This is a genomic window from Brevibacterium aurantiacum, from assembly GCF_003932995.1.
Lineage (GTDB): Bacteria > Actinomycetota > Actinomycetes > Actinomycetales > Brevibacteriaceae > Brevibacterium > Brevibacterium aurantiacum.
The window spans coordinates 3168978-3226648 of sequence record NZ_CP025333.1 but is presented as its reverse complement, the minus strand read 5'-3'; the positions used below and the strand labels follow the sequence as shown (position 1 = coordinate 3226648).

48 protein-coding genes and 2 pseudogenes (2 of these 50 cut by a window edge) are annotated in these 57671 nt (G+C 60.9%); 29 read left to right on the top strand and 21 right to left on the bottom strand.

Annotation, left to right across the window (positions count from 1 at the left end; all coding sequences use genetic code 11):
• From CXR25_RS14880 to CXR25_RS14855, 6 genes and pseudogenes are all read left to right on the top strand, one after another.
• A protein-coding gene (locus tag CXR25_RS14880) for a PIG-L family deacetylase (protein WP_241212420.1) crosses the window boundary here: on the top strand, positions 1-493 show its end. Its footprint begins 971 nt before the window's first position; 493 of the gene's 1464 nt are visible here — the last part of the coding sequence; its start codon lies off the left edge, out of view; its stop codon occupies positions 491-493.
• A complete protein-coding gene (locus CXR25_RS14875) occupies positions 490-1200 on the top strand; it encodes a glycosyltransferase family 2 protein (protein ID WP_125240756.1) in 711 nt (236 codons plus the stop codon). Before CXR25_RS14880 ends, CXR25_RS14875 begins: the two co-directional genes overlap by 4 nt.
• Positions 1201-1229: 29 nt before the next feature.
• Positions 1230-1575, top strand: a pseudogene (locus CXR25_RS14870) (transposase); the annotation flags it as partial.
• Between the two features lie 225 nt (positions 1576-1800).
• Positions 1801-2217, top strand: a complete 417-nt coding sequence (locus tag CXR25_RS14865; protein ID WP_125240755.1) for a ChaB family protein — start codon at positions 1801-1803, stop codon at positions 2215-2217.
• Between the two features lie 28 nt (positions 2218-2245).
• A complete protein-coding gene (locus tag CXR25_RS14860; protein ID WP_125240754.1) occupies positions 2246-2434 on the top strand; it encodes a hypothetical protein in 189 nt (62 codons plus the stop codon).
• Positions 2435-2496: 62 nt separating this feature from the next.
• Positions 2497-3777, top strand: a complete 1281-nt coding sequence (locus CXR25_RS14855) for an NAD(P)/FAD-dependent oxidoreductase (protein WP_125240753.1) — start codon at positions 2497-2499, stop codon at positions 3775-3777.
• 53 nt (positions 3778-3830) lie between these two features.
• Here CXR25_RS14855 and CXR25_RS14850 read toward each other — a convergent pair whose 3' ends face one another.
• The 6 genes from CXR25_RS14850 to CXR25_RS14825 form a co-directional block, all read right to left on the bottom strand.
• Positions 3831-4817 (bottom strand): malate dehydrogenase, encoded by a 987-nt coding sequence (locus tag CXR25_RS14850; protein WP_125240752.1) that lies wholly within the window; start codon positions 4815-4817, stop codon positions 3831-3833.
• Entirely contained in the window at positions 4814-5422 is a 609-nt protein-coding gene (locus CXR25_RS14845; protein ID WP_125240751.1) for an HdeD family acid-resistance protein, read from the bottom strand. The genes CXR25_RS14850 and CXR25_RS14845 overlap by 4 nt, the downstream gene beginning before the upstream one ends.
• A gap of 84 nt (positions 5423-5506) precedes the next feature.
• Positions 5507-6607: a baeRF3 domain-containing protein gene (locus CXR25_RS14840; protein ID WP_125240750.1), complete on the bottom strand. Its 1101-nt coding sequence runs from the start codon at positions 6605-6607 to the stop codon at positions 5507-5509.
• Positions 6608-6693: 86 nt separating this feature from the next.
• The gene (locus CXR25_RS14835) at positions 6694-7812 is read right to left on the bottom strand and encodes a magnesium and cobalt transport protein CorA (RefSeq protein WP_125240749.1); all 1119 of its coding nucleotides are present in this window, start codon (positions 7810-7812) and stop codon (positions 6694-6696) included.
• A 117-nt stretch (positions 7813-7929) separates the two neighbouring features.
• Positions 7930-8964 (bottom strand): XcbB/CpsF family capsular polysaccharide biosynthesis protein, encoded by a 1035-nt coding sequence (locus tag CXR25_RS14830; protein WP_164513986.1) that lies wholly within the window; start codon positions 8962-8964, stop codon positions 7930-7932.
• Between the two features lie 86 nt (positions 8965-9050).
• A complete protein-coding gene (locus CXR25_RS14825; protein WP_125240748.1) occupies positions 9051-10784 on the bottom strand; it encodes a CDP-glycerol glycerophosphotransferase family protein in 1734 nt (577 codons plus the stop codon).
• Between the two features lie 29 nt (positions 10785-10813).
• Between CXR25_RS14825 and CXR25_RS14820 the strand changes: the two genes are divergently transcribed.
• The 6 genes from CXR25_RS14820 (at position 10814) to CXR25_RS19050 (ending at position 19601) form a co-directional block, all read left to right on the top strand.
• A complete protein-coding gene (locus CXR25_RS14820) occupies positions 10814-13642 on the top strand; it encodes a glycosyltransferase (RefSeq protein ID WP_125240747.1) in 2829 nt (942 codons plus the stop codon).
• A gap of 178 nt (positions 13643-13820) precedes the next feature.
• Positions 13821-15089: a CDP-glycerol glycerophosphotransferase family protein gene (locus tag CXR25_RS14815; protein ID WP_125240746.1), complete on the top strand. Its 1269-nt coding sequence runs from the start codon at positions 13821-13823 to the stop codon at positions 15087-15089.
• A gap of 120 nt (positions 15090-15209) precedes the next feature.
• Complete coding sequence (gene tagD, locus CXR25_RS14810) at positions 15210-15599, top strand: glycerol-3-phosphate cytidylyltransferase (RefSeq protein WP_125240745.1); 390 nt, start codon at positions 15210-15212, stop codon at positions 15597-15599.
• A 118-nt stretch (positions 15600-15717) separates the two neighbouring features.
• Positions 15718-16548, top strand: a complete 831-nt coding sequence (locus CXR25_RS14805) for a CDP-alcohol phosphatidyltransferase family protein (protein ID WP_164513985.1) — start codon at positions 15718-15720, stop codon at positions 16546-16548.
• Positions 16545-17468, top strand: coding sequence for a glycosyltransferase family 2 protein (locus CXR25_RS14800; RefSeq protein ID WP_125240744.1), 924 nt, complete (start codon positions 16545-16547; stop codon positions 17466-17468). Before CXR25_RS14805 ends, CXR25_RS14800 begins: the two co-directional genes overlap by 4 nt.
• 171 nt (positions 17469-17639) lie before the next feature.
• Positions 17640-19601, top strand: coding sequence for an acyltransferase family protein (locus CXR25_RS19050; RefSeq protein WP_125240743.1), 1962 nt, complete (start codon positions 17640-17642; stop codon positions 19599-19601).
• Positions 19602-19684: 83 nt separating this feature from the next.
• On the opposite strand, the pseudogene CXR25_RS19045 reads toward CXR25_RS19050, so the two are convergent.
• A pseudogene (locus CXR25_RS19045) lies at positions 19685-20401 on the bottom strand (Stealth CR1 domain-containing protein); the annotation flags it as partial.
• A 1208-nt stretch (positions 20402-21609) separates the two neighbouring features.
• Between CXR25_RS19045 and CXR25_RS14785 the strand changes: the two are divergent.
• The 6 genes from CXR25_RS14785 (at position 21610) to CXR25_RS14760 (ending at position 28919) form a co-directional block, all read left to right on the top strand.
• Positions 21610-22323 carry a TetR/AcrR family transcriptional regulator gene (locus CXR25_RS14785; protein ID WP_241212342.1) on the top strand — a complete coding sequence of 238 codons (714 nt, stop codon included), beginning with the start codon at positions 21610-21612 and terminating at the stop codon, positions 22321-22323.
• Complete coding sequence (locus CXR25_RS14780; RefSeq protein WP_125240741.1) at positions 22320-23861, top strand: ABC transporter substrate-binding protein; 1542 nt, start codon at positions 22320-22322, stop codon at positions 23859-23861. The genes CXR25_RS14785 and CXR25_RS14780 overlap by 4 nt, the downstream gene beginning before the upstream one ends.
• A 1-nt stretch (position 23862) precedes the next feature.
• A complete protein-coding gene (locus CXR25_RS14775; RefSeq protein WP_125240740.1) occupies positions 23863-24816 on the top strand; it encodes an ABC transporter permease in 954 nt (317 codons plus the stop codon).
• Positions 24813-25730 (top strand): ABC transporter permease, encoded by a 918-nt coding sequence (locus CXR25_RS14770; RefSeq protein WP_206430636.1) that lies wholly within the window; start codon positions 24813-24815, stop codon positions 25728-25730. Before CXR25_RS14775 ends, CXR25_RS14770 begins: the two co-directional genes overlap by 4 nt.
• Positions 25727-27496: an ABC transporter ATP-binding protein gene (locus CXR25_RS14765; protein ID WP_241212341.1), complete on the top strand. Its 1770-nt coding sequence runs from the start codon at positions 25727-25729 to the stop codon at positions 27494-27496. Before CXR25_RS14770 ends, CXR25_RS14765 begins: the two co-directional genes overlap by 4 nt.
• Before the next feature lie 145 nt (positions 27497-27641).
• Positions 27642-28919, top strand: a complete 1278-nt coding sequence (locus CXR25_RS14760; protein WP_125240739.1) for a C45 family autoproteolytic acyltransferase/hydrolase — start codon at positions 27642-27644, stop codon at positions 28917-28919.
• An 84-nt stretch (positions 28920-29003) separates the two neighbouring features.
• On the opposite strand, the gene CXR25_RS14755 is transcribed toward CXR25_RS14760, so the two are convergent.
• The gene (locus tag CXR25_RS14755) at positions 29004-30860 is read right to left on the bottom strand and encodes a DEAD/DEAH box helicase (RefSeq protein WP_233430511.1); all 1857 of its coding nucleotides are present in this window, start codon (positions 30858-30860) and stop codon (positions 29004-29006) included.
• A gap of 611 nt (positions 30861-31471) precedes the next feature.
• On the opposite strand from CXR25_RS14755, the gene CXR25_RS14750 reads away from it, so the two are divergent.
• A complete protein-coding gene (locus tag CXR25_RS14750) occupies positions 31472-32050 on the top strand; it encodes a DUF421 domain-containing protein (protein ID WP_206430635.1) in 579 nt (192 codons plus the stop codon).
• 286 nt (positions 32051-32336) lie between these two features.
• On the opposite strand, the gene CXR25_RS14745 is transcribed toward CXR25_RS14750, so the two are convergent.
• Positions 32337-33374, bottom strand: coding sequence for an alpha/beta hydrolase fold domain-containing protein (locus CXR25_RS14745; protein ID WP_241212340.1), 1038 nt, complete (start codon positions 33372-33374; stop codon positions 32337-32339).
• A gap of 250 nt (positions 33375-33624) precedes the next feature.
• Here CXR25_RS14745 and CXR25_RS14740 point away from each other — a divergent pair, with 250 nt between their 5' ends.
• A complete protein-coding gene (locus CXR25_RS14740; protein WP_125240738.1) occupies positions 33625-34770 on the top strand; it encodes a hypothetical protein in 1146 nt (381 codons plus the stop codon).
• A 133-nt stretch (positions 34771-34903) separates the two neighbouring features.
• Positions 34904-35593: an aminoacyl-tRNA hydrolase gene (locus tag CXR25_RS14735; protein WP_125240737.1), complete on the top strand. Its 690-nt coding sequence runs from the start codon at positions 34904-34906 to the stop codon at positions 35591-35593.
• A 9-nt stretch (positions 35594-35602) separates the two neighbouring features.
• On the opposite strand, the gene CXR25_RS18700 is transcribed toward CXR25_RS14735, so the two are convergent.
• The gene (locus CXR25_RS18700; RefSeq protein ID WP_164513984.1) at positions 35603-35779 is read right to left on the bottom strand and encodes a hypothetical protein; all 177 of its coding nucleotides are present in this window, start codon (positions 35777-35779) and stop codon (positions 35603-35605) included.
• A 176-nt stretch (positions 35780-35955) separates the two neighbouring features.
• On the opposite strand from CXR25_RS18700, the gene CXR25_RS14730 reads away from it, so the two are divergent.
• Positions 35956-36621, top strand: coding sequence for a hypothetical protein (locus CXR25_RS14730; RefSeq protein ID WP_125240736.1), 666 nt, complete (start codon positions 35956-35958; stop codon positions 36619-36621).
• Positions 36622-36663: 42 nt separating this feature from the next.
• On the opposite strand, the gene CXR25_RS14725 is transcribed toward CXR25_RS14730, so the two are convergent.
• Complete coding sequence (locus tag CXR25_RS14725; protein ID WP_125240735.1) at positions 36664-37206, bottom strand: STM3941 family protein; 543 nt, start codon at positions 37204-37206, stop codon at positions 36664-36666.
• Between the two features lie 116 nt (positions 37207-37322).
• On the opposite strand from CXR25_RS14725, the gene CXR25_RS14720 reads away from it, so the two are divergent.
• Both CXR25_RS14720 and lhgO read left to right on the top strand, forming a co-directional pair.
• On the top strand, positions 37323-38855 hold the full coding sequence (locus CXR25_RS14720) for a deoxyguanosinetriphosphate triphosphohydrolase family protein (RefSeq protein WP_125240734.1): 1533 nt from the start codon (positions 37323-37325) through the stop codon (positions 38853-38855).
• A 137-nt stretch (positions 38856-38992) separates the two neighbouring features.
• Positions 38993-40198 carry an L-2-hydroxyglutarate oxidase gene (gene lhgO, locus CXR25_RS14715; RefSeq protein ID WP_420836559.1) on the top strand — a complete coding sequence of 402 codons (1206 nt, stop codon included), beginning with the start codon at positions 38993-38995 and terminating at the stop codon, positions 40196-40198.
• Between the two features lie 256 nt (positions 40199-40454).
• On the opposite strand, the gene CXR25_RS14710 is transcribed toward lhgO, so the two are convergent.
• Complete coding sequence (locus CXR25_RS14710) at positions 40455-41636, bottom strand: NUDIX hydrolase (RefSeq protein ID WP_101620862.1); 1182 nt, start codon at positions 41634-41636, stop codon at positions 40455-40457.
• 108 nt (positions 41637-41744) lie between these two features.
• On the opposite strand from CXR25_RS14710, the gene galE reads away from it, so the two are divergent.
• Positions 41745-42692 carry a UDP-glucose 4-epimerase GalE gene (gene galE, locus CXR25_RS14705; RefSeq protein ID WP_101620863.1) on the top strand — a complete coding sequence of 316 codons (948 nt, stop codon included), beginning with the start codon at positions 41745-41747 and terminating at the stop codon, positions 42690-42692.
• A gap of 235 nt (positions 42693-42927) precedes the next feature.
• The gene (locus CXR25_RS14700) at positions 42928-44718 is read left to right on the top strand and encodes a formate--tetrahydrofolate ligase (RefSeq protein WP_101620864.1); all 1791 of its coding nucleotides are present in this window, start codon (positions 42928-42930) and stop codon (positions 44716-44718) included.
• A gap of 63 nt (positions 44719-44781) precedes the next feature.
• Here CXR25_RS14700 and CXR25_RS14695 read toward each other — a convergent pair whose 3' ends face one another.
• The 5 genes from CXR25_RS14695 to CXR25_RS14675 form a co-directional block, all read right to left on the bottom strand.
• Positions 44782-45345 carry an antibiotic biosynthesis monooxygenase gene (locus CXR25_RS14695; RefSeq protein ID WP_125240732.1) on the bottom strand — a complete coding sequence of 188 codons (564 nt, stop codon included), beginning with the start codon at positions 45343-45345 and terminating at the stop codon, positions 44782-44784.
• An 82-nt stretch (positions 45346-45427) separates the two neighbouring features.
• Positions 45428-46201, bottom strand: coding sequence for an NAD(P)-binding domain-containing protein (locus CXR25_RS14690; RefSeq protein WP_125240731.1), 774 nt, complete (start codon positions 46199-46201; stop codon positions 45428-45430).
• Between the two features lie 228 nt (positions 46202-46429).
• Positions 46430-47266: a MetQ/NlpA family ABC transporter substrate-binding protein gene (locus CXR25_RS14685; protein ID WP_125240730.1), complete on the bottom strand. Its 837-nt coding sequence runs from the start codon at positions 47264-47266 to the stop codon at positions 46430-46432.
• 91 nt (positions 47267-47357) lie between these two features.
• Positions 47358-48032 (bottom strand): methionine ABC transporter permease, encoded by a 675-nt coding sequence (locus tag CXR25_RS14680; protein WP_125240729.1) that lies wholly within the window; start codon positions 48030-48032, stop codon positions 47358-47360.
• Positions 48032-49000, bottom strand: a complete 969-nt coding sequence (locus CXR25_RS14675) for a methionine ABC transporter ATP-binding protein (RefSeq protein ID WP_069600733.1) — start codon at positions 48998-49000, stop codon at positions 48032-48034. The genes CXR25_RS14680 and CXR25_RS14675 overlap by 1 nt, the downstream gene beginning before the upstream one ends.
• 469 nt (positions 49001-49469) lie before the next feature.
• Here CXR25_RS14675 and CXR25_RS14670 point away from each other — a divergent pair, with 469 nt between their 5' ends.
• Complete coding sequence (locus tag CXR25_RS14670) at positions 49470-50660, top strand: hypothetical protein (RefSeq protein ID WP_101620868.1); 1191 nt, start codon at positions 49470-49472, stop codon at positions 50658-50660.
• An 82-nt stretch (positions 50661-50742) separates the two neighbouring features.
• On the top strand, positions 50743-51255 hold the full coding sequence (locus tag CXR25_RS14665) for a GtrA family protein (RefSeq protein ID WP_083248804.1): 513 nt from the start codon (positions 50743-50745) through the stop codon (positions 51253-51255).
• 27 nt (positions 51256-51282) lie between these two features.
• Here CXR25_RS14665 and CXR25_RS14660 read toward each other — a convergent pair whose 3' ends face one another.
• The 4 genes from CXR25_RS14660 to CXR25_RS14645 are packed head-to-tail and all read right to left on the bottom strand — an operon-like array spanning position 51283 to position 56003.
• The gene (locus CXR25_RS14660) at positions 51283-52545 is read right to left on the bottom strand and encodes a DUF6716 putative glycosyltransferase (RefSeq protein WP_241212339.1); all 1263 of its coding nucleotides are present in this window, start codon (positions 52543-52545) and stop codon (positions 51283-51285) included.
• The gene (locus CXR25_RS14655) at positions 52532-53530 is read right to left on the bottom strand and encodes a polysialyltransferase family glycosyltransferase (protein WP_069600730.1); all 999 of its coding nucleotides are present in this window, start codon (positions 53528-53530) and stop codon (positions 52532-52534) included. The genes CXR25_RS14660 and CXR25_RS14655 overlap by 14 nt, the downstream gene beginning before the upstream one ends.
• Positions 53527-55032, bottom strand: coding sequence for a polysialyltransferase family glycosyltransferase (locus CXR25_RS14650; RefSeq protein ID WP_125240728.1), 1506 nt, complete (start codon positions 55030-55032; stop codon positions 53527-53529). Before CXR25_RS14650 ends, CXR25_RS14655 begins: the two co-directional genes overlap by 4 nt.
• Positions 55032-56003, bottom strand: a complete 972-nt coding sequence (locus CXR25_RS14645) for a glycosyltransferase family 2 protein (RefSeq protein WP_125240727.1) — start codon at positions 56001-56003, stop codon at positions 55032-55034. Before CXR25_RS14645 ends, CXR25_RS14650 begins: the two co-directional genes overlap by 1 nt.
• A gap of 204 nt (positions 56004-56207) precedes the next feature.
• On the opposite strand from CXR25_RS14645, the gene CXR25_RS14640 reads away from it, so the two are divergent.
• Positions 56208-57671, top strand: the 5' portion of a protein-coding gene (locus tag CXR25_RS14640) for a hypothetical protein (protein ID WP_101620873.1). It continues 375 nt past the right edge of the window; only the first 1464 of its 1839 coding nucleotides appear in the window; the start codon lies at positions 56208-56210; its stop codon lies beyond the right edge, outside the window.

Genomic DNA, 57671 nt, shown 5'->3' with positions numbered 1-57671 from the left:
ATCTCACTCGTTCGATCATATCCTTGAGATCGGATGTTCGATCGGCGCATTGAGCCACGATCTCGCCGAGTGTAGCGCCAAAGTGACAGCCATTGATGCCAGTCGTGAAGCCTTGAAGAAGGCAGAGCGCCTGCGGCTGAGAGCCTCTGAGAAGATCGACTTTGCTTATGCCACTGTCCCCTTCGACTGGCCTGAAGGGCGCTTTGACTGTGTTGTACTGTCTGAGACCGGCTTCTACCTCACTCGTTCACAACTCCTACGCACAATGGAGAGGATCGATGAGACCACTTCTTCGCGATTCGTGCTCGTCCTCTGCCATTGGAAGGGGGAGATCAGCGACTGGCCTCTTGACGCCGATGAAGTCCACGACACTTGTCTCCGCTTCTGGCCTCGAAAGGAGCTTGAGTTTCATACCGACGCGGGCAGCTACCGGTTGGATATCGTGACTGTGGAGAAGAACATCGATCCGGACTCTGCGAGAGGTCTCGGGTGATCACGCATCTGGGTGTCATTATTCCAGCCCATAACGAAGAAGACGAGATCCTGGGATGTCTCGACTCAGTGTTGCAGTCGTTTGCTCATGTCCCCGAGGCGTCGGTACCCGGCGGCTTCCAGATTGTTGTCGTCGTCGATGCCTGTACTGACGCCACCTTGGGCCTCGTCCTGGAGTTCGCCAGGCATTGTCGACTGGCTAAGGTGCTGACCACGAGTTCAAATAGTGTCGGCAGCGCGCGAGATGTCGGGTGCAGCTATTTTATGCGTTCCGTTGGTGGAGTCAGCGGTGCTGACTTCGACACTGCCTGGGTCGCGTTCACAGACGCCGACAGTCGGGTGCCCCTGCATTGGATCTCCTCGCATCTTGAGGTTGCGGCTGAAGGAGTGGACTGTTTGGTAGGAACCGTTGCACCACGGCCCGAATCAGGATCCGCGGAACTGATCGCCAAATGGCATGCCAATCATGAACTAGGCGAGAACCATTCGTATGTGTTTGGGGCGAACCTTGGACTGCGCGGGTCCTGCCTCGCTGCCATAGGAGGGGTACCTCGGTTGACGTGCGGTGAGGACGCCGCAATTGTCGCTGCAGTTCGCACCGTCGGGGGACAGCTAAGACGCACCGATTCATGCAGGGTTTTGACCTCAGCGCGTCTGACCGGGCGCACCCAGGGAGGCTTCAGCGGTTACCTGCAACAACTGGCATGAAAATTTCACTTTGCTGGCGGCGGTTTCAAGCTGTTGTGGTCATTTCCCAGCGGCCGGCCGAGGCCGCTGACAGGGCTGTGCCTGGACATTGGGAGGGTGATCTCGAACCGTTCGGCCATCGGTACGCCCGTCGAGTGCAAGTCGCGCTCGACGCTGCTGGTGCACCTACCTAGGCTCGACGGGTACGGACAGCAACCACAGATCAAGAACGGGCCGGCACTAGCCGGGTATGGGGCCCAAGCGATGGCGACAGCGTTGACGAAGTCGATGACGTGCCTGCCGCAGCAGTTGCGGAAGACGATCACGTGGGACCGGGGCAAGGAGCTATCAGACCATGCTCGTTTTGCGGTCGATACCGGCACGAAAGTGTTCTTCGTCGGTGGGACCCGAGTCGCCGGGCTCACTGACGCGGGGTGCCTACGCCATCCGGTGTGGCGTGGCTTGGGGGATGATACCGACCCCGGTGATGTGAGGGTGTGAGCTAGGTGCAACAGCCTATGCGGGGACCGAGTGAGACCGGTGCTGCTCCTGACATGGTGTGGTGATCTGCGTTACCGTCAAGATAACCGTGACTTCGACACTCGAGGAGAAGTGGTCAACATGCCGAAACTCAGCAGTTCGGGCAAGCCGAAGAAGTCGGAGCTCCCCGCGACTTTGAAACGGTCCAATGGGAAGGCGCAGCGAACCTTCGCCAAGGCCTATGACTCCGCGATGAGCGAATACGACGACGAAGAGCGCGCCCACCGGGTGGCCTATGACGCGCTGAAACACACCTTTGAGAAAGTCGGCGACCGGTGGGAGCCGAAGTCCTCCCCGGGGCCTTCCGATGCGCAGTCAGAGGGAGGGAAGAGCACCGCTCGCAGGACCGCGGGTGGCGTGGACGCCAACGCGACGAAGGACCACCTGTACAAGCAGGCGGCTCGGTTGCAGATTCCCGGACGTTCGTCGATGAACAAGAACGAACTCGTCGATGCCCTGGAGCGAGAAAGCAACCGGGTGACGAAGAAGAACGCCTGAGCACGAGTCAGATTCTGATTCCCGACCTGTGAAGAACGGTGACCCGAGCAGGGAGATTCCCGCGAGCTCTGTCAAGAAGTCTTTGAAGATGTCGCAGGATAGGGTCAGGGTGAAAGGGAGTCTTCTGCACACGATCGAACTCGACTGTGACAGCGACAACGGGCCCGAAACGAGGGTCACCGTCAACGTAGAATCCAAGAAGATGGCCGTCGACTGACGACCACACCCTCGCCGAGGGGCGATCCCAGGGATCCCTCGACGACTGAAGATCGGAGAGTCATGGACACCGATGTCGTGGTGATCGGGGCCGGGCTGGCCGGCCTGCAGTGTGCCCGGCGCCTGCAGCGCAGCGGACTGACGGTGCAGGTGTTGGAGAAGAACGATGCAGTCGGCGGGCGCGTGCGCACCGATCGCATCGACGGGTTCCTCTGCGATCGAGGCTTCCAGGTGCTCAATCCCTCCTATCCAGCGGTACGCAAGTTCATCGACGTGGCTGCTCTGGGACTGCAGAGGTTCGGTGCCGGCGTCGTGGTTCGGAACTCTGAGGGTCTGATGAGCCTGACCCAGCCTCTGCGACGTCCCAGTGCCAATGTCACTGCCGTGCGCAACGGACTGTTAGATCTTCGTGATCTGCGCGCGCTTGCGCGGTGGTTGGGCCCGACCCTCCTGCGGGCAACATCGGCCTCACGAGCGACACGGGATACGACGCTGGCAGCATCTCTCGATGAGGCGGGCGCCACTGGTCGACTGCGACGCGAGGTGATTGACACGTTCCTGGCCGGAGTCCTCGCCGACAGCTCGGGACAGAGTTCAGCGAACTACGCCCGGCTCTTAGTCCGATCGTTCGCCCTGGCGATTCCCGGTCTGCCGCAGGCAGGAATGGGCGCACTTCCCACGCAGATGGCTGCGAGCCTCGAGCAGCCCCCACAACTTGAGACTCCCGCGCAGAACCTGCGAGAGACCACCTCCGGCGTGGAAATCGACACCGATCACGGTCGACTGCTCGCACGGACTGCTGTCGTCGCCGTCGGACCCGAAAGTCTCAACGACTTCACCGAGGAGCCGAACCCCGCCACCCACGGACTGACGACGTGGTGGTTCAGCGCCCCGGAACCGCCGCTGCGTGAGCCCTACCTGGTCGTGGATGCCTCGAAACCCGGCGGCGGTCCGGCAGGACCGGTGTGGAACACAGCAGTGATCTCGAACATTGCGCCATCGTATGCCCCCGCTGGTGGACACCTCATCGAAGCGACAACACTGTTGGATCGACCCGACGGACGAGCAGACGAGACCGCAGTGCGTCGTCACCTGGAGCAGATCTATGGAACCTCGACGAGTCGTTGGCAGGTGCTTGCCCACCACGTCATCGCCCACACCCTGCCCGCAACTCCACCGCCACTGGTCGACCGGTCTCCACAGCGGATCTCGGATCGTGTCTTCGTGTGCGGGGACCATCGTGACACCGGATCGATTCAGGGTGCGCTGGTGTCTGGGGATCGAGCCGCCCACGCGATCGTCGGGGTCCTCGGAAGTGCTGATCCACAGCCCGAGGACGCCTGAGGAGAAGGCCGATGCCGGTGCGGTCTCACCACTGTGAGGCCGCGGGCACGATCTCAGATCAGGCCGAGGCTGGTCACGGCCTCTCGCTCCTCGGCAAGCTCGGCGGTGGTGGCATCGATCATCCGGCGGCTGAAATCGTTGATCTCCAAGCCCTGAACGATCTCCCAACTTCCTCGTGTAGTTGTCACGGGGTAGGAGCAGACAAGCCCCTCGGGCACCCCGTAGGAGCCATCGGAGACGACGGCCATCGAGGCCCAATCGCCCTCGGGTGTGCCGTGCAGCCAGTCACGGGCGGCATCGACCGTTGCCGACGCGGCTGAGGCAGCTGAAGAGGAGCCTCGTGCTTCGATGATTGCGCCACCGCGCTGAGAAACTGTTGGGATCAGATCGTTCTCGATCCAGGCCTGGTCGTCGATGACCTCGGCGGCGTTCCTCCCGCCGATTTCGGCGTGATAGATGTCAGGATACTGCGTGGCCGAGTGGTTGCCCCAGATCGTCATCCTGGAGATGTCGCTGACCGAAACTTCGGCCTTCTTAGCAAGTTGCGCCAAGGCGCGGTTGTGGTCCAAGCGGGTCAGAGCGCTGAAGCGTTCGGCAGGGATGTCGGGGGCATTGCTCATGGCGATGAGCGCATTGGTGTTGGCCGGATTCCCGGTGACGCCGATGCGGACGTCGTCGGCGGCGACTTTGCCCAGCGCCTTGCCCTGGGCGGTGAAGATCGCTCCATTTGCTTCGAGGAGATCGCTGCGCTCCATTCCCTGAGACCTGGGCCGAGCCCCGATGAGGAGGGCGAGGTTGGCGCCGTCGAAGATGTGCTCGGCCTCATCGCCTATCTCGACCGAGTCGAGGGTGGGAAACGCACAGTCCTCAAGTTCCATGACGACCCCCTCGAGGGCGTCCAACGCAGGTGTGATTTCGAGAAGTCGCAGTTGGACCGGGGTTTCGGGGCCGAAGAGGGCACCGCTGGCGATGCGGAAGAGGAGACTGTAGCCGATCTGGCCGGCCGCGCCGGTCACTGCGACCTTGATGGGGGTGCTCATAGTTTGTGTTCCTTACCGTGGGTGATGGTCTTCTTCGTCTGCGAACGTGCCAGGAACGCCATGGTGATGAGGAGGATTCCGAGCATGATGGTGTAGACGGCAACGATCCACACCAGGGCGGCAAGAGCCGCTCCGGGATTGGTGAACAGAACAATGACCACGATGATTGCGAAGACGATGTCGAGGACGCCGAGCAGCTTCGACCAGCCTTGGAACGACTTGGAGGCAAGAGTGAGGATACCGCGGACGAGCATCCCGCCGGCCAGCATCCATAGAATGAATCCTCCGGTGATGACAGCAAACGACAGGGGTATGACGGCGATGACGAGTCCTGCGACGATGTAGGCGATGCCCGCGGCCAGCTCCCACCCCCATGCTTGATTCGCCTTACGCGCGTTCATCGCGTTGATGATCGTCAGCACACCATCGACAAGCAGCCATGCACCGACATAGATGCCTAATGCGATCGCCACGGCGGCAGGTGCTGCGAGGATGAGGATGCCGAAGAGGATGGCGAGGACACCGCGGAGAATGACGACCCAGAACACACCCTTGCCGAGGTTCGTCAGGAGAGATCGTGTGGCATCGGCGGGATTGGCAGACATTGGAACTCCTCACTTCGATGGGCATCCTCGAGGTACTCGTGCTCAATGAGCACAGGTTGTTCTCCGACGGGTCGTGTCAGTGAATCAGTACCTGAACGTTGCGATCACTTCGGCGCCCCCACCACCGAGTGTGCGCAGAGTGCCGGAGATTCGGATGGTGGCGAGAGCGGCGAGGTTGACCTGTCGGCGGGCATCTGAGGCAAGCAGCTGCTCTCCGTCGCGCGGCAGATAGAGTGTGTCGACGCGGCCCTGTTCGGCTGCGTGGGCGATCTCGCCGACGTCGACAGCACCCTTGCCGTTGTGGACCAGAGACAGCGCCCGCTCGCGTTCCGCGGACTCACGCGCGGCCTCGCTGTCGTGGAGGAGCTTCCAAGCGGCCGAGCGCAGATCATCCGGCTGTGAATGTTCAGGGCTTCCGGGGATGACCCGGTCGTGGATCACCGGGTAGGCGCTGGCCTTGCGGAAGATCGGCAGGTACTCCGCCACCGAGGCGAGCACCAGTGGTTGCGATCGAGCCGTGCCCAGCTCATCCCCGACAGCCTTGCCCACGGCGCGAATGAACTTCTCAGTCAGCATGGTCTCGGTCTCACCGGTTCCGCCTTGGCCATAGTAGGCTGCCTCGCCACCGCCTGTGGCTCGAAACTGCAGTGATTGCTCGGGAAGGTCGCCGATGACCTCGTCGAAGGATCCGGGGATGGTCCCGAGCGGAAGCTCTTCGATGGAGTTGCGGGCCGCCTCGAACAGGCGCAGTGAGTTCTTGGCCAAGGCGAGGATGTAGCACCTGCCGCTGGTCTCCAGGACTGGGGCAAGTGGCAGAACGTCGAACTGCTCGTCGACAGTGACCGATTCGATGACGTCGATCGGGACCCTCACGGCCCGATGGTAGCCGGGTTCGACGAAGACGACGAGTCCTCGACTCTGGAGTCGCCAGTAAGAGGAATCCGCTATCAGTTCGGCGATCGGGGCGAATGCTGATTCGGCAGCTGAGCTGCTCATCCCGAGTTCTTCGAATCGTGCCGTCGCATGCTTGACCTGATTCTTCAGGATCTTCGCGGATCTGTCGGCCTGTGTCCCGGTCACATCGGTGGGGACGTAAAGGCTGGCCTTCGGTCCGCTCGTATCTCCGCGTTCGAGTACGTCGGTGAAATCGAGGGAATCTACTGTTCCTTGGGGATTGGCAGTCATGAGCAGGACCTCCTAGGGCGGCTCTCGTGGCGTCCGTATCCGATTCTGATCCTACATGATCTGGATCACAGTTGGCCTGCGTACCCTCACATCCACTTCTTCACCTTGAACACGGTGTAGAGGACCACACCGAGTCCCGCCATCAGCCCGAGGGCCATCGGATAGCCGAGGGCCCAGTGCAGTTCGGGCATGTCATCGAAGTTCATGCCGTAGATCGCTCCGATGAGGGTGGGTGCGAAGAGGATTGCGGCCCAGCCGGAGATCTTCTTCATGTCCTCGTTCTGGCGTTGGGCGACCAAAGTGGAGTTGACGTTGAGGATCTGTGACAGGGCTTCGCGCAGCTCGGCGGCCTCGGCGAGAACCCGGGTCAGGTGGTCGGTGACATCGTCGAGATAGGCCTGCAGCTCGGTCGGAATAGAATACTTCGCGGCGCCATTGCCCAGTCTCTGGGTGAGTCGGTTGAGATGAGTGGTCGTGTGGAGAACATCGATGACCTCCTGACTGAGCAGGTAGATCCGCTCTGCGGCCGCAGTATCTCCGCTGAAGACCTGTCGTTCGATGCCGTCCTTGTCATCTTGCAGACCGTCCAGGACGGGGAAATAGGTGTCGACCGCAGTGTCGAGGAGCCGGTAGATGAGCGCCTCGGGGCCCAAAGAGAGCAATTCCCGGTCAGAGGTCCCGAGTCGCTCCTCATCGCTGAAGTAGGCATCCATGTCCTCAGCGCGTTGGGGAATCGGCGTCCCGTCGATGAACCGATCGTCCTGGCAGATGATGACGAGAACGTCGTTCTTCATCAGAAGATGGAATTCCTTGAATTCGACCTCTTCTGCAGAGTCGATGTAGACCGCCGATTTCAAAACGACGAACAGCACATCGTCGTAGCGGTCGATCTTGGGGCGTTGCTGCGCGTGGAACAGATCCTCGACGAGAACAGGGTGCAGCTCCCACGCCGAGGCGATCTCAGCCAGAAGCTCGGGCGTGGACTGTGGGATGACGACCTGGGTGAACGATCCCGAGCTGGGGGCATCATTCATCGGTTGGCGAGCCAGAGCCGCGGCGAATGTTGAAGAGACAGAGAGGTCACGCGGCTCACTGTCGACGATCTGGCGACTGAGCAGAATCGGCCGCGCGAGTTCTGGCAGGGCCCCGGTGCTGCGCTTGCGTTTGGGGATCGGCTCGGATTTGTGCCTGCGTACTCGTGCCATCGTGATTCTTTCGTTCGACTAGGACTCAAACCTAGCCGAGGTGCGGGTATGAGTCGATTGTACGGAGCATGTGGAGTCGCTCCTTGAACGAAAAGGTGCCACATCAAGCTGTGCTAATCAGGGAATTGCTGATTCTCCGAGCGGGAACCCAAACCCGAGTAACAGTGTATTGATGGCCATCACTTGGGCATAGATAGTGCTGGGCGCGACATCTGGGTGCTTCAGAATATTCGGGTTGCCGCTGTCGAGCACGCTCAAATCATTGCGTAGCGGATAGATAATTTCAGATGTAATTGGATACTGGGGTGACCTTGACGACGTCACGATCACCGAATTCAGTGAATCTCCGCGCGGCTCCGCTGCGACCTGGCCGATGAGTTCAGCGAATATTTCTTGCTTCGACCGGAGAAACACACCATCGGCAGTGAAATGGTAGTCGTTCTCGTACTGCTCATACCAGCTGTCTGAGATGATCGGGTCGACAGCGACGAACTTCCAGCCGCCAGTCAACCCGTGGTACAGAGCTCCTGTCCCGCCTTTGGAAGCGCCAAAGAGGACAACATTGTCGGCATCGATGCTCTGCTCGTTGACCGTACTTTGGATGAGTCGTCGGATTTTGGAACTGTTGTCAGGCATGAACCTTGTGTCTAGGTAGAAAGCTCCTTTGACTCCGCCTACATCAGCGATTCGAAGGATGGCTGTGTTGCGAGGAATGTACTTCATCAATGTGGCGAAGGACGGGCGGAAGTAGCGAATCAGACGTGGTTTGGAATTGATCGGCGAAAGGATGACGACGAGTTGGTCTATTCTGCCTGATTCGGGTAGTTCAAACTGGTGTACGATTCCATCGTCTGAGACCTTGAACGTTCCATCTTTGACAGCAGGCCAGTGGTGGATAATGCGGTCGTGCCGAATGAATCGACTCTCGTCCGCAGCGTTGTAATACAGGGAGAAACCCAGATTAGTGAGCTGAACCAGTAGATCTTTCGCAGTCCTGTTCTTCAGCGCCAGCTTCATGAGATCTTGGTCAGGGTTGGCAGCCAAAGACGTGTCTACGCGAAAGTACCGAGGCAATCCCTCGTTGTCAGCAACCATTGCAGCGATATCGTCGGGGCTCGAGTCAAGGGTCAGCCACAGAATGTTCTGGATCACCGGAGAACCATACCAGACTCGATTTTTGAGACTGTTCGTTCCAGCGCGTTCCCAGGGGAGGTCGACTGGTTTGCTTTGAGTCGGTTCTATTTGAGAGCGTGTTGAGCCAGCTTCCTCCAGAAACCGGACAACTCATCGAATTCGACCAACTCATCGAATTGGGCGTCTCCGAACACTCGGCGATACTCGCGCCGGTACATTGCCTCCAGAAGCTCCTCGTCAGGCTCGGTCGCCTTTTCATTCCGGACGAGGGCATCCTTCAGACGGTTCCATACGGAGCTCTTCTCCACGTGTTTCTCAGTCGCCTGGGGATTGTCAGAGCCATGCCGAGCCTGCTTTTCCGCGGCTGTCATGATCATTTCAAAATCATCGCGTGCGACGATCGAAATAGAAGCATCCAACTGCCTGATCCGTTCCATTGCGACAGCATTCGACTTCACCGAATGCGCCACTAAAAGTGTGACGTCCTTGTCACCGACTTTTGCAACAGCATCCAAGGTGTCAAGGAAGACTTCTGTCTTTCTCGTCTTGTCAAGTCGTCCACCCCAGAAGATGGTTGTAGGCCGAGTGCGTGCTTCAACCTGCTTGATGCCTGACTCGTCGCCACGCATGAACCAGCGAATCGTGCGAAGGCTGGCCTGCCCATCGTCATGAGGACAGAACCGTTCCCGGGCTTGCTGATATTGAACCGTTGGTTGATATGGTTCCGAAATCAGACTGGAGACCATGGAAATCAGTTCGTCCGCGGTTGATGCGATCGGGCCCGGCAGATCGTTTTGGTCGAGCAGGAGTCCTCGGTCTTCGGTATAGTCCTCGTAATCGTAGAGGTAGTGAACGACGGGGTTGTCCGTCGCTAAGAAGTCGAAGAAGATGCTCGAATAGTCAGATATCAACAAATCGGTCACTGCGAGAAGTTCGTTCGCAGTGGTGTTGGCCGGTGGCACGATGATGTTTCCATAGTCCACGTGTTTGATGTGGCGAAGCATGATGTGATGAGCCTGGAAGATGACATTCGCGTCAAGCTTCGCGAGGGCCTCAAGATCTCTTTGAAGCTGTTCCCCATCGAATCGTGCTGAGCCCTTGTTTCCACGCCAGGTTGGTGCGTAGAGAACAGTCTTCTTTGTCGGATCCAAGACCAACGTCTCACGAAGCCGTATTGCGCTGGACTCTGACATATTCAGCGTCAAGTCCTGACGAGGGTAGCCGATTTCGGCCATGGAACCCGAAAATACTCCTCGAAGTGAGAACCGAGTCAGCTCCTCCTCAGTCATAAACGGGCAAGGAGTGAGAACATGTGTCGCCTGAAGTAGGTTGTAGACGCTGCCAGCCGCGCCCAAGGGGGACGCATCCGTCCTGCCTAAAGCCTTATAGGCGATTCCGTGCCACGTGTTGAGGTATTTCTGGTCAGGCTTGCGAACGAAGTACTCGGGCAAGAGCGAGTTGCCGATGATGTAGCCAGCAAGAGCGAGGAAGTAGAGGTGGGCATCAGTGCCCCGTGTAACGAACGTGACGCGGGGATCGTCCCTGAACTCATCAGGTATCAGGTCTGCAGACCTCACCGACCAGACGTGATGGAGCTTCTTGAAATCAAGATCATTATAGAGATGGAGGAAGAGCGCATATGGAGAGTCCATCATTCTTGCTCCCGACATGCTTTCATAGAACACCACATTGGAATGTGTCGGCACCGAGGTGACGTACTCAGCCTGTCGAGTCTTCAGTTCCTCTGAGTCCCGAATCTTGTCCTTCCAGAACTCGCGACCCGTTTTTTTGCGGTGTTTCAGAAGACGCTCTGGTGCTTGTGTTTCTTCTCTTGACACGGCTAGTTCCCTTGGTCAACGCTTCGGACATGGACATGAAGAGCCGTGCCCAGGTGAAGGAGCAAACGCATAAAGTCGGACAATCCGGAGTGTCCATGGAGTGTCTGGCGAATGTACAAATGCTCTACAGATACAATACTTGGCGTCTTCCGAATACCGAAACTTCGGTATTCGAGCCCAAGGCCATGACCGCAGTCACATCTATCGAGTGGAGCAAAGTGCAAATAGGACCCCGGACCAAGCGCGTTCTTCTGAACCTTTTTCCGTCTGCAATGTCTGCCTATTTGCGCAAAGAGCGAGTCCAATGGTCACATCAGCTACGTCAGAATAAGCAATCAGTTTCGAGCGCGGTGCGGTCCAGGGCGTTCTCCAAGGCCCTAACCGGACCACTGAAGCGAGACACCGTTGTCTGGGAATCATTTTCAGGCAACGGGGCTCTGTGCAATCCAGAGGGGCTTTTTCAACAGATGCTTGAGGATCCGCGTTTCGGCAATTTCCACCATACGTGGGTGCTATCCGACAAGGCGTGGTCGTCACAGTTCCGCACAAAGTTCGCGAGACATCCGCGGGTAAACTTCGTCAAATACAAGTCAACGTCCTACTTCGAGAAGCTCGAGAGCAGCCAGTACCTGGTCAATAACGCAACTTTCCCAGCCGAGTTCGTCAAACGTCCTGACCAGACCTACCTCAATATGTGGCACGGCACTCCGCTGAAGAAGATGGGCTACGACATCGAAGGCGGTGCAGACGGTGCTAGGAACGTCCTTCGGAACTTCATGTCAGCGGACTATCTTCTGTCCCAGAATGCCTTCATGACCAATCAGATGTACCTGAACGCATACAAGCTGAAGAACGTATATAAAGGTGCAATCATCGAAGAGGGGTATCCTCGATCTGACTGCATGTTCAGGGCAGACGCAGGGGCTGTCGCTAGACAGTCCTTGAGGGACCGAGGAGTCGAGACGGAAGAGAAGAAGGTTCTGCTCTACGCCCCCACATGGCGAGGGGAATCTTTCTACAAACCGACCGCTGACGCCAGCCGCTTGAAGGCCACTCTGGCAGCGCTGCGTGCGAACCCTGAACTCGACGGCTGGGTCATACTCCTCAAAGCGCACCAAGTTATCTTCGATCAGCTGGTCGAGGACCCTGAATTCGCCGATTTCCTGATCCACAACGACGTGCCAGCCAATGAAGCACTCGCCATCACCGACCTGTTGATCACAGACTACTCGAGCATCTTTGTTGACTATCTGGCTACAGGACGACCAATCGCGTTCCACATTCCGGATTCAGATAGCTATGCGAGCGACCGTGGAGTATATCTCGAGACCTCAGAGCTTCCGGGTCCTGTCTCTCGGTCAGTGGAAGAACTCAATGACAATATCGCGAAATTGCGCGACCGGAGCAGTTTCGAAACCGCGTTCACAGACGAGTGCGAACGATATGCGAAACTGTCAGCAGAACTGACCCCCCACGACGACGGGGAAGCGGGAAAACGAGTTCTCGATATCGTCTTCGGTGGTCACGAGTCCGGCTACAACGTCAAACGAGGTTTCAGCGACGGCCGAAAGAAGATCGTAATTTATCTTGGTGGGATGATCACGAATGGGATCACATCATCCGCGTTGAATCTTCTCAATAGCATCGACAGCAGCGAATACGACATCACAGCGTTCTTCTATCGCTCCAATCAAAGGGACCGAAAAGAAAATGCTGCAATGATTCCGAATCACGTCAGACAGGTGATTCGAGATCCGAGCATTCTCCAGCTGCCTCTGTTGGGCAGTATGCAAGAGCTGGACAAAGCCTCGATAGGCGACATGCCAGACAGCGACAAAGACTCAGCAGTGTGGGACTGGGAATGGCGACGGATCTTCGGTCATGCTGAGTTCGATGCAGCAGTAGATTTCAGCGGCTATTCCTCGTACTGGACTCGAATCGTGGCGCATGCAACGGCAGCAAAGAAAGCAATCTGGCTGCACAACGACCTCGAAGCTGATGCCGAAAGAGAAGTGAACGGGGTTCGTCCTCATTTCCAGAACCTGACTGGAGTTTTCAAACTGTACTGTGATTTCGATGCCCTGGTATCAGTTTCGCCGGACCTCAACGAGATCAACCGGAACAACCTCAGCATGTATGCGCCCAGTGATAAATTCACCAGTGCCCGCAACACGATCAACGTTGAACGGATCCGGTCTGGCAGTGGTGGAACTCTGGTCGAGAACCCTGCTGCCGGAGACTATTCGTTGAGAAATCTGGGAGATGCAGTCAAGGCTCTCGGAAAATTCTACTCTTTCGAAGATCTTATCTCCGAGGCTAATCGCCAGCAGAGCCTGTCAAGTTTTGTCGGTAGTGGAGCTGGAGCAACATTTGTCACAGTGGGCAGGCTGTCGCCTGAAAAGAACCATGCTCGGCTGATTCGCGCATTTGCTCTGGTCGCCCAGGAGACTCCAGGAGCCAAGCTCGTTGTCATCGGCGAAGGCCCATTGGAACAGGAGCTGAAACAGCTGACAGTCTCCCTGGGCATAGCTGGATCAGTGGAGTTCACCGGTCGACTGCGGAATCCTTACTCGGTAATGTCAGCGTGCGATTGCTTTGTCATGTCCAGCGATTACGAAGGGCAGCCGATCGTAATCCTAGAGGCAAGAGTCCTCGGGCTGCCCATCGTGACGACTAGGTTCGGATCGGTGCACAGCGCGATGGAAGGCAGCGGGGGACTCATCGTCGATACAGATGTGGCTGCACTAGCAGAGGGGATGCAGGCATATCTCGATGGGAAGATTCATGCCTCACCATTCGATGGTGACGCCTACAACAAAGAAGTCGTCGACGAATTCACACAGGTAATATTCGGCTGAATCTCTCGGTCCTGATCCACTGCTAATGGTGAACTGGGGCCTATGCTCAAAGGTAGCCGAGGAAGACGCCGTGAGCACAACCCATTGCTCGGTTCGACAGATCAGAATGCCAGGTCATGTTGTTTGTCAGAGAAGAGGGGGCTCAGGTTCCTCGAATCTGCACATGCAGAATAGTCCTATGACCAATCTTCCGGAAGACCTGTCGCACCAAGCGGTCAAAGGCGCCAATTTCGCCCAGTCAGCCGCCAATCTTGGAGTGAGAAAGTTCCGTGACCGCATTCACGAGTCGCGGCTCTCAGCTGACTACTATCCCCAAGCCACCGACGCGTTCGTGGCCGCTGCGTACTTCGGTGTTGGAATGGACTCGGTCTATCAGCTTGAGCAGTGGGTCTGGCCGTTCGAGCAGCTGGACGCAGAGCTGAAAAGGCAAGGTTATGGCGAGCACCCATTTGGGATCATTGTTCGCAGTCCGATAGTTGCGGAACATTTGAGGACGGTCACCAAGCTCCCGGTGAGGTTCTCCCGCCTGACAAGGGGCCTGGATGCGTTCATGACATCGACGCACATGAGAGCAGTCTTCTATGTCAATCAGGCGACCCCGAACTTTCAAGCATTGCGGTATCCGCACCCGGCCCATGTGCATCTCAGCCACGGGGAGAGCGAAAAGATCTCGATGATCTCCAACCAGCTCAAAGCCTATGACTACGTATTCACCGCGGGCGAAGCTGCACGGGGCCGCATCAATCGGACACTATATGGGATGAGCGACGAACATATGGTTGATGTCGGTCGGCCGCAGTTGGATCGGCCACGCTCGATTCCTGACATCTGGCGTGACTTCGTATCAGCCGAGTCGGATGGGAGAGTGGTGTTCTATGCGCCAACATGGGAAGGCGACTCGCAGTCGATGGCCTATGGAGCAATTGCATACAACGGTGAGTCCATTGTCACTGGCCTGCTCGATGCAGGATATCGAGTTATCTTTCGACCTCATCCCCGTATTGGGGTGATGAGAAGAGATTTCGCCAAGGCGTTGGAAGACGTCAAGGACATCATCGACTCTGATCCACGCGCCTTCATGGACGAGACTCCCGACGTTTCGTGGCAGTTTGACGTTGCTGAAGTTGCAGTAGCAGAGATGTCATCGGTGGCATACGACTGGCTCTCGTCAAAGAAGCCTTTCGTCATGATCGAACCACCTAGTTCTGGCGCCGAGGTGCTCCCTGGAGGATTATTCGACCGCTGCCCGGTCCTTCGGACAGATGGCAACCTTGATATCGTCGACCTCATTGCACAAGCGGAATCGGACGAAGCCGCCTACACGGGATTGAGTCAGCATTATCTGGGCGAAACTTCGCCGGGTGCACAGATCGAGCGGTTCATCGATGCTGGCAAGTTCGTCATCGAGCGACGTAGTGAGGAACGCCGGCAGAAAGCTGATTCGTGAGCCGACTAACATTTGTGTGATCCAAAGTAACAAAATGGTAAAGTGGCGATGAAATTCTATGGATGCTTGTGTCCAGACACGCCTGGACCAAGCTCCCCTGAACATGTGAAATGAGGACTGATGCGCCGAGTCATTACCTACGGCACCTTCGACCTGCTCCACTACGGTCACATCCGTTTGCTGCAACGGTGCAAGGAACAGGGTGACTACTTGGTCGTGGCGCTTTCCAGCGACGAGTTCAACGCTGGTAAGGACAAGAAGTCATACTTCTCCTATGCCGAGCGCAAGCACATGCTCGAGGCGATTCGCTACGTTGATCTTGTCATCCCGGAAGACAACTGGGAACAGAAGGTCACGGACGTCGAGAAGTACCATATCGACACCTTCGTGATGGGCGATGACTGGGAAGGCGAGTTCGACTTCCTCAAAGACAAATGCGAGGTCGTGTATCTGCCTCGTACTCCCGAGATCTCGACGACGCGGATCAAGACGGAACTCGGCAAGCCCTGACTACCCGATTATCATCGATCCTCGTTTTATCTCTGCGCGTTCTCAGGGGCACCCGATGTGGTGAAAGTAGAATGCGCCACAACACCAAACACTTGCCTTGAAGCAGAGAGGAGCGGGTGTGTCTACACGGGAACCGCAGAGCCACCCTACCTTGTCTGAGCTTCGAGCTAAGGCTCAGCCAATCGAGGTCCGCAGTCGGAAGAACGCCGAGCACTGGAGCGCTCAGCTCTATCTCAGACACTTTTCGATCTACTTCACCATGCTCCTTGTGCGAACGAGGATCAGCGCAAACGGGGTCACTGGTCTGATGATCCTGGCCGGCTGGTGCATCGCCGCCAGCCTGCTGATCCCTGGGATCTGGGGAGCAATCCTGGCAGTAATCTTCTCCCAGGTCCAGATGTATATCGACTGCTGCGACGGCGAAGTGGCCAGGTGGCGTGGGACCAGCGGAGCCAAGGGCGTCTTCCTCGACAAGGTCGGGCATTACACCACCGAAGGCCTGGTCGCCGTGGCTCTGGGCGTTCGGGCTGTGGGGGAGTGGAAGAACCTCAGTGACGACCCCGCCGGAACTTACCCCTATCTGCTGGCCGGAACGGTTCTGGCTGGTTTCGTTCTCCTGAACAAGGCGCTCAACGACATGGTGCATGTCTCGAGAGCGTTCAACGGACTGGACAAACTCGCCGACTCACAAGCGGCAACCGCTCTGAACCCTGGTTTTGTTGCGAAGCTCAAAAGAGCAGCTCGTTTCGTACCGTTCCATCGCATCTACCATTCCGTGGAGATGTCGCTCCTCGCCTTGGCCGCGAGCATCGTGACCGCCATTGCGACGTCGGCTGGTGCAGCTCCTCTGTTCGGTGAACGTTGGCTTGTCGTGATTCTGGCGCCTTTGTGCCTCCTGTCGGTCATCGGACACTTCATGTCGATTATGGCCTCGAGGCGATTGTCATGACCGATACTTCCCGCATTCTGTCCCAGCGTTTCGAAGAGAGTCGCAAATACTCGTTCGGTGTTGTCGTCCTCTCTCAGGGGAAGCGACTGGACGACCTCAACCGCGGATTCGAAACACTGCTGGCGCAGAAGGGCGTTGAGCTTGACGTTGTCTGCGTGGGCAATGGCTGGGACCCCGAGGGGATTCCGGCTGAGGTCAAAACCTTGGGACTACCGGAGAATTTGGGGATCCCCGCAGGGCGAAACGCCGGAGTTCCACACGTCAAAGGCGAATTCCTGTTCTTCCTCGACGACGATGCATGGTTGCCGGACGATACCACCCTGATGCGCATGGCTCAACTGATGCGCACGAAGCCGAAAATTGGCCTGATTCAACCCCGTGTCGAAGAGCCCGGCGGGCCGGATGCTCCGAAACGATGGATCCCGCGTTTGAAGAAGGGCGAAGCCGAGCACTCCTCCAACGTCTTCTCAGTGTGGGAAGGTGCCGTCTGCCTGCAGCGGAAGGCATTCGACGAGTGCGGCGGGTGGCCCGGACCATTCTGGTACGCACACGAGGGCATCGAGCTCGCCTGGAGAGTGTGGGACTCGGGGTACACGGTCTGGTACATGGGTGACCTGGCTGTCGCTCACCCTGTGATCGATCCCAGACGCCATGATGAGTACTTCTACATGAATGCCAGGAACCGCGTCTGGCTGGCTCGCCGTAACCTGCCATGGCCCTTCAGCTGGGCCTACGTCGGTTCGTGGACGCTGATGCAGTGTCTGAAATGGGCGAACAAGCCCCACCAGCTCCGGGCCTGGATGGAAGGGTGGCGTGCGGGTTGGAAGCTCGACCCGTGGGCAGAAGACGAGGACCGCCGGAAACTCTCGAAACGGGGCGTGTTGAGAATGTCTCGGCACGGACGCCCTCCCATCATCTGAGCCGATCACGCACGCGCATTGAGTTGCCCCGCACGGGGTTCTGCAGAAATTTTCATCTCGCTCGATCAGAATCGGTACGCAGCGCCGTATAACGCTCTGCGGGCACAGGGAGTGACAGCGAGCGCAGCCGGGCCCGATCCAACCGACTGAGAATTGTTTTGGAAGCGATACATGCAGTTGACATCTACAGACGCGGCAAGACCGCCGAGCTCGCACACTAAGCCGAGCAGGTCAGGATTCCGCGCCGATATTCAAGGGCTGCGGGCTTTGGCCGTCGGTGTCGTCCTGCTTTACCATCTGTGGCCGAATCGCTTCGTCGGCGGATTCATCGGCGTCGACGTCTTCTTCGTCATCTCCGGTTTCCTCATCACCAGCCACCTGATCAAATCTCCGCCGAAGAATTGGCGAGATGTCACAGACTTCTGGGCTCGACGGATCCGGCGGCTGCTTCCGGCTTCTCTGCTCGTGCTCTTCGTTGCCGGAGTGTCTACCTACTTAGTGGCTCCACAGTCGATCTGGGTCGATACCGGACGACAGATCCTCGCCGCCGCGCTGTACGTGGTCAACTGGGACTTCGCGAGTTCAAGCATTGACTATCTCGCGGCGGACAATGCTCCGTCTCCAATACAGCACTTCTGGTCGCTGTCGATCGAAGAACAGTTCTACTTCGTCTGGCCTGTGATCATCGGCCTTGCGTTCCTGATCGGTACGACGGTGAAACGCCCCAAACAGGTCGTGGGCTTCACCATTGTCGGCATCTTCGTTGCTTCGCTCACCTTCTCGGTTTGGTTCACAGTCGTACAGCCGGCCATGGCCTACTTCATCACTCCCACTCGAATGTGGGAGATGGCCACCGGCGGGCTCGTCGCGGTATTCGTCGGCTATATTCGGCCGAAACGGCTCCCTTTCAGCTCTCTGCTCGGGTGGCTCGGATTGGCAGGAATAGTCGCAGGCACATTCCTTATCCGTGCAGACATGCCTTTTCCTGGATACATCGCCCTCGTTCCAGTACTCTCAACAGCGCTTGTTATCCTGGCAGACTCCCGTGGACGTTTCTCCGTGCTCCCGCTGCTGTCGCTGCGGCCGGCACAGTTCCTGGGCGATATTTCCTACTCGGTCTATCTCTGGCACTGGCCACTCATCGTCCTCGTTCCCTACCTGTCAGAGAAGTTGGGAACCACGGAAAACCTTGGCCGTTTGGACAAAGCAGTGATCATCCTCATTTCGCTCTTTGTCGCGTGGGCATCCACGACCTGGGTTGAGAACCGTTTCCGAAAAACCTCGCTCCTGCGCAGCCCGAAACGGGCCTTCGGGTTTGCGATCGTGGTCATGGCTCTTGTCAGCGCGCTTGGTCTGAGCCAGATGTGGGTCTCGGACCGGATCGTCGAGCAGAATAAGGACAATCTCGAAATCGCACTATCTGACCCCGACTCCTGCCTGGGGGCAGCAGCATTGCTGCCCAGCGCGAAGAACAACCCGAAATGCGCTAGTACGGATTCTCTGCTGATGGAGCCGGCGGCGGCTAAGAACGACAAATCAAAGGCGTACGCAGATGGATGCTGGTCGAGCGAACCCTACACGGATCGACCCGAATGCACGTATGGCGATGGGGAGAAGCAAGTCGCGCTAGTCGGCAATTCCCATGCAGGCCACTGGCTGCCGGCCCTTGAGCGACTGGCTGAGAAAAATGACTGGACGATCACCACCTTCCTGGCCTCGAACTGCAGCATCTCCACTCTTCCGCAGGACCTGAGCACACCAGAGGGAGTCAAAGGGTGCCAAGACTATTCTGACTGGGTCGTCGATCGCACAACATCGGGCGGATTCGACGCAGTGATCACATCAGAACGTCAGTCGACGCCGCTGGATGGAATGTCGTGGGAGGAGACTGAGAAGAAGGCCCCAGAGGGACATACGGACATACTCAACAGCTGGGTTGACGCGAAGCTGGACGTTGTTGTCATCAGAGACACTCCCTATCCAGGAGGGGACGATGTCCAGGTGCCTGACTGCGTTGCCAAACACGAAGATGAACTCGAAGAATGCTCGGGTACCCCGAAATCATGGCACTGGATGGATCCTCTTACCGCGTCAGCCAGGACGATTGATTCGAAGCATCTGTCAATCATCTGAAGCGCCAAATCCTCACGCGACAGATCCACGAACTGATATCCGACGTCCCCCTCGACCGATTTGCCCTGTGCATAGGCAGCGAAATGGTGCAGGGACGCGGGGATGGAGAAGTCATCGGGTGCCCGGAACCGGGAGGCGGCGACTTGAGCGAACATGTCGGGCTCATCGCGTTCCATCTTCTCCAGAAGCGGTCGGAGCTGAGCATGCGGAGTGTGTTGAAACCGGTGTGTCACGGTCTGACCGTATTTTTCCAGAAGGTAGTCGCGTCCTTGTTTCGCAGCAGAAATGATCGGCAGATCTCGTGGTGACCAGCCGTCCACATCGATTGGAACAATGGAGGGAAAATGCTTGGCCAACCCGTTGCCGGTGTAGAAGAGTTCGGGCTCGGTGGGACGGAGGAAGAAGCAGTCGTCGTTGAGATACAGGTACCGGTCGCTCAAGCCCGGGATGTGGTGAAGTTGGGACTCGATCGCGTGTGAGTTGAAGACGGGAAGCATTCCGGGGTCGGTGAAGATGTCACGATGGTCGACGACGGTGATCTGTGGGTGTTCGGTGTTCAGCCACGCCGGTACCTGATTGTCAGTGACGATGAAAATGCGCCGTGCCCAGGATGCGTAGTACTCCAGAGATCTCAGTGAATACCGCAGCTCGTCTCTTGAGGTGAACCGCGCATCTGCCAGTGCACTCGGTTCCGTGAAATTGAGATCGACGTCATCGCGCGCATTCTGCATACGGCGTTTCCACATAGGATCATCGCCGTCGACCCAGGTGTAGACGATGTCGACGGGTTCTTGCAGCACCTTGAGATGCGGAGCAGGCAGCCGAAGGATCGAGCCGTTCGTCAGCGCGTGCTGCCATACGCTCGGGGTAATGTATTCGACCACCAAGTCATGTTGCGGCCGTTTCCGCCTTAGGGTTCCCGGCAGGTGCACGGCACCGTCGGCGCGAGTGACGCCTGTTCCCAGAGTCTCCCAGATCTCGACCGTGACAGTTTCCTTCGAGGTGCTCAGCTCCCTGCCGTTGGGAGCAATACAGTGGCGGAGGCAGCGGATCGCAGCGAGACGGTCCAGGTTCTTCTCTGCTGGTGGGGTACTGATCGTTCGTCCTCTGCTATCCAATAGACGAATGCTCCACGACTCGTCCTTCCGGGCGCTTGAGAGTCGCTGCGAAATTGCCGTCCGCGCTGCCGAGGCGTGACAGGCAGCGACGACGAGTGTCGGGTGGAAAGGGGTGGGACTGGGTAGCTCAACGAAGTCGACATCGGCCAGCCCAAGTGCTCGGCGGACGTCTGCCAGGCTCGACGCCTGTGCCGAACGCGCATCGTAGACCTCGCTGATCTGGGAGGCTGGATGCTTCGGTGGATTGCTGAAGACTTGTTGCCAAGCGTGCTCACCGTGGCGCAACTGGGAGATCCAGAGTTTTCGCGCTGGAGTCAAGCGCTTCGTCAGTGCAGATCGCACCGTCTTTGGTGAGAACCACAAGATGAGCTCCTCTTCAATGTGCGAATAGACCGGTCAGAGCATCCTTGCGAATGCCGGACTATTGAGAGGAATTCTAGCCTGTGAGGTGTGCCAGGCTCAGGCAACGCACCGACGAACCTGAACGAAGATGCCTGCGAAGACGACGAACGAAGTGGATCCCAGGTCACAAAAAACTAACAAACCACCTAGTAACTATTGCCAAAATCGCAAGACGTGTGCAGAATGTAGAAGTGGTCAAGACGAGCGAAGGTGCAGGCAGCAGCCAGGATTCTCTGGTGAGTCGTGTTCGTGACGCGATCAAAACCGCCGGGATCAATCACAGTGAAGTTGCTCGAAGCATCGGTATCGAACCGAGCAAACTCTCCAAATCTCTGGCTGGAATACGGAACTTCCGGGTTGAGGAGATCTCAGGGATCGCCTCCCTGACCAACGTCAGCACGGACTGGCTCACAACAGGACGGCCGTCCCGACCACCTCGGCGACGGGCTGTTGAACACTTCCACCTTGAGCCTGGGGGAGTGCCAGCTGTGAGTCAGTCGGGATCGCTTGAGCGGGTGAAGGCTGGCGGCGGTGCCGCGACGTTGGATTACTCAAGTTCGTTGCCAGATCCGGCGCGGGCTGGCGCCGGCGCATGGATGTCGAAGGGCACACGCAACCGTCAGAAGATCATCGCCGCGGCATGGGAGCTCTACGCTGATCTGGGCATCGACAACGTGCGCACCGAAGACGTGGCGAACGCATGCGGGCTCAGCGCCTCGGCGATCAACTATCATTTTCGGACGAAGACCCAGCTGCTGCAGGCAGCCCTGCGGTACTCACTCGACATCATCGCCAGCGCCCGAGACCTCACCGAGCCCGCTGATCCCGTCGCCACATTGCGGCACTTCGCTCGGATCCACGCCGGCGTCGACGTCAAGGTCCGGCGAGTGTGGTCGATCTGGATCCAAAGCTGGGCCCACGCCGCCGCTGATGAGCACACTCGGCTCAACCTCACCGCCGTCTACACCGAATGGCTTGACATGATCACCGGTGTCATCCTCGCCGGTCAGCGCGCGGGAACCATCCGCACCGGCAATACCGTGCTCATGGTCAAGGCCCTGAGCATCTTCATTGACGGTCTCGGTGTCGCCCGCAGCACTCAGCAGATGACCGTCACCGACGAGGAGGCTCTGAGCATGCTCGAGGAGTACCTCGACGCCCATATCCTCACCAGTACGCACCCGCAGGAAGAAGGCACATGAACACACCGAATCGAAGACAAGCGCTGGGGGCTGGGCTCTCGATCTCCGCGCTCGCGGGCCTGAGCGCCTGCGGGGGAGGCGCTGTGACTGCCATAGACGCGGGTGACCCTGTCAAAGGCGGCAGCCTGCGTGTGGGGATCACGGGCGGCAACGCGGCCGATACCGTCGACGCCCATATTCCCGTCAACAACGGCGACGTCTGCCGGTCAGTGAATCTCTACAACGCACTCTACGGCTGGGACGATGACTCAAAGGTCGTGCCGCTGCTCGCCGAGTCGTTTGAGTCCAATGCCGACGCGACCGTGTGGACCTGCACCCTGAAGGAGGGCGTGAAGTTCTCCGACGGCAGAGACATCACACCGGAGGACGTGAAGTTCTCCTTCGAGAGGATCACCGACCCCGACGACCCGAAGACCGCTGCCGCGAACTTCACCATGCTTGACAAGGTCGTACCCACGGGCAAGAGGTCCATGGAGTTCCGGCTGTCCGAACCCAATGGCCTGTTCAACGATGCCGTGGCCGAATACACCGCCGGAATCGTCCCAGCCGACTACGACCCCGAGGATCCGGTATGTTCGGGCCCGTTCAAACTCAAGTCCTTCACCCCAGCCCAGTCAACGGTGTTGGAGCCCAACGAATACTACTTCGACAAGTCCTACCTCGACGAGGTTCAGCTGCTGAACTTCAACGACTCAGATGCCCTCATCAACGCTCTGCTGTCGACGCAGGTCGACGCGATCGCCGGCATTCCCCTCGCGTTGGTCGAGGTCATCGCCGCCGATGAGCGCATGGCGATTCTCAACTCTGAAACCGGCATGTGGCTGCCCTTCACAATGCGCGTGGACAAGAAGCCCTTCGACGACGTCAAGGTGCGACAGGCATTCCGACTCGTCGTGGACCGCGAGCAGATGATCGAGCAGGTCCTCTCCGGATTCGGCACCGTCGGCAACGACATGTTCGGTCCGCTGAGCGAGAACTACCCCGACTTCCCACAGCGCAAGCAGGACATCGACAAGGCCAAGAAGCTCCTCGCCGAGGCGGGGTACCCCGATGGCATCGACGTCGAGTTGGTCACCGCGCCCATCCAGTCCGGTGCCGTCGAATCCGCGCAGGTCTTCGCCCAGCAGGCCGCCGAGGCCGGAATTCGAGTGAAGATCCGACGGATCGACTCCACGACGTTCTTCGGAGACGAATACCTCAAATGGGATTTCGCACAGGACTTCTGGTACACCCGTGACTTCATGCCGCAGGTGATCTCCTCCTGTATCTCCGAATCGCCGTTCAATGAAACCCATTGGGACGACCCGGCATTCAACAAGGTCTTCGACAAGGCGCGGGCCATCCCCTCGCCGGACAAGAGACGTGACCTCGAACATGAGCTGCAGAAGATGCTCTACGACGAGGGCGGCTACATCGTCTGGGGATTCGCCAACCAGGTCGACGCCTTCCAGAAGTACGTGGGTGGTCTGGTCAAGAACTCCACGGGCCGGCCGCTGAGCGGATGGCGATTCGACCGCGTATGGATTGGAAAGGTCTGACATGTTCGGAAAAGTCATCGGACGCAGGCTGATCTTCTCAGCCTTCATCCTCCTCGCCGTTTCACTCCTCGTCTTCGGCGCCACCCTCCTTCTGCCCGGAGACGCGGCACGTGCCATCCTCGGCCAGCAGGCCACCCCGGAGCGCATCGCGGCACTCAATGAGCAGTTGGGTCTCAATCAGCCCGCCTGGCAGCGCTACTTCACGTGGCTGGGAGGGCTCTTCGTCGGCGACTTCGGCACCTCGACGGCCAGTGGCACGTCTGTGGCAGCACTCCTCGGTGACCGGGTCTGGGCCTCCTTCATCCTCATGGGCGTGGCGGCAATCATCTCTGTGCCGCTGGGCATCGGCCTCGGTGTCTACTCTGCACTGCACCGCGGCGGCAGGCGCGACCAGACGATGACCGGATTCACCCTCGTCCTGGCGGCGATGCCCGAGTTCGTCATCGGCATCGCGCTCATCGCCATCTTCGCCACCTCGGTGTTCCAGATCCTGCCCGCGGTGACCCTGGCGCCGCCGGGAGACCCTGTGTGGAAGCGACCTGAGCAGCTCATCCTGCCGATTCTCACCCTCGTCCTCGTCGTCACCCCCTACATTGTGCGGATGATGCGGGCGACGATGATCGAAGTCCTCGACTCCGGCTTTGTCGAAATGGCCCGACTCAAAGGTGTTCCCGAGACTCGGGTGATCTTCCGCCACGCGGTGCCACACGCTCTGGGTCCAGTTGCTCAGGTCGTGGCGATCCAGTTGGCCTGGCTGGCCGGCGGCGTGGTCGTCGTCGAGTTCCTGTTCCGCTATCCCGGTCTGGGCCAAGCCCTCATCGATGCGGTGACCTACCGGGACGTGCAGGTCGTGCAGGCGATCTCCATGCTCGTCGCCGCTGTCTACGTCGTGGTGAACCTGGCGGCCGATGTCGTCGGCATTCTCACCAACCCGAAGCTGAGGAGTGCAGCATGAGCACGGACGCGAACAGACTCGACGACCTCAAGTCCACCGCTGTCGACGGGGGAGAGATCCCACAGGAGTCGCAGACCACGTACACCCCGTTCGTCAAACGTGTGCTCGCGCAGAAACAGGGCAAGATCGGGCTGACGATCACGATCATCGTGTTGCTGCTGGCCTTCTGCGGACCCCTGCTGCTGCCCTGGGCAACCGGCAACACCGCGACCGAGTTCGTCGCGAAGCCATTCAGCGCCTACGGGCTCTTCGGCTCCGACAACCTGGGCCGCGATGTGCTCTCCCGATTCCTGGCCGGTGGCCTCACGCTCGTCGTGTACTCGGTGCTGGCCACAGCCCTGGGCATGATCGTGGGCGCGATCGTCGGGATGCTCGCCGCCTATGTCGGTGGAACCTTCGACGCGATCATCATGCGCCTCAACGATGTGCTTCTGGCCATCCCGCAGCTGGTGTTCGCGCTGCTGGCGATCACAGTGCTGGGACCGCAGGGGTGGGTACTCGTGACCGTCATCGGCATCACCCACGCCCCGCGCATCGCACGAGTCGCCCGGTCGGCGACCTTGGGTGTCATCACCGAGGACTACATCCTCGCCGCGGAGATGTATGCGATGCCGCGGTGGAAGGTCCTTGCTCGGGAGCTGCTGCCCAATATCACCGGTCCGCTGAGCGTCGAGGCGGGACTGCGTCTGACCTACTCGATCGGCTACATCGCCTCACTGTCGTTCCTGGGACTCGGCCTGCAGCCGCCCGCGGCTGACTGGGGCCTGATGATCAATGAGAACCGGATCGCGTTGAGCATCCAACCCTGGGGTGTGCTGCTGCCGGTGATCACCATTGCACTGCTCACCATCGGAACCAACCTGCTTGCGGACTCCTTCGCCAGGGCCACCGCATCGACTTCAGTGGAGGCATGATGACCACGCCGAACGACAACGCCTACCACCATGATGCCCACGGTGTCCCCAACGAGTCGATCGTGCTGCGGGTCAGCGACCTGCGCATCGCCACGAACGCTGGCCATGAGATCCTCCACGGAGTGAACTTCGCCCTGAGCCGAGGTGAGATCCTCGGACTCGTGGGGGAGTCGGGTTCGGGTAAGACCACGGCAGGCCTGGCCTGCATGGGCCACTTCCGGGAAGGACTGAAGTTCGCGTCAGGATCTGTGAGCCTGTGGCCGCGTGGTGCTGACACCGCCGTCGAGGTGGTCGAACTCGACGAGGTGGCTGTGCGGTCATTGCGGGGATCCCGGATCGCCTACATTCCCCAGGACCCTGCGCTCTCGCTCAACCCGGCGATGCGGGTGGGCGAGCAGATCAGCGAGGTCCTCGACATCCACGGCTTCGGCAGCTCCGATGCCGAACGCGTCGAGCGTGTGGCAGCGGTGCTCGTCGACGTCGGCCTGCCCGGTGACAAGGCCTACCAGAAACGCTGGCCGCATCAGCTCTCCGGCGGTCAGCAGCAGCGCATCGGCATCGCCATGGCCTTTGCGATGTACCCGGATGTGCTCATCCTCGACGAACCCACCACCGGCCTCGACGTGTCCACCCAGGCGGTCGTCCTCGACACCATCCGGCAGATGACGGTCGCGAACAATGTCGCCGGTCTCTACATCACCCACGACCTCGCGGTGATCAAGGATATCTCCGACAGGGTGGCCGTGATGCTGCGCGGCGACCTGGTCGAAGAGGGCCCGGTGGCCGCTGTACTCCAGGACCCTCAGCACGAGTACACGAAGCTGCTCATGTCCGCCGTCCCGGACCTCGCCGGTCGCAAGACCATCGGCGAAGGCGCGGTGGCGGAGCCAATACCCGAGCCCAAAGCCACACACATTCTCGTATCGGCAGGGGAGTCACGGTCTGAGGGGTCGGCCGAATCTGCGGCAGCGCAGGGTCCGGCCGATTCAGCAAACGATTCAGCCACCTCGGCGACTGCACCGTTGCTGCAGGTCACGGATGTGGCACTGGCCTACGGGAAGGCGCAGATCCTCGACGGCATCAACCTCACCCTGGAACCAGGCGACTGCACGCTGCTGCTGGGCGAATCGGGTTCGGGCAAGACGACGCTGTCCCGGTGCGTGGCCGGCCTCAACGATGACTATTCCGGTGCCGTGGCACTGCGCGGCACGGAGCTGGCCAAGTCGACGCGGAAGCGGACGAACGGGCAGCGAGTCGGCATTCAGTACGTGTTTCAGTCCCCGTTCTCCTCGCTCAACCCCCGACGGTCGATCGGTCAGTCGCTGACCGTTCCCCTGGAGATGAGCGGCGAGGGCACTGCTGCGAGCCGGAAGGCGAAGGTTGAAGAAGCCTTGGACTCTGTGCGTTTGGGCCGCAGCTTCTATCACCGTCGGCCCGGTGACCTCTCCGGTGGTGAGCGGCAGAGGGCCGCGATCGCCAGAGCGTTGGTGAACGAGCCTTCGGTGCTGGTCTGCGATGAGATCACCTCAGCGCTCGACGTGAGTGTGCAGGCCTCGATCATCGGGTTGCTGCGCGCGCTGCGAAAGGAACATCAGCTGGCAATGCTGTTCGTCACCCACAACATTGCGCTCTCACGCCATATCGCGGACAACCTCGCTGTGCTCAACAAGGGCAAGATCGTCGACTACGGGCCGACTGCCCAGGTTTTGGAGAACCCGCAGCACGAGTACACGCGCACGCTGATCGCGGACGTGCCGAAGTTCTGAGGTCGGCTCGTTCGTTCTCGGCGGGCGTCGAACCGGCTCAAGAGCAACTCGACGTAGCCGGACTGGCGCCCCGGCGCCCAGGCGAATTGAAGTCTGTGTCAAGGTTTCATTGACAAATGAAAAAGTGTCAACGTAGCCTTGACGCATGACTTCATTCAATTTCTACGCAATCACTGAAGACCGTCCCTCGACTCGTTGGAAGGAACTGTTCGACACCGTTTGGCCGGGCTACCGCGCGTGGTATCTGCGCGACGGTGATTGGGCCCGTCCGGACCTTGCGACCGCGGAGGGCAAGCTGTGCCACTACATGCCCGAGCTCGTCCCCACCTGGCGGCGGCTGGTCGAACTCGCTGATGGCGATGAGACTGCCGCCAGAATGCTCACCCTGTGGAACCCACCCAAGTTTCTGCCTGGTTGTTCCCAGGTTGCTCTGCGCTCGCCGGAGCCGGCGCTTCTGCGCAACTACGACTATGGGCTCGAACTGTTCGAACAGGTCCACAGTTCAACCCGCTACGGCTCGCGCCGGGTGATCGGGACCTCGGACTGTCTCTGGGGACTGCTCGACGGGATGAATGAGGACGGTTTGGCCGTCTCACTGGCCTTCGGCGGGCGTCCGGGCGACGGCGACGGATTCGCCGCTCCCTTGGTCGTGCGCTTCCTCCTCGAAGTCGCAGGTGACGTGCCCGAAGCACTCCGCCGGCTCGAAGGCATACCGGTTTCGATGTACTACAACCTCACCCTGCTCGACACCAAGGGGAATGCTGTGACGGCCTACGTCGGTCCCGGGATGGCCCCGGAAGTCACCCAGGATCCAGTCGCGACGAACCATCGAGGGCACAGTCCGGAATATCCCGAGCACGCACGTCGCTTCCGCAGCGTCGAGCGCAAGAATATACTCACCGAGGCAGTAGAGGACGGGTGCGACGTCGAGGAGATGGCCGACGCGATGCTCGGTCCGGGAGTCTTCAGCAGCGACTACGACAACGCATTCGGAACCCTGTACACTGCCGTGTATCGGCCCCTGCGCGGCGAGGTCGAATACCGCTGGCACTCCCGAAGCTGGACCCGCAGCCTCACCTCTACAGAGGAGATGATCATCGTGGCACTCGACGAAGGCACCCCGGACCCCATCGGCGTGAGCAGGCCCGAAGGCTCGGCCTCCGACGCAGATGGCACGGGGTCCGACCCGATCGAAGCCGTCGCCGGCACCGTGGCGGAACTCAGCGCCACCGCAAGCCAGGCGATCCACGATCTTGCCCACTCGCACGACCCGGCCGCATTCTCGGCGCTCATCGGACTCTCCACCGAGGTCGGAGAGGCACTCGGCACAAGCGCACGGATACTCGCCGAGCACAATTCCTGGGCACGAGTGGCCGAGATCGCCGATGTCAGCCGGCAGGCTGCCTGGCAGCGTTGGCGCTGAAGCACGCCCAGGCTCTATGAGTTCCCGGCAGGCGAGGCCAAACCGTCGGTGCGGTCTGTTCCTCGCCTGCCGAGCTCGGTCAGATCAGCTGTTGCTTGAGTAGACCGTACGCGAACCGGCCGAACTGCCTTGGCTGCGGCGGCGATTGCGAGTCTCGGCGCTCGTGCCCCGTCCGTCGGATCCGCGTCGGCTGCCACTGCTGACGCGAGTGCCTTCGCTGCGGCGGTTGCCGCCAGCGCCCGCACCTGAACGGCCGCCTCGGCCGTTCGCGGACGGGCGTCCCTCTTGGCCGTTCCCGGCCGAGCGACCGCCCGGAGCGCTCCTGGCGGTGCGGCTGCCTGATTGGCCGGACCGGGTCTTCTCTCCGCCGCGGCTGTTGTCTCCACTGCGGCTGCTTTCACCACCGCGTCGGTTCTCTCCGCCGCGGCCTCCCCGGCGTCCTCCGCTGCGTCGCCCGGCAGATGAGCGTTTCTGTCCCTGTGCCGGCTCTGTCGTTTCTTTGGGCTGCGGGGCCACGTAGTCAGCGATCTCGCCGACAAGTTCGGCCACTGCGGGGGAATCGGCCGTGACCTTCTGCGGAGTCACCTTGATGGCGGCCTTGCGCAGCAGCACCCTCGTGTCCTTGCTCTCGCTCGGCAGCATGATCGTCACCACGTCGCCGGAGCTGCCGGCGCGTGCTGTGCGGCCCGAGCGGTGCAGGTAGGCCTTGTGCTCGGTGGGCGGATCCACGTGGACCACGAGTTCGACGGAGTCGACGTGCACTCCTCGGGCGGCGACGTCTGTGGCGACGAGCACGCGCACGTTCCCTTCGCTGAATGCTGCGAGGTTGCGATCTCGTGCCCCCTGGGACAGGTTGCCGTGAAGATCCACGGCGGGAATGCCCTGAGCGGTGAGCTGCCGGGCGAATTTCTTCGCTCGGTGCTTGGTGCGGGTGAAGAGGATGCGGCGCCCGGTGCCGGAGGCCAGTCGCTGGATGAGATCGTTCTTGTCCTCATCGGCAGCCTCGAAGACGTGGTGCGTCATGGCCGAGACGTGGGAATTGGGATCGTCCACGGAGTGGTGGACCTCGTTGTGGAGGAACCGGCGCACCAGTTTGTCCACGCCGTTGTCCAAGGTGGCGGAGAAGAACATCCGCTGGCCGTTTTCCGGAGTCCGTGCCAGGATGCGGGTGACACCGGGCAGGAAACCCAGGTCGGCCATGTGGTCGGCCTCGTCGAGGACTGTGACTTCGATGTTGTCCAGGGAGACCAGGCCCTGCTGGAGCAGGTCCTCTAGCCGTCCCGGGCAGGCGACGACGATGTCGACGCCTGCATTGAGGGCGATCTCCTGGCGCTTCTGCTTCACTCCGCCGAAGATGGTTGTGGTCGACATTCCGTAGGCCTGGGCCAGCGGTTCGACCACGTTGGTGATCTGAGTTGCGAGTTCACGTGTGGGTGCCAGGATGAGGCCCCGTGGTAGGCGGCCCTTCTTCCGGCCGGCAGATTCGGACTCTGACAGACGCGTCACCATAGGAATGGCGAAGGCGAGTGTTTTGCCGGAGCCGGTCTTGCCTCTGCCCAGCACGTCCCGGCCGGAAAGTGTGTCCGGAAGAGTGTCCTGCTGGATGGGGAAGGCCTCGGTCTTGCCCTCCGCACGAAGGCGATCGGTCAAAGCAGAGGGAACACCGAGCTCGGTGAAGGTGACGGGAGCGGCATCTGTCTTGTCCGCGACGGCATTCCTCGGCTCGGGGCTCGTGGCCTTCGGCGTGGATGGTCGTCTCTGCCTCGTGGAGGAGGAGACGTGATTGGTGCTGGAGTCATGTGGGGGAGTAATGGAATAGCCCTTCGACATGCCGGAGAACTCATCGATGCCACCAAATGGTGACGGGAGCCGCTTCCGGTCAAGGTGTGGGAACGCCGTTTGGCGCTCTCGATCGCCGAGAGGAAACGGCTTCAGAATCATGCGCCGGAAATCATTCACGGCTGCAGAGACGAGGCGTACTGTCGACGCAGGGAACCCGAGGACGGGTTCGCAGGTACTACCAGCATACATGCCTCAGCGGTGTCGGTTCGACGTCGGTGGTCTGTCGCAGGCCTGTGGGGTCCGAAGCGGTCTGAGGTCCGAGCCCTCCCGGGCCTGGAGTCGGGATCGACTATATGAGGCGGCCAGCCGTGGCGCCCGACGGCAGTCGATCCTCGTAGCCCAGCTCGGTTATGCGGCCAATGCCACTGAGCTTCTGCTGCGCGGCACCTGTCATATGACCCCTGTTGCGGCTGTGCCTCCGATGCGGCCCGCCAGCATGATCGAGACGATGATGAGGAACGTCGCGATGACGTTGATGACCGTAGGCACGAGCGTTGGCGTACGCCGGAGTTCGCCACGTAAAGTCGGTCATCGTGGGTGCATCCCTCATAGATGGACACCACGTCACATCGTCGAAGCCCCCGCCAACACGCTATTGCTCGCTATCCAGCAGTGACGCGGTGCTCCTACCGGTCGCAACCGCCAGGATCCCGTCAAGCAGCATCATCCAGGGCGCAGATTTCGCCTTGGTTCGTTCCAGCTAAGAGTAAGTGTTTCCAATTATTATCAGCGACCTTGGTACGACGTGGCAGGCGCTCGTCGTTGTTGCGATTTCTACGGTCGGTATCTATCTGGCGCTGATCTTATTCTCCAGGATCGCCGGTCTGCGGTCCTTCTCGCAGATGACGAACTTCGATATGGCCGCAACTGTGGCCATCGGCTCCATACTGGCCACCACAGCGCTGAGCAGCAGCACTCCACTCCTAGCCGGAGTCGTCGGTCTCGCAGTCCTGTTCGCCATCCAATGGGTGTTGGCAACGTTGCGGCGTTATCGCAGGCCAGGGCGGCTCGTGGACAACAGCCCACTGGTACTGATGAGTGGCAGCGACGTGCTGTCGGAGCATCTGACAATCGCTCAGATGACGCGCAGCGACCTACGGTCGAAACTTCGACTAGCTGGTGTGACCCGCTATGACCAAGTCGGAGCGGTGATCCTGGAGGTGACGGGTGACGTATCGGTGCTCCTGAAGGCCCCCGAGGATCCGCCGATGGAACCGGATCTGTTCGTCAGCGTCAGAGGACGAGAGCGACTGTTCTCCAGCGATCACTTTGCTTCAGAGAACAGCTGAACGCGGGAGAAGAATACAAGCAGTTCACCAGGAGTTGATGGCTCCTTTTGCTTCAGGTGGGTGCGACCCTGGTTTTTCGGCAAGGGCCGGACCCGAATTTCTTTGATCAGAGTTCATCGCCTCTGAATTGCTGCAGTTGCACGACTTCATCGAACATTCGCAGGGGACGATGAATACGTGGTCGCGGAGTCAACGGTCCGTCACAGTGCGAATGAAGCGGAAGTTCGATCACTGCTTGAGGCTCCGAGCGGCTCGGCTTGAGCGGGGGTCGACCGGTTAGGATGCGTTACCGTTTTGGTTGCAGCTGTGCGGCGACGAAGGCTGCAGCCTTGGTCAGCGAGTCGGTGGTGTCGTCGAGGATGCGGCCGAAATGAAGGAATGAGTGCAGCACATGTGGGTACTCTTCGAAGACGGTGTCATTGCCTGCACGCCTGAGTCTCACCGCCAATGAACGACTGTCATCACGCAGCGGATCGAGACCTGCCGCAGCGACGAAGACCGGCGGCAGGCCCGCGAGGTCAGCGCCGAGACGGTCATAGGCGGGCGACCTGGCGGCTCCAGTTGATGCGAAATAGTCGGACATGATGCTGTCGAGGTCGTCGGTGCCCATGCCGTCCCAGCTTCCACCGAACATCCTCCGGCTGGCCGAATCGGTGAGCCCATGACCTCCGTAGAACGACATCAGGGCCTTCGCCGCTGAGAAGCTTTCGGGCAACGCCCCGATTCGCTCAGGCACATCGCGCAGCAGGAGGGCTGCGCCCACCGTAAGCATTGCCCCCGCGGAGTCCCCAGCGATCGCAAGGCGAGAACCGTCTAAGTCGTATTCCTTGCCGCGGCGAACAAGCCAGTCGACGACGCCTGCGCTTTCGTGCAGCGCCTGTGGGAACTTCGCCTCGGGGGAGAGCGAATAGTCGACGCCGATGACGGCTGCTCCGCTGGCATCTGCGAGTACGCGCATGATTCGGTCGTGGGTGTCGAGGTCGCCAACGGTGAATCCGCCACCGTGGAGGAACACGATGCCCGGCAGGACCGCCTCGGCGTTGGGATAGTGGATCCGAACGGGCACGTCGACTCCGGCAGCGGAGATGGTGTCATCGACGGTGCGGGTCATCGTCGGCCCGCCCTCGTTCCAGTACGAGCGTTCGGCGCGGTACTCCGCACGAGTCTCCACGAAGTTGATTGGCGTTTTGGACTGGCTTGTGCTTGTTTGTGCGGCATCTTCCCCGGCCTGTCGGCAAGAGTCGACACGCGCGGCTTGGACTGCGAGCACATCTTTCATCTGGGCAGACATCGCATCGACGATGTCATCAGGGATCGTGGCCATGAGGGCCGCAGTGAGGTCATCGTCGGCAGGAATGTGAGGAATGATGCGCTGCTTTCATCGGCGGATATTCGCAGTCCAAGCCTACCGTCGGACCAAGTTTATAGATGGATGCGCTCATCGGATAGTCAAGGAATCTTGCTGGTCTGTCTCGTTTCTGGCGTGGGTTTCCATGGACTGCGAACAGCTGGTCCTGGCTGGTGTAAGGCAGCTGGCGCGAACAGCCGTGCTCGCCATTCTGTAAAGTGCTTCTATGGTTAAGATTCATACTCCAGAGCTCAAGCATGAGGGCGACGAGGTTGTCGTGACAGCCCGCCTGTCCGGAATCACCCCGTCGGGGATACTCCGGTATCGTCTCCCGAAGACCTATGCTCCATCGCCGGAAGCTATGGCCGATGCAATGCTGCCTGTGGGCCTGCTCTTAGCAATGGCCAACGGGCAGTCTCTTGAGTTGGAGGCGCCAGTTTCCAAGCAACTGTTGGAGAACAGCACAGTAGTTCAGGACGTCTACCTTTCGTGGCATCCAAAGAAGATGAAGCGTGCTCAGATCATTGCCACAACCCGTGAAAGCGAGCCAATACAAGTTGCGCAACGGGCTCTGTCGACGTTCACCGGCGGTGTTGACTCCTTCTACACGTTGGACAAACATGCCGACAAAGTTTCAAGCATTCTCTTCGTCCACGGCTTCGACGTCCGGCTGAAGGATACTGAACTTCGATCGAGGATGAGCGCCCATCTGAAAGCAGCCGCTAACACTGCTGGTAAGACGCTCATCGAAGGCGCGTCGAACATCAGACGCTTCCTCAATCCTCACCTTGTCTGGTCAAAGATGTCTCACGGGGCGGCCATCTCAGGAGTGGTGATGCTGCTCAGCTCACACCACAATCGGTTCTATTTTCCAGCGTCCTACTCCTACGCCGATCAGTATCCGTGGGGGAGCCATCCTCTGATTGACCCGCTGTGGTCGACAGAGTATTTGAAAGTCATCCACGATGGCGCCGAAGCCACGCGCGTGGAAAAGACGCAGAAGATCTCCGACAATGCATCGGCCCAACAGCACTTGCGAATCTGCTTTCAAAAAAAGGGCGACTACAACTGCGGCGAGTGCAGCAAATGCATCCGCACCAAGATTGCTTTGGAACTATCTGGTGTGCTGAATAAGTTCGAGACGCTCGACAACACCATTGACCTGGAACGTCTTGACGCACTTGGAATCAAATCCCAAAGTGACCTCGTATTTGCGACTGAGAACCTGAACTTTGCACGGGAGCAAAGCAGAGATGATATTGCGTCGACTTTGAACAACATGATTGTGCGCTACAACTCCAGACCGAAGGAGACTGAATGCGCCGACACGATCCAGTCGGAAGACTCTCAACGCCAGCACGCTCAAGTTTGAGCTCCGTGTTGATCGATTCAGTACGGTGGATGATCTGTTGAGGGCGGTCCTCGGGAACTGGTTTCACGGTTCATCGTCGACGAGCAGGAAGAACTGATCTGAAGGCACGGGAGCGGTGGCTAGGATTGTCGCCATGACCGTCCACATGCGCAGACACGAATACGACCATGAGGTTCCGTGGTCCCTGCCGATCGTGGTTCGGCGGTCGAAGACGAACATTGCTCGTCACATCGATGTCCTCGAGGCCACAGCCCGCGCCGTTGTCGCCTTCCTCGACGACCCTCGCTCGCAGCCGGAGGGCCAGTGGTATGAGGCGGTCGAGTACTGGCGCGACGGAGCGATCCGCAAGGTCGTTCGCCGCGGAGACGGTCAGAAGCTCGAGGATGCACGGGCTCTTGGCTGCGTGTCGGTGACTTTCGGAGGCACAGAGGAATTCGGTCCGGCGGAGGCGCTCGTGTTGCCTCCCGGACCGGTCGACCCCCTGCCGAAGGAGCTGAAGAAGCTGCAGGTGGGCGGCACCGAGTTCCCCGATGAGGGCGGCACGTCAGTCACCGCCGATCAGGCCATTGTGACGATCGAGCTCTCACCGCTGGTGACGCTGACGACGGGGAAGGCTGCGGCACAGTGCGATCACGGTGCACAGTTGGCCTACGAGCAGATGCCCGCCGAGGTTCGTCAACGGTGGCGCGAAGCAGGTTTCAATCTGCGCGTGGTCACACCGACGAAGGTAGCGTGGGCGAAGACGGATCGACCCGTGAGCGTCGTAGACGCGGGTTTCACCGAAGTCGACGGTCCCACCGAGACCGTGCGTGCGTGGTGGTGAAGGTCCCGGTTACTCCGTGACTTCCTCTTTCTCGTCCTCGTAGAGGGGACGAGTCTTGGTGCCGTTTCCGAACTCGTCGAGGACGATCATGTGCTTGACCATCTCGCCGGCTTCCTCATCCCAGACGTCGATGATGTCGCCTGGATGGGTCCCGGGCTGATAGAAATCGTCGTTGACTCCAGTCATCGGTCTCACCTCCTGTAGTGCTTATGACCGTACGCCACTGTGATGCAAGTCTCAAGGATGCGGGCCGGCGCTCTGCCTGTAGTGCTCCAGTTCCACGGTCAGGTGGGCAGTGCGGTTAGCATTGTGCGAGGTCGCTCGACAGAGGGACACAGTACTGAAGGGATCGTGGTGGACGAGTGACGTTCAGGGGACAACTGGTGTGCATGTTCTTCCCCGGTGGGCTGCTGGTCATCATCGGCGGAGCAATGATCGACTATCTCCACGGTTTCGGCGTTGCTCTGGGCAGCGTCGGATTCCTGCTTCTCATTGCGTGGCCGATCTTCACGATCACCGTCCACATCAGACACGAACGCAGACTCAAGCGGGCCGAGCGGCAGCGGGACTCAGAACCCGTGAGCATCACCCAGGTAGGGGCCCCCGTCGAGGAGGTCACCGTCCGCGACCCGCTGCATACATTCGTCGCCACCGTCGAAAATCTGACGTTCCTCATCGGTATTCCAGTGACGATGCTCGGAGGTCTGGGCGTCTTCTGTCTGGTCACCGCGCCCAGCGATCCAGGCAAAGAGACCTTCAAGGTCTTAGCGGGCATCGGGTCGCTGGGCCTTCTCGGCGCATACCTGCTCCTCATCGTGCGGGGGCGAAGCGCCTTCACACTGAAGGTCATAGGAGCCGCTGTGACCGTGTTCGGAATTGCCGGTGCGCTCGCCGTTGGTCTTGTGCTGAAGGAAGACGGGATCACCAGTGTCAGCGATGTCGTCATGGCGGTCGCCAGCGTGGTCATGATCGCAGGCGGACTGTGGTTGGCGTTCACCGGCCGCAATACCTTCAAGCGCGTGGACTGACGTCATCGTGCGGGCCGTTCTGTCATGTCATTCGGTGGTCACTCACACGGTGGCACGTGCTTCGCGTTCCTGTTCGAGCCAAAAGCACAGCTCGGGTTTGCGCACAGCCAAGCCGTTGGGGGCCCACAGCACCAATTTCAAATCGCCGTCCTCGGTCGCGAGCTTTCCGACGCCGAGCCCCGCAGCCGCCTGCCGGTCAGCCTCTTCGGTGGTGATGACCATCTGGATGTACACATTCGAGGCCTGTTTCACCGGATGGATCTCGAGGATCTCCGACCAGGGGACGACCCCGGCCTTGGCGGTCTTCATGGCGATTCCCTCGGGGGAGACTGTCAAACCGGGAACGCGGGTGAAGAGCCTGCGAACCTGAACGACGCACCCGAGCAGGAAGAAGACGACGGCGACCCAGCCGATGATCGTCCACAGTAAGCTGCCGCCGAGCGCCATGAGGAGGCCGATGAACACGAAGACCAGGGAGACGATGATGAGCCCCACTGTCTTGCCGCGGGAGAACAAGAAGGGAACGGACTGTCCCTGGGCGAGGGTTGCTGCCCATTCGTCGACGTCCTTTTTCGGTGTGGCCATGCGGTGTGGGTCTCCTGAATAGTCAGTGGTGCCAGAGAAGGCGGAACACTCCATGATAGCCAAAGGCCACTTGTCATGCCGCCTAGGGTCGGCGATTCTGTAGGCTGGAGGCCATCATGACGGAGAGACTGAAACTTCACAACGACGGTGGACGCACCCGTGACGTCGCCGAGGCGGGTCAACCCGGCGAGGACGAGTTCCGTGTCGATATCGAGCGGATCCGATTCTCCCCCTTCTTCTCACGGCTGGCCGCCGTCACCCAGGTCATCCCGCAGGTGGGTTCGGGCACCGTCATCCATAACCGGCTGACGCATTCGCTCAAGGTCTCGGCCGTGGCCCGTTCGATCGCCATCACCTTGAACAACTCCGACGAACACACCCGTTCACTGCTTGGGGAACTCGGAGGGTGCGATCCTGTGGTGGTCCAGGCGGCCGCCGCAGCCCACGATATGGGCCATCCTCCGTTCGGCCACCTCGGCGAGAAGGAACTCGATCGTGTCTCGCGGTCGGTGCTGCGCCTGCCCGACGGCTTCGAGGGAAATGCGCAGACGTTTCGCATCCTCACTGCTCTGGACAGCTGTGACGCCACGGCGCGGGGGCTCAATCTCACTCGGGCGGTCAAGGCCGCGGTGCTGAAATACCCGTGGGCGCGCAGCGATTGGACCCAGCATCAGCGACTGAGCTCGGCCGAGATGCCCAGGGGAGTCGGTGACGAGGTGTCGCAGGGGGCGATGAAGTTCTCTGCCTACATGACCGAGACCGCCGAGATGCACGATGCACTGTCGGTGTTCCCGCGCATGGGCCGGCACCAGCAGACGCTGGAGTGCGCGGTGATGGACGTCGCTGATGACATCGCCTATGCGGTCCATGACCTCGACGACTTCTACCGGTCGAACATTCTTCAGTACACCAGCGTCTCCGCGGAGATGGGCCGGTGGCTCAGCGATTGCCGCGAGCTTGCCGGGCTGCACGACACGGAGTTGGACCGTCGCAGGCCGGGCCATGCGCTCGAGTCGATGTGGCGCCACGTACAGGAGAAGGACCCGTGGATTGCCGACGAAGATGCGTTCCGGCAGTCGGTGCAGCGGATCAATCGGGATCTTGTCGAGGGTCTGCTGGCCGTACCTTATGACGGGGGACTGGAGGCGGACCGGGCCGTGACCGCGTTCACCAGGCGGTGGATCGATCGGCTCAAGGCCTCCATCGTCGTCGACTCCGAACCGCATATCCGCAGCGGGCATGTGCGTCTGTCAGACACCGCCTGGCACGACGTGGTGGTGCTGAAGTTCGTCCACTCGAGGTTCGTGCTCGAACGCTCTGACCTCGCCGTCTACCAGCGTGGGCAGACGAGGATCATCGCCTCGCTGGTGGAGGGCTTCCACGAATGGCTGCGAGACCCCGACGAGGCGACCACGATCCCTCGCCGCCTGCTCGATTCGGTCGAGGCCGCCACCGAGGAGTACCAGGAACTCTACGACAGGGATCCGGCCAGCCTCGGTGAAGAGGGAGCCAGTGCCATCGTCCGACTGGGGCGGGCCCGCGCGGTCGTCGACTACATCGCCTCGTTCACCGATGCGCAGGCCATGTCCGTCAACGCACTGATCACTGGGGCCTCGGAAGAACCTTGGGAGGCCGGACGGGGACTGTGACCGTGTGAACAGGCGGACAGTCCCCGACAGGATGGCTGCCCGCTGACTGCTGCCAACGAGACCTTTATGCAGGTTGTGCAAAAGTGCAATAGTCTCGGACCATCCGCAGCAGCAGACTAAGGGGTTGAAGTGTGGGCGTGAAGAAGCGTTTCGCCGTCATCGGCGCGGGAATTATCGGATCCGCCGTGGCTCGAGGGCTGATCCAGAAGCACGACGGTGCAGACGTGACTTTGTATGAGAAGGAGGACCGGCCCGCAGCGCATCAGACCGGCCACAATTCTGGGGTCGTTCATGCAGGTCTCTACTATGAGCCCGGAAGTCTCAAAGCACTGCTCTGCCGCCGTGGTGTCTCTTTGCTGCTTGACTTCGCGCGCGAACACGATGTCGCGTTCGAAGAGTGTGGAAAGGTCGTCGTCGCGACCAATGATGTCGAAGTGGAGCGGCTAGACGGGATCCATGCTCGCGCACGAGCGAACGGTGTCCCCGATGTCGAACTTCTGGACCGCGACGGACTGCTCGAGGTGGAGCCGAATGCCGAAGGCGTGGCAGCACTGCACTCACCACACACCGGAATCATCGACTACCAGGGCCTGACCGAAGCCCTCGTCGCAGACTTCCGCCGCGGCGGTGGCCGGGTCCGATTCTCCACAGAGGTGAAGAGGATCGAGGCGCGCAGTGGGAGCGCCGGCAGCACTGCGATCGTCCATTCGAATTTCGACTCTCAGGAATACGACCAGGTCATCACCTGCGCCGGACTGCAAGCGGACCGACTGGCCGCACGCTCAGGCGAGGGCAGGAACCCAAGTGTCGTGCCGTTCTTCGGCCAATACTTCATCCTCGAGCCGAGCTTCAGCGACGTCGTCAACGGCCTCATCTACCCCGTCCCAGATCCGAAATACCCCTTCCTCGGCGTCCACGTGACTCGCCGCATCGATGGCGGCCTGATGATCGGCCCCAGTGCTTTCCTGTCCTTCTCCAGGGAAGGATACAAGGGACTTGGTCTCAACGTGCCCGACTCCCTCGCCGTCGCGACTGACCCGGGATTCTGGAAATTCGCAGCCGGCAACATGGCAACGGCCGCCCGCGAGATAGGCGGTGTGTTCTCGATCGAAAAATTCGTCGCCGAAGCCGCTCGCTACGTGCCCGCACTCGACGGAGCCGGCGGGCACCGAGCCACCCGCGGAATCCGGGCTCAGGCGATGAACCGGGATGGAACCCTGGTCGATGACTTCGTCATCGATCGCGCGGGAGCCACGATGTTCGTCCGGAATGCGCCCTCGCCCGGGGCCACCTCGGCGCTGGCGATCGCGGAGTACCTCGTCGATTTCTTCGCGGCCGAGTAGACGGCGTGCAGCGAGGGGGCCGGGTCAGACAGTGTGCATCGGGAACCGCTGGATTGTTGCAGCGGCGGCGACTTTGGAGAGCTCACCCATGACCGCTTTACCCGCGTCGGACTCGGCTGCGAACGTCGCCACCTACGCCGAGGTCATCGAGTGTCATCATGTCCAACTGATGGTCCGGCTGCACACGGAAGATCTCGCTGCACAGTTCGAGTTCGACCGGTTGGCAGGGCCGCTGTTGTCTGCGCCGTCCTCGGCGTCATTCCTTCGTAGAACTCAAATCGAGCAGGGATGGGTCCTGCTCCAAAGCATCGTTCAGGGCCCGAATTCCGTAGCCCAGTGGAACGCTCATTACCGCTGTGAAGTCTTCATCTGCCTCGATCATGTTCTGCAGATCCATCCAGACCGAATCGCGGGTGTACTGAGTCTCGCTGCGAGCAACCTGTCTCCGAGCGCGATCGACCGACTCCGCAGTGCCCGTGAGGAGTGTGACCCCGAAGAATTCGGGCTTCGCCCCGCGCTCCAACCATCGGCCGAATCCGAGGAGATGGGACGAGGCGATCATGTCCTCGGTGACACCGGTTTCCTCCTCCAGCTCTCTGTTCGCGCCATTGAGAACAAAAGCCGCGAGATCGTCACTTTGATCACGCATCTCGAGGCTTCCTGAGCCTGACGGTGCCTTCAATCCCTGACTGGAATGGTTGCGAGAGCTCTGGTCGACGATCAGGACCTGTCGGTCTGCGCTGATTGCGAGCGTCGAGACTCCGACGATGTTGGCAAGTTCGCTGCTGGCCAGGGGGATGAGCCTGCGGTCGGTGTCGTAGAGGTACTTCCGGCGCAGGTCCCAGACTTCTGCGCCTAGATGCGGCTGCCATCTCATCAGCTCATTGGAACAGAGGTGGTCAAAGAAGCAGGCCTCCTGAAAGGGAATGATCCGACTTCCGTCCAGGCGGCAGTCGCCGGCCATGCGAACACAGGGGCCGTTGAAATGCCATTTGCCGCCACTGGTCCGTCTGAGAACATAGGGAGCAATTTCCTCCAACTCTTCGGGAAGGCGGTATCGGGAGCGGATTCCGACACACCAATCGGACTGTGTTCGAAGATCGTCGTTGAGTTTTCTGTCGAAGAGGATCGTCCCTCGTGACGACTGATAGCAGTCCGGCAGGTCATCATCATGTGGCAGCTTCCTGCCGAATACGGGATTGCGTTCGACCAGTTCGAAGGACCGGTATCGACGGTTGAGGCTCGAGCCTTCCCAGTAGAGTGAGATGATGCCGATGATCACCCCCAGCAAGCTGATCGCGAAGATCAGGTAGCGGGGAAGCCAGGAGATCATCGGCAGAGTGCCGGCCACCAGACCAAGGATGGCCACCATGAACGAACGGTGCGCGCGCCCCTGCCACACGAACTGATCTCGTAGGCTGACTATGATGGTCTTCATGTTGCGGGCACCGTTCCTCCAGGCTGCAAGTCGACGTCGGATTCGCGGTCGCTGCACCGCGCGTCGTAGTATTTAGTGGTTGAGCGATTGTATCCGAAGGAGCAGGCTGTGAAGTTGGTCGTCACCGGTGGTGCGGGATACATCGGATCAGTAGTCACCTCCCAGCTTGTGGTCGCCGGGCACGACGTCACCGTCATCGACGATCTCTCAACCGGGCACCGTGACGCCGTCCCCGAAGCTGCAGACTTCGTCGAGATGCGGATTCACGACTGTCGGGAAGTCCTGATCGAAGGGCGGTTCGACGGTCTGCTCCATTTTGCAGCGAAGTCGCTTGTTGGTGAATCTGTCGAAAAGCCCGAACTGTATTGGGAGAACAACGTCGTCGGAAGCTTCGCACTGCTCGAGGCTATGCGCATGGCACAGATCCCCACGATCGTCTTCTCGTCGACTGCGGCGACCTATGGTCAGCCGGATGATTCTCCTATCACCGAGGTCACTCCCACGAGCCCGATGAACGCCTACGGGTCCTCGAAGCTGGCCGTCGACCTCATGCTGAGTTCGTACTGCAGGGCATACGGAATCAGCGCGACGTCGCTGCGCTACTTCAACGTTGGCGGTGCGCGTGGAAGATTCGGTGAGAGGCATAACCCCGAAACGCATCTGATTCCAAACCTCCTGAAGGTCGCTGCAGGTGAGACGGAATCCGGCAAGATCTTCGGCACCGATTACGACACGACCGACGGTACGGCGTTGCGCGACTATCTCCACGTCGTCGATCTCGGCAGAGCCCATCTCCTGGCATTGGAGCACTCCGAAGCCGGCAGTCACCGCATCATCAATCTCGGGTCCGGTACTGGGTATACGGTCTGGCAGGTGCTCGAGGCGTGCCGAGCCGTCACTGGTCACCCGATTCCCGCCGAGGAGTGCCCGCGCCGCGCCGGGGACCCCACGTCCCTCGTCGCTTCGAATGAGAGAGCGCGAGAACAGCTGGGCTGGATGCCGGAAATCGGCCTTGAACAGATCGTGACCGATGCGTGGAACTTCTATCGTTCCTGAGGTGAAGACTTCGGCCCCAGGCGTCGACACCCAATGGGAGTGGTTCTCAGCGAGCCGCAGGGTGACGAGAGTTTAGCGACACTGCACCTTAGTGACTCTGGCCGCGCACTCGGCGAACGAATGCGCGGAGCTTTCTTAGACGGCGTTGTTGCGGTCGGCGGAACTGGGTGCTCATTGCGCAGATTCATAGCTCCCGATTGGTCACAAACCGGCTGGGAAGCGGCATGATGGCACTATGACCATAGATCTCGATATTGCGCTCAACGCCGAGCTCGATCCCATCGTCGATGTCGCCGCTGGACTGGGCTTGGCACAAGAGGACATCGTCCCCTACGGATGGTCCAAGGCCAAGGTCCCCATCGACGTTCTCGACAAAGCAGCCGAATCCAACACCGACGGCAAACTCATCCTCGTCACCGCCATGAGCCCAACACCGGCGGGCGAGGGCAAGACCACGACGAGCATCGGACTGGCCGATGGGCTCAACGAACTCGCACGCTCGAAACCGGAAGTCGGCAAGGCCATCCTCGCCCTGCGTGAGCCCAGCATGGGTCCGGTCTTCGGGATGAAGGGCGGAGCAGCCGGCGGCGGATACGCCCAGGTGGTGCCGATGGAGGACATCAACCTCCACTTCACCGGCGACTTCGCGGCCATCGCCGCGGCGAACAACCTGGCCGTGACCATGCTCGACAACCACATCCACCACGGCAACGAACTCGACGTCGACGTCAGGCGCATCCACATCCGCCGCGTCGTCGACCTCAATGATCGGGAACTGCGCGGAGTCGTGGTCGGACTCGGTGGAATCAACGGGGGAGTGCCCCGCGAGGATGCCTTCGACATCGTCGTCGCCAGCGAGGTGATGGCGGTCTTCTGCCTGTCCACCTCGTTGACCGACCTCAAGGAGCGCCTGGGTCGAATCGTCCTCGCCCACAGCCGAACACGTGAACCCATCACGGTCTCCGACATCGGTGCTGCCGGGGCAATGACCGCACTGTTGCGCAATGCGCTCTCGCCCAACCTGGTCCAGAGCCTCGAGCATTCGCCGGCGTTCATCCACGGCGGTCCCTTCGCCAACATCGCTCACGGCTGCAACAGCCTGCTGGCGACGAGGGCGGCGATGACTTTGGGCGACTGGACCGTGACCGAGGCCGGCTTCGGTGCCGACCTGGGTGCCGAGAAATTCCTCGACATCAAGTGCCGCACCGCAGGTATCTGGCCCTCGGCCGTGGTCGTCGTGGCCACCTTGCGTGCGCTGAAGTACCACGGTGGTGTCGAGGTCAAGGACGTGCAGACGCCTAACACCGAGGCGGTCCTCGGCGGTATGGTCAACCTCGAGCACCACTGCGGCAATCTGCTCAATATCTATGGGCTGACCCCGGTCGTGTGCTTCAACCGGTTCCCCACAGACACCGACGAGGAGATGGCCGCTGCGATCAGCCATCTGCGCTCGAAGGGCATCTCAGCCGTCGAGTCGACCCACTGGGCCGATGGCGGCAAGGGCGCGTTGGCACTGGCCGCCGCGGTCGTCGAAGCTGCCGGAGGTGCGGGAAATGCAGGTGCGGCTGTCGATGACGGTTCGTTCTTCGTCGGAGGCGTTGCATCCGGCGACGCCGAGGCCCCCGCGGCGGGTTCCTCGGCACCAGGACCACAGGGGCAGTACAGCTACGAATTGGACCGGCCGCTGGAGGAGAAGATCCGCACGATCGCACAGCGAATCTACGGTGCCGCCGACGTCGACCTGCCGACCAAGGTCAAACGTAAGCTCAAGCAGTTCACGGACGAAGGCTATGGCGATGCGCCGATCTGCATCGCCAAGACCCAGTACTCACTGAGCACCGATGCCAGCCTGCGGGGAGCACCGAAGGATCACATCATCGCGGTCAAAGACGTGCGGCTCTCTGCCGGTGCCGGCTTCGTGGTCGTCATCGCCGGTGACATCATGACAATGCCCGGACTGCCCAAGGTGCCTTCGGCGCTGACAATCGACGTCACCGAGGACGGCAACATCACCGGACTGTTCTGAGCCTGCGACCGGGACTGAGCGTTCGACGCTGAGCGCGGGCAACCTCGGCGATGGGCAGCTGCTTCACCGGCGGGGCCGGTTCAGCCAGGGTCGCAGCAATCGGGTGCTCGCCGGCAGGAAGATGTAGGTCATCAGGGGTGTGAGGATGCAGATGTTGAGCAGGACGGCCAGCACCGTCGGCCAGCTCTCCAGCTGCGGCATGAGGAGGAGCGTCGAGAGCAGACTCAGTGGGAAGAACGGCAGGAAGATGCTCACCGCCTGCTTCCACCGCGGAGGCACGACCGTTTCGGGGATCGTCAGACTCTCCTCACCCTGCGGTTCGAACCAGCCCTCGATGCCCGTGCGATGTTCGACCCGGGTGGTTTCGACGATTTCGGATGCGCTCTCGATCCACCACCGCCTGTCCTCGGACTCGTCCCAGGAGCGCAGCGATTTCGCATCGGCGAACCGATAGAGCACGTGCCATTCGTCCGAATCAGGGGATGTTCTCACCCACCCGGATCCCAGATATCCGTCGCGCTCGCGGGCCAGTTCCTGTCCCGCCTGCACCCACGCATTGAACCGGCGGTGGTGCTCGGGCAGGACGGTGCGAGAGATCGACACGGTGATCGGAGAGTGCTGAGGCATAGGTGCGATCCTAACGAATCCCACGACCGTCTATGTGCTGGGGGCGGGTGTGGTCTCGAGAGCCTCGGGCAGTCGGACTGCGTCACTCGGCGCCGGTCACCCGCGCGAAGACGCGGTCGAGTGATGCCGCCAGCGCATCACGATTGTCCTCATCCAGCCACTCGCGGTGGAGCATCTCGTTGAGGCCGCCCGGAGTTTCGTGGCCGGCGACCAGGGCGGAGAACGAGGCGTCGGTGGTTGCCAGGGTGTTGCCCAGCCCGGCGAACTGTCCGCGGACGATGCGCTCGGCGTCGTTCCGGTCCCATCCCTGTCCCACGAGCCAATCGGCGATCGTCTGGAGATAGGCATAGTAGGCCGACATCGTCGCGGTCGTGGCCGAGAGGGTGCTGAAGAGCTCCTCGGTCTCTGCGACCACGCTCCCGCCGAGGGTATCGAAGAAGTCTTCGACCTCGGCGTGGGCGGGGAAGACCGCGGTGACGCCGCGGCGCTCGCGCACTGGCGGCAGCGGGATGATCCGAACGATGGTCGGGTTCTGGGGCAGGAGTGGGGACAGCGTCTGAGTTGAGACTCCCGCGATCGCGCTGATCACTGTGCGATCAGAGGGAATGTCGAGTTCGGCGAGCACAGCCTCGGTCTGCTGGGGGAGGACGGAGAGGATGATGTGTTCACTGCGATCAATGACGTCCTGATTGCTCTCGCAGACCTCGACCCGGTCGAAGTCACTCGCCAGTCGGGCCGAGCGTTCGGCATTGCGCGGAGAGAGGAGGAAGTCCGGGTGGTCGGCACCGGCACACGATCCTTCCACAATCGCCGAGGCGATCTCTCCGACTCCGATGATTCCGATTGTTCTGCTCATGCTGCGCTCCCAACGACACTGATGCGTTCGCGAATGAGGGAAATCCCCCTTTCAGCATTGTGCCATCGGAACTCGGAATAGCGAGGGGATCGGAACGTCGTGGCCTCACCGCCTCAGAAAGCTCAACAGCGGCACCCATGAATGTGGGCCCGCGTGCGATTCTGACGCAGAAATCGCACGCGGGTCCACATTGACGGGCTTCAGGGGCGTGAAACGCTCACCGGGAACTCAGAACGAAGGCAGCACCGATCCGTCTGACCACTTGTCTTCGATGAACTTCTTCACCTCGGGGGAGTGGAGCAGCTCGTCGAGCTTCTTGATGTTCTCATCGTCCTTGTTCGCGGTGCGCGCGGCGAGGAAGTTGCCGTAGGGGTTGTCCTTGGCGTCCTCGAGGACGATTCCGTCCTTGGCAGGGCTGAGTCCGGCTTCCAGAGCGTTGTTGCCGTTGATGACCGAGGCGTCGACGTCATCGAGGGTGCGAGCCAGCTGTGCGGCATCGGCCTCGACGAACTCGACGTCCTTCGGGTTGTCCTCGACGTCGGAGAGCTTCGCATCGACCGCGGCGACGCCATCTTTGAGGGTGATGACCTTGGCCTCTTCGAGCATCTTCAGCGCACGACCCTGGTTGGCAGGATCGTTGTTGATGCCGACCTTTGCGCCCTTGGGCAGGTCGTCCACGTCCTTGATGGACTTCGAGAACAGTGCGAAGGGTTCGAGGTTGATCGGGTCGAACGCGGTGAGTTCGTAGCCTTGGCCCTCGACCTCTGAGTCGAGGTAGGGCTTGTGCTGGAAGTAGTTGGCGTCGATGTCACCGTCGGACAGGGCCTTGTTCGGCAGGGTGTAATCCGTGTACTCGGTGACTTCGAGATCGAGACCGGCATCCTCAGCGAGATTCTCGTCGACGAAGCGCAGGACATCGCCCTGGGGCACCGGGGTCGCGCCGACGGTGAGCTTGGTGATGCCGCCGTCCTCCTCGCCCACGGAATCGGTGTCGCCGCCGACGAGGCCGCAGCCTGTGAGCAGCAGGGTCGCGCTCGCGGCGAGGGCGGTGAGCTTGATCTTCATGGTTCTCCTTGTGTGATGTGTGTCGTTGGTGTGACGAGAATTTCGATGCGGTGAGTCTTCATCGATGAGGCCGTGTGCTGTCGGGCCGGCCTCAGCGGTGGTCGACGACGCGAGCGAGCCGGTCGCCGATGAACTGGATGAGCGCGACGATGATGACGAGGACGATGATGCACGCGAGCATCGTGTCTGCCTGATACCGCTGGTAGCCGTACGAGATCGCCAGCGCTCCCAGACCGCCGCCGCCCACGGCGCCTGCCATGGCCGTGTAGGACACCAAGGTCACCGAGGTCACCGTTGCGGCCCCGATGAGCCCGGGCTTCGCTTCGGGGACTAAGACCTGCCGGATCACCTGACCGTTCGAGGCGCCCATCATCAGGGCAGCTTCGACCTTGCCTTCGGAGACCTCACGCAGCGAGTTCTCGACGAGGCGGGCGTAGAAGGGGATCGCACCGATGGTCAGTGAGACCACGGTCGCCTGCCAGCCCAGGGCCGAACCGACCACGAAACGGGCGAAGGGGATGAGGGCGATGATGAGGATGATGAACGGGATCGAGCGCGTGATGTCGACGATGAGCGAGAGCATCCGGTGGAGCGCGGGCCGAGCCTTGAGCCCGCCCTTCGATGTGGTGAACAGCCAGATCCCCAGGGGCAGCCCGATGAGGACGGCCAGGCCGGTCGACCACAGGGTCATCAGCAGGGTCTCGATAGTGGCGGGCAGCATCTGCTGCGTGATCGCCGGGTTGTCGAACCATGTGGGGTCGTTCATCAGGCCGCCTCCTCCGCGTAGATTCCGTCCGCGTCCAGTGCGGCGATGAGCTCCTGCGACTGGGCCGGCCCTGCGACCGTGAAGCGGATCCGACCGACCTGCCTGCCCTCTATGGTTTCGACGGCACCGGCGAGGATCGCCTCGGCGCCGACCCCAACCGACTGTGCACTGGTCAGGACCTTGGGCAGGCTGGTACCGGCCAGCGACACCTCGACGAGGGCGGTGTCCGCCTCGTCCAAAGTGATGGGTGGAAGGGGCACGAGATCCTTGGACAGGTCCGATCCGGGCTCGGAGATGACCTCGGCGAGGGTGCCTGTCTTGGCCACCCGACCATCGGCCAACAGGGTCACCGAATCGCAGATCTCGCGGATGACGGACATCTCGTGGGTGATGATGAGGACGGTGATGCCCAGGCGATCACGAAGGGAGCGGATGAGGCCCAGGATCTGGTCCGTGGTGGTGGCATCCAGCGCCGAGGTGGGCTCATCACACAGCAGCACCTTGGGTTCGGCGGCCAGCGCCCGGGCAATGCCCACGCGTTGTTTCTGACCGCCGGATAGCTGGGCGGGATAGTTGTCGACACGATCACCGAGGCCGACTATCTCCAGCAGCTCGCGCGCCTTGGCCAGGCGTTCGGACTTGGAGACCCCAGCGATTTGCAGCGGGTGGGCCACGTTGTGCAGGGCGGTACGGGAATCGAGGAGATTCACGTGCTGGAAGACCATGCCGATGCTGCGACGGGCCTGACGCAGACCGGAGCCGGACTGATCTGTGAGGTCGACGCCGTCGATGGCGACCGTGCCCGACGTCGGCGAATCGAGTCCGGTCAGGCAGCGGATGAGTGTGGACTTGCCGGCGCCGGAGCGGCCGACGATGCCGTGGATCTCTCCGGCAGGGACCGACAGGTCGATCTCCTCCAGAGCGACGGTGCCTGAGAACACCTTCCGCAGACTGCGCAGTTCGATCACAAGCGCCTCCTCGTGTGGGTGGGATGGGGACGGACGGCATGAGACCACAGAGCAGCAAGCCGACGATTCAGCATCCCAATATGGCGGCGCCTGACTTTATGCGGGTGTCATAAAGGGACGCACAACTGGGCGTTCGTGACCAAGGACACGAGGGTTCGCTGCGAACGTCATCTACCTCGTTGCGGAAGCGGTGCTCGAGTCGTCCGTCGAGTTGAGGAAGTTTTGGGCCGATTCTCGTGTCCTGAAGCGGACCGAAGTTTCCGCAACTCGGAGCTGCCGACGAACGCACCACCTCGTTGAAAAGGTGACGAACGGGCGAACTCTGTCAGAAGCCGTGGGGTCGGAGCATCGCAGTTCGCATTCTCGCCACTTCGTTGTCACGTCGCACCCGTATCACTGAGTAGCTAAGGTCCTGACCATTCGTGATTTCGGCCCGGTGGTCGGGCGAGAACGACGATGGGAACACCGCATGTTCGAGGACACCATTCGGATCGCTGCGATCGTTCCCTGCCACAACGAGGAGATCACGGTGGCGACGGTGGTCGGCGACCTCAAGGCGGCCGTCCCCCTGCTGGCCGTGGTCCTCCTCATCATCACCCGCTTCGTCCCGAAGACGTGGCCGCTCTGGATCCCGGCCCTGGGGCTGCTCGTGTATGCGTTCGGGCTGCGGAAGAACGCCATCTTCGCCATCGTCCCGATCGCGGTCTATATCGGATACTTGTTGGTCAAACGGCTGCGCAGCAGTCGACGCTTCTCCACGATCGCGGGACGGTTCGGCACGCGGGTGGGCGCTCGGTTCGCCGCTCGGCAAGCGATTGCGACGGCTATGGCCTCTCTGCTCGTTCTCGTCGTCCTGGGTGCGGGCCTCAAAGCCACGGATGCGGCCATCGAATCGCAGGAGGACGTGGCGGCCACCGGTCAGATCTCGCAGATCTTCCTCGACGACGTCATGTTCTCCGTGCCCAACGGCGCTCTCCAGGCCTCGGATGCCCCGGCCGAGCTCAAGGACAAGATCAGCACAGCTCGCGACAAATGCCTGGAGAAAGGCGAGATCTGGGACGCCTACTGGAACTGCTACGGCAAGGGCGCGACTGGGGAGCCGTTCTCGCCGATGGCCCAGCAGGAGGCGCTGAAGGACCTGTGGCTGAGCGAGGTGATCACCCATCCGCTCCGCTATGCAGAGTACCGGGCGGCAGTGTTCTCCTTCTACTTCTTCACCTCGGCCGTGGAGTACTGGCCGGCTGGTTGGCACCATGCCGCTGCACGGGTCGGCTTCGAGCAGGGCAATGACAAGGCCGACTACATCGTCAAGCCCTATGTTGAGGACTTCGCGCTCGACACGTTCCCGATGCTCTTCAAACCGTGGTTCTGGACCCTTCTGGCAGGTGTCCTTCTGGCCTTCGGATACCGCGCGCGACATCGCGACACGAGCGCTGCTGAACGGACGGCGACTGCGAGAACCTTCTGGCCCGAGATCACGATGCTGGCCACCTCGGCGCTGTTCTATGTGTTCGGATACTTACCCATCGTCCCGTCGAACCATTTCCGGTACACGTTCTGGCCAGCGCTCGCCGTCACCACCGCACTGCTGTTCGTCCTGGCAATGCGGCACACCCAGCGAGCCCCGACAGCCATGGATGTTTCGGAGCCGGGGCCCTGAGAGACCTCGTGATCGCCGGGCACGCCGCGTTCGGGGGCATTCAGCGAGTCCGAAACCTGGCCGATTAGACTCGATGCCTGTAATGGAAGAGTCATTGTCGGCCCGGTTGCGGCGCCTCGCGGCGGAAGCGTTCAAATTCCTCACTGTCGGTGGTCTGGGATACATCGTCGACGTGGGGCTTTCCAACGTCCTCGCCTACGGCTTGGGCTCGATCCCTCCGCTGCTCGAGGGCAGTCCGATCAAAGCCAAGATCGTCTCCACCATCATCGCCATGGTCGTTGTGTGGATCGGCAATAAGCTCTGGACCTACGGGGATCGGACGACCGATTCGAACCTGCGCGGCATCCTGCTCTTCGTCGCCGTCAACATGGCCGGAATGGTCATCTCCGTCATCCCGCTGGGCGTGACCTGGTACCTGCTCGATATGCGTGACCAGCTGACCTACAACATCTCGACGAACATCATCGGCGTCGGACTGGCGATGTTCTTCCGCTTCTACGCCTACCGGACGTGGGTATTCAAGGAAGCATCACCGGCCGCCGAGGTCGTTGTCGAGATGGACGAGCCCCGCAGGGTTCCCGACGACCGGAACTGAAAAAGGCAGCCGGCGGGCCAGCCTCATTTACCTCGCGTAGCGCAGTTTTCGGTAGGCGCGAACGACCGGAGCCGGGGCCATGGTGCGCAGCTCGGCGCGGATGAGCAGACGCTTCTGCTTCCACACGGCGCTGCGCCGGTTCGGCAGCTGACCTGCCCTGGCACGTGTGGCCAGGAGCTCCAGATGGTGACGAAGTCTGCCGTCGTCGGAGTGGAAGTAATTCTCGGCCAGCCACGCCGAGGTGGGAAATCCGATGGTCCCGGCCGTCACCTCGGCGAGGCTGCCGGTGGCACCGGAATCGGCGAAGGCCTCATTGAGCAGGTTCCTGTCGAAGCCGAAGTCCGAGATCAGCAGGGTGGGGATGCCGCGGTCGAAGGCCTCCAACGCCGCCGTCGATGACACAGTCACCAGCGCGGCACCGGGCACGAGGAAGTCGTCCAGTGGACCATAGCCGAGCTCGATACGCTCAGTACCAGGAACACCCAGATCACGCAGGCCTTTGCGGATATCGACGTACGAGTGCTGTTCGTGATGCGTTTCGTGCTCACCGGGCCGCGAACGCATCTTGATGACCGCGTTCGAGTCTGCGTGACGTGAGGCGAACTCGGCGAGCGCGGCCACGATTGCTTCTCGATCACCGAGCGCCTCGGGCACCTTGGCCTGCGGAGCGAACACAAGTGTTCGGGGGACTTCGGTCTGCATAGGCTTGGATGCTTCACCAGCGTCGGGCTGGGATGCACTCGCAGGAGTGACAAGCTGGGGGATCCCCGTCGAGCGCAGCATGGGCAGGCGGGTCAGGTAGATCTCACAGGGCACCTGCGTGAGTGCACTGACCTCGGTGTACTGGGCCACCTCGGCGAAGGAATGGGTGATGAACGCATCCATCAGGCGGCGATAGTTCATGCCCTTCTTGCTGGCGGGCAGCCCCGTTCCGGGTAGGCCGGAGACCAGGGCTGGGCGGTGATCGAGCAGGTGCGCGGTGAGGAAGAGCTGGGCGACGATCGGCCCGGTGGCGGCCCCGAGCACAATGTCGGCGTGATGGTCGGTGATGATGTGGGCCAGGTCGGTGCGGGTGACAACGGGGATGGTGCGGCCGGCCCAGGCGGTGCCGGCGATAGCGTGGGTGATCTGCTCTGCGGTGGGCAGAATCGGGCTGTCGATGAGGTAGACGTGGGCTTCGACGCCGGGCAGGGAACTCAGCAGCTGGGTCGCCCATTTGAGGTAGGACTCGGAGTCGGAGACGGAGACGATCCGGATGGACTCGTCCGAATGTGCATCAGGTATCGACATCTGCCTTGACCGATTGGGTATTGAGGGACTTACGCAGACTATCGGCTGAGGCACCGGTCCACCATTCCGCCGGAATCTTGGTGACGGCGATCGTCACGTCCGGGTTCAGTGTTGCCAAGGAGATCGCTGCGGTGCTGGGCAGGCTGCGGATGGTGGAATTCGGCGGCAGATTGACCAGGCGCAGTTCGATCGGCAGACCGACGTGTTTGATGCGCACTCGCTCGTCACGGCTGAGCTCGGCGAGGAACTCGTCGGTCTCTCGGCGGTGCGGGTAGTAGGTGATCGGACCGTCGGCCATGAGTTCCTCGAGCCAGGTGCGGTAGGAGTCTGCGTGGATGAGCCCGTCGGCGACGAGGGCCGAGCCGATGACCGGGTTGTCTCTTGGGTGGCTGCCGCCGGTGGGCAGGGTCTGCAGGTGTTCGAACTTATGGCGGGTGATCTCCGCGCCTGTTTTGAGGAAGGCCTTGCGCATGGTCTTCGACACCGGCAGCGCGGTGTGCCAGCGCAGCCTCCCTGCCGGTGCCAGCCCACGCAGACGGTCTGCGACGTGTGCGGACATGACCGCACGTGAAGCCTTGAGCTTCTGCCGCGGACGCACGAGGGGTCCGCGCGCGGCGGTGAGAGTCTCGATGGTCGAATAGGTGGCCAGACCGTCGTCGAGGATCACGACCTCCGGCATGCGACGCTCCAGGTAGGCCAGTGCGAGTGCCTTGTGGACCTGCCCGGAGCAGGCATCGCCGATGTAGATGCGATCGAAGTTCTGTTTGCGCAGGACTCCGGGCTTGGCCCCGACGCGTTCGAGAGAGATGTTCTTGGGCAGCCAGGCGGAGTCGAAGGCGTCGAGGAACGACGTCATGCCCTTCGCATTGGCACGCGCCCGTATCAGCAGGTCTTCAGCAGGTTCGTGGGCTTCGAGTGCGGAGAGGAACTGCAGGGGCGACTCGACGAAGGCGATCGAGGTGAGTTGAGTCTTCTTGGCCATCATTGCTTTCGGCCACCTCCAAATCGTGAGCTCAGTGTTGATTTCATCTTCGGGACGAGTTTCGGGGCGTCGATGGAGATTCCGTAGGTCTTCAGGGTGTGCTGAGCGTGCTTCGCCTGCGTGCGCAGACGTCGCTTGGCTGAGCTGAGCCCCTTGCGATGCGATGGAATCTCCAGGCGTCCGGGCAGATCCAGCTTCGTCAGACGCTTGCGTTTGAAGTACTTCATGTCCTGACCGCCGACGGCGGATTCGAGGAACTCGATCGCGTCCTCGCGCAGGTAGGAGGCGGTCTCGGACTGCATGCAGTAGGTGACGGCGTCGATGAGGGGTCCCAGGTCCTTCGTGCCGGTGGGCTTTGTGCGGGCGGGCTTTGTGGCGGCCTTCGCGTTCACGGGGGTGGTCGCTGACGGCCCAGGTGCCACCTCGTCGAGGTCGCCGGGCAGGGCATATCCGTCCGTATGCAGGGCATCGACGATGGTCAGCGGGATCCGGTTGCTGTTCTGGTACGGCGCTAGGACCTGCAGCAGCATCGAGGTGCCGATCGCGGCCGTGGCGGTTCCGAACAGGGCACGAGCGGTCGCGAGCCCGGTGGAATAGCAGGACACGACGAGGCGTGGTCGGGTGGTGGCGATGACGATCTCGGCCAGCAGCGGCACATCGGCGAGCACGAATTCCAGTCCCAGTTCCAGGCTGCGCTGACGCAATGGTTCGGTCGTCGTCCGCGCCGAGGTGGGGTGTGGTTTGAAGATGACAGCCGACAGTCCGCGAGCCTTGACCTCATCGATCATCTGCAGGTGCAGATCCAGCTCCTCCTCGGCAGTGATGAGGTCGATCTGGGCGAGGTACTGGCCCAGGACCATTCCAGCCTCGGGGATCGGATCGCAGAGTTCGGCCGCCGCCAACTCCGGGGCCACCTCGGCGGCCATATCCTCGATGACCGACTTCAGGTCCGCGGCCGGCAGGGTGACCCGGTCGGGGGAGTGTTCGGCTAGCTGACGTGGGGTGATGCCCGGCAGGAGGTCGGTGTAGTAGATCGCCTGCAGGCGCTGGTACTGCGGCAGGGACAGCGGATTGCGGATCGGGCCGTAGCTCATCAGCCCATCGGAGTGCACCGCAATTTTCGCGGTGGTGAAGATCTGGGTGAGCACACCGGCCGGATGACCGGGCAGGGACTCGACGATGAGATCGATGGGCTCGTTCTCCGCGATCGCCCATTCCGAGCGCAGCGATCTCGCCATGATGGGGGCACGTTCGCCGGAGATCCCGAAGGTCTTCGGGTGGTTAGGCCAGATGGTGGCATTCCAGTCGACGATGAGATCGAAGCAGGTCAGCAGGCTGGCCGATCCGGGCATGTCATCCGCGGCGGGAGTCAGCTCTGGAGCGAAGGAGTTGTTGGCGATGACGAGGATCCGGCGCATCTCGGTGCCACCGAGGTGTCCGGCGCGGATCAGGGCGACGATGTTCGCGAGCTGGTACTGGGTGGAGACCTGGATGATCTGGGTCATCAGCGTGCCCTCCTGACGATCGACTCGATCACGGGCAGCCGGTGCTCCCCGAAGTTGTGCAGGGCAGCGTCGATGATGTCGTCATCGACGCCCTTGAGCGTGTTCACCGCTCCCAGGTTGAGCTGCGACCTGACCTGGTGGTTCATTGAGGCGCCGCGGTTGTGGATCTGGAAGTAGAGGATGGAGAGGAAGTTGCGCACGGCCTTCTGCTCGAAGCGGCGAAACTCCGGGTTGGCCTCGAGCATGGCGAACACGGACCTGAACGCGGGGATGAAGTCGAGCTGGCGTTCGTCGAAGATCGCCGTCAACGAGGTGGCGCTGCCCTTGCGATAGCAGAGGCCAGCGGTGTCGACGACGGCGAAGCTGTCGGTCTCAAAGTGGTGGCGCCACGTCCAGGGACGATCCTCACAGGTGCGCAGTTCCGGGTTGAACTCGAGCAGGCCACGCTGAGCCATGGACCGGGAGTAGATGCCGGTCCAGCACTCGGGGAAGTCGACCATGGTCGAGGCGTCGTGGGGGAGGATGTAGTCGCGGGGGTTGAGCGCCGTGTTGTGGGTGAAGCAGGGGGCGTTGCGCAGTTTGCGGTTGAAGCCGTTGACGATGAGGTAGTTGGTCTTGACGAAGTCCACGCCCAGACCGGTGATCGAGTCCGTCAGGGACCGCAGATGGCCAGGCGCGTACCAGTCGTCACCGTCGAGGTAGGTGATCGTGTCACCGGTGGCAGCTTCCAGCGCGGTGTTGCGTGCCGTGGAGACGCCGCGCGATTCCGCGTTGTGGATGGTCACCAGGTTGAGCCGGTCGGCGAATTCGGCAATGACTCCCGCCGTGTCATCGGTGGACCCGTCGTTGACGACGATGACTTCCAGTTCGTCACGTCCGAAGCGCTGGTTGACCAGGCTCTTCAGGCTCCCGCCGATCGTTTCCGCGGCGTTCTTCGCGGCGATGATGACACTGACGACTGGCGCTGTCATTGGGTCCTTTCGCAGGGGTGCTCAGGTCTCGTGGAGCTCGTGGCGTGCGCTGGTGCGTGCACGCGTTCTCCTGGTGGGACGGGCGGTGTTGTTTGCATTCGATTGATCTTAGAATTCCTAAGCGAACGGTGGGTTGCGCCGAGGTTGACGCCTCGGACAGGTGAAGTTCACCAAGTGTTTGCCCATCGCCCATAGCCTTGTGCAATGCCGCACCTGAAGCTGTTCCACTTCGACATCCCGACCTGGGGAAACTACGGCGACAAGGCGCTGTTCCCCGTGGTCAGGGACGTCTTCCGAGTGATGGGTTCTGGTGGCTCGACCGCTTCGGCTCGGTCGGGCGGTGAGGTCGATTTCACATCGGCGGCGGCCCTGCGGCGCGAAGTGGATTTGGCCCTCGTCGAGCGGATAAATTCATCGGCAGATGCTGTTGTCGTCGGCGGAGGCGGGCTGTTCCTGCAGGACACGAACCCGAATCGGCTGTCGGGATGGCAGTGGAAGATCTCCGCCGAAGCGCTCGCCGCCATCGAAGTCCCGCTTATCATCTATGCGCTCGGGGACAACCGGTTCCCCGGCCAGCCCGAGTTCGACGAGCTGATGCACACCCATGTCAGCCAGGTCCTCGACCAGTCTGTGTTCTTCGGCCTGCGCAACACCGGCAGCATTGAGACGATGACGTCATTCCTCGGTGTCGACGGGGGAGACGTCGAGCGATCACGAGCATCCGCGAACTCGCAGGCGGCGCCGCCTCTGCAGTCGCAGCCGGGGACGATCTCGCGGTCAGGACCAATCCGATTCCAGCCGTGCCCGACGACCATCGCGGGCCTGCTCTACGAGCCCTTGATCGGCCGTCGCCCCGATCCGAGTCAGAAGGTCCTGGCGATCCAGATGCTCGTTCACCCACGTCAGCAGGCCGCCGGCTTTGACGCCGAGGTGATTCACCGGGCAACGATCGATGCCGCCCGAATGCTCTTGGCTGGCGGATGGACTATCCTCAGCGTTCCCTTCCACCCCGATGGCGCCGAGGTGTCGCGGCAGTTGGTCGCTGAGGTGCCCGAGGTCAAAGAGATCGGGTTGTATGGCTCCGACATCGGGTTCTTCGCCGGTCTCGATCTGTTCGTCTCCATTCCCTATGTGCTGGGTGGTCGCGGGCATGCGCAGATGATCCCCTTCGGCGTCGGCTCGATTCCGATCTCCCTGGATCTGCACGCCAAGCTGGGCTACTTCGCCGAGGACATCGGACATCCCGAATTCATCGTGCCTGTTGGGCCTGAGGGTATGGCGGCGGACAATACGGGCGACGGTCCTGGCATCACCGCGGATGTGGTTCAGCGAGCCCACGCTCTTGCCCAGCGGATCGTCGACACGATCGAGCAGGCCTATGCGCGCGGAAATGACCTGCAGGACGACCTCGCAGCTACCTGGCAGAAACTTTTCGACATCACGGCGGACAACCACGCCGACATACGCGATGCGCTGCGGCCTTCGTCGGGCACGGGGAATTCCGGTGCGGGCACTGAGCGGTTGGTTGCAGTCGTCCGGAGGCTCCCAGCAGAAGTTGTTCCCCGAGCCGACCTAGTTCCTCAAACCGACCTAGTTCCTCGAACCCAGGCCGATATCCGAGCCGAGGAATTCCACCTCGCGGCAGTGTCCGAGGCCGAGGAATTCAGC

Coding starts and splice junctions, on each gene's coding strand:
- CXR25_RS14725 (WP_125240735.1), bottom strand. CDS start 37,206: ATGGCCACACCGAAAAAGGACGTCGACGAATGGGCAGCAACCCTCGCC.
- CXR25_RS14655 (WP_069600730.1), bottom strand. CDS start 53,530: ATGATGGCCAAGAAGACTCAACTCACCTCGATCGCCTTCGTCGAGTCG.
- CXR25_RS14775 (WP_125240740.1), top strand. CDS start 23,863: ATGTTCGGAAAAGTCATCGGACGCAGGCTGATCTTCTCAGCCTTCATC.
- CXR25_RS14695 (WP_125240732.1), bottom strand. CDS start 45,345: ATGCCTCAGCACTCTCCGATCACCGTGTCGATCTCTCGCACCGTCCTG.
- CXR25_RS14700 (WP_101620864.1), top strand. CDS start 42,928: ATGACCATAGATCTCGATATTGCGCTCAACGCCGAGCTCGATCCCATC.
- CXR25_RS14770 (WP_206430636.1), top strand. CDS start 24,813: ATGAGCACGGACGCGAACAGACTCGACGACCTCAAGTCCACCGCTGTC.
- CXR25_RS14645 (WP_125240727.1), bottom strand. CDS start 56,003: ATGACAGCGCCAGTCGTCAGTGTCATCATCGCCGCGAAGAACGCCGCG.
- CXR25_RS14850 (WP_125240752.1), bottom strand. CDS start 4,817: ATGAGCACCCCCATCAAGGTCGCAGTGACCGGCGCGGCCGGCCAGATC.
- CXR25_RS14650 (WP_125240728.1), bottom strand. CDS start 55,032: ATGACCCAGATCATCCAGGTCTCCACCCAGTACCAGCTCGCGAACATC.
- CXR25_RS14660 (WP_241212339.1), bottom strand. CDS start 52,545: ATGTCGATACCTGATGCACATTCGGACGAGTCCATCCGGATCGTCTCC.
- CXR25_RS14670 (WP_101620868.1), top strand. CDS start 49,470: ATGTTCGAGGACACCATTCGGATCGCTGCGATCGTTCCCTGCCACAAC.
- tagD (WP_125240745.1), top strand. CDS start 15,210: ATGCGCCGAGTCATTACCTACGGCACCTTCGACCTGCTCCACTACGGT.
- CXR25_RS14680 (WP_125240729.1), bottom strand. CDS start 48,032: ATGAACGACCCCACATGGTTCGACAACCCGGCGATCACGCAGCAGATG.
- CXR25_RS18700 (WP_164513984.1), bottom strand. CDS start 35,779: ATGACTGGAGTCAACGACGATTTCTATCAGCCCGGGACCCATCCAGGC.
- CXR25_RS14685 (WP_125240730.1), bottom strand. CDS start 47,266: ATGAAGATCAAGCTCACCGCCCTCGCCGCGAGCGCGACCCTGCTGCTC.
- CXR25_RS14690 (WP_125240731.1), bottom strand. CDS start 46,201: ATGAGCAGAACAATCGGAATCATCGGAGTCGGAGAGATCGCCTCGGCG.
- CXR25_RS14800 (WP_125240744.1), top strand. CDS start 16,545: ATGACCGATACTTCCCGCATTCTGTCCCAGCGTTTCGAAGAGAGTCGC.
- CXR25_RS14710 (WP_101620862.1), bottom strand. CDS start 41,636: ATGAAGACCATCATAGTCAGCCTACGAGATCAGTTCGTGTGGCAGGGG.
- CXR25_RS14720 (WP_125240734.1), top strand. CDS start 37,323: ATGACGGAGAGACTGAAACTTCACAACGACGGTGGACGCACCCGTGAC.
- CXR25_RS14820 (WP_125240747.1), top strand. CDS start 10,814: ATGGACATGAAGAGCCGTGCCCAGGTGAAGGAGCAAACGCATAAAGTC.
- CXR25_RS14840 (WP_125240750.1), bottom strand. CDS start 6,607: ATGACTGCCAATCCCCAAGGAACAGTAGATTCCCTCGATTTCACCGAC.
- CXR25_RS14765 (WP_241212341.1), top strand. CDS start 25,727: ATGATGACCACGCCGAACGACAACGCCTACCACCATGATGCCCACGGT.
- CXR25_RS14740 (WP_125240738.1), top strand. CDS start 33,625: ATGGTTAAGATTCATACTCCAGAGCTCAAGCATGAGGGCGACGAGGTT.
- CXR25_RS14815 (WP_125240746.1), top strand. CDS start 13,821: ATGACCAATCTTCCGGAAGACCTGTCGCACCAAGCGGTCAAAGGCGCC.
- CXR25_RS14835 (WP_125240749.1), bottom strand. CDS start 7,812: ATGGCACGAGTACGCAGGCACAAATCCGAGCCGATCCCCAAACGCAAG.
- CXR25_RS14845 (WP_125240751.1), bottom strand. CDS start 5,422: ATGTCTGCCAATCCCGCCGATGCCACACGATCTCTCCTGACGAACCTC.
- CXR25_RS14865 (WP_125240755.1), top strand. CDS start 1,801: ATGCCGAAACTCAGCAGTTCGGGCAAGCCGAAGAAGTCGGAGCTCCCC.
- CXR25_RS14745 (WP_241212340.1), bottom strand. CDS start 33,374: ATGGCCACGATCCCTGATGACATCGTCGATGCGATGTCTGCCCAGATG.
- CXR25_RS14855 (WP_125240753.1), top strand. CDS start 2,497: ATGGACACCGATGTCGTGGTGATCGGGGCCGGGCTGGCCGGCCTGCAG.
- CXR25_RS14780 (WP_125240741.1), top strand. CDS start 22,320: ATGAACACACCGAATCGAAGACAAGCGCTGGGGGCTGGGCTCTCGATC.
- CXR25_RS14665 (WP_083248804.1), top strand. CDS start 50,743: ATGGAAGAGTCATTGTCGGCCCGGTTGCGGCGCCTCGCGGCGGAAGCG.
- CXR25_RS14735 (WP_125240737.1), top strand. CDS start 34,904: ATGACCGTCCACATGCGCAGACACGAATACGACCATGAGGTTCCGTGG.
- CXR25_RS14760 (WP_125240739.1), top strand. CDS start 27,642: ATGACTTCATTCAATTTCTACGCAATCACTGAAGACCGTCCCTCGACT.
- CXR25_RS19050 (WP_125240743.1), top strand. CDS start 17,640: ATGCAGTTGACATCTACAGACGCGGCAAGACCGCCGAGCTCGCACACT.
- CXR25_RS14755 (WP_233430511.1), bottom strand. CDS start 30,860: ATGATTCTGAAGCCGTTTCCTCTCGGCGATCGAGAGCGCCAAACGGCG.